At 72.8% G+C, this 56,923-nt stretch carries 49 protein-coding genes and 1 pseudogene (2 of these 50 only partly in view); 31 read left to right on the top strand and 19 right to left on the bottom strand.

The window, feature by feature from the left end; all coding sequences use genetic code 11:
* Window positions 1-2,076 carry the 5' portion of an ATP-dependent helicase gene (locus B6R96_RS09830; protein WP_081522283.1) on the bottom strand. It extends 2,514 nt beyond the left edge of the window, so only the first 2,076 of its 4,590 coding nucleotides appear in the window; the start codon lies at window positions 2,074-2,076; its stop codon lies off the left edge, out of view.
* Window positions 2,077-2,156: 80 nt separating this feature from the next.
* On the opposite strand from B6R96_RS09830, the gene B6R96_RS09825 reads away from it, so the two are divergent.
* The 3 genes from B6R96_RS09825 (at window position 2,157) to B6R96_RS09815 (ending at window position 4,159) form a co-directional block, all read left to right on the top strand.
* Window positions 2,157-2,999, top strand: a complete 843-nt coding sequence (locus B6R96_RS09825) for an AraC family transcriptional regulator (RefSeq protein ID WP_081522282.1) — start codon at window positions 2,157-2,159, stop codon at window positions 2,997-2,999.
* Window positions 3,000-3,155: 156 nt separating this feature from the next.
* Window positions 3,156-3,854 carry an AzlC family ABC transporter permease gene (locus B6R96_RS09820; protein ID WP_384681249.1) on the top strand — a complete coding sequence of 233 codons (699 nt, stop codon included), beginning with the start codon at window positions 3,156-3,158 and terminating at the stop codon, window positions 3,852-3,854.
* Window positions 3,851-4,159 (top strand): AzlD domain-containing protein, encoded by a 309-nt coding sequence (locus tag B6R96_RS09815; protein ID WP_030389375.1) that lies wholly within the window; start codon window positions 3,851-3,853, stop codon window positions 4,157-4,159. Before B6R96_RS09820 ends, B6R96_RS09815 begins: the two co-directional genes overlap by 4 nt.
* Here the strand turns inward: B6R96_RS09815 and B6R96_RS09810 are convergent.
* The gene (locus B6R96_RS09810; protein WP_081522280.1) at window positions 4,128-5,117 is read right to left on the bottom strand and encodes a hypothetical protein; all 990 of its coding nucleotides are present in this window, start codon (window positions 5,115-5,117) and stop codon (window positions 4,128-4,130) included. The genes B6R96_RS09815 and B6R96_RS09810 overlap by 32 nt on opposite strands.
* Before the next feature lie 81 nt (window positions 5,118-5,198).
* Here B6R96_RS09810 and B6R96_RS09805 point away from each other — a divergent pair, with 81 nt between their 5' ends.
* On the top strand, window positions 5,199-5,393 hold the full coding sequence (locus B6R96_RS09805) for a DUF3046 domain-containing protein (RefSeq protein WP_081522279.1): 195 nt from the start codon (window positions 5,199-5,201) through the stop codon (window positions 5,391-5,393).
* 110 nt (window positions 5,394-5,503) lie between these two features.
* Entirely contained in the window at window positions 5,504-6,709 is a 1,206-nt protein-coding gene (locus B6R96_RS09800) for an AI-2E family transporter (protein WP_237291649.1), read from the top strand.
* On the opposite strand, the gene B6R96_RS09795 is transcribed toward B6R96_RS09800, so the two are convergent.
* A complete protein-coding gene (locus B6R96_RS09795) occupies window positions 6,663-7,418 on the bottom strand; it encodes a Clp protease N-terminal domain-containing protein (protein ID WP_030389378.1) in 756 nt (251 codons plus the stop codon). The two genes, B6R96_RS09800 and B6R96_RS09795, sit on opposite strands and share 47 nt — an antisense overlap.
* Window positions 7,419-7,622: 204 nt before the next feature.
* Between B6R96_RS09795 and B6R96_RS09790 the strand changes: the two genes are divergently transcribed.
* From B6R96_RS09790 to recX, 5 genes are all read left to right on the top strand, one after another.
* Entirely contained in the window at window positions 7,623-8,243 is a 621-nt protein-coding gene (locus B6R96_RS09790) for a class I SAM-dependent methyltransferase (protein ID WP_081522277.1), read from the top strand.
* A 105-nt stretch (window positions 8,244-8,348) separates the two neighbouring features.
* Window positions 8,349-8,804 (top strand): hypothetical protein, encoded by a 456-nt coding sequence (locus tag B6R96_RS09785; protein ID WP_053703770.1) that lies wholly within the window; start codon window positions 8,349-8,351, stop codon window positions 8,802-8,804.
* A gap of 92 nt (window positions 8,805-8,896) precedes the next feature.
* Window positions 8,897-9,838, top strand: coding sequence for an SMI1/KNR4 family protein (locus tag B6R96_RS09780; protein WP_081522276.1), 942 nt, complete (start codon window positions 8,897-8,899; stop codon window positions 9,836-9,838).
* A gap of 102 nt (window positions 9,839-9,940) precedes the next feature.
* The gene (gene recA, locus B6R96_RS09775; protein WP_052871778.1) at window positions 9,941-11,053 is read left to right on the top strand and encodes a recombinase RecA; all 1,113 of its coding nucleotides are present in this window, start codon (window positions 9,941-9,943) and stop codon (window positions 11,051-11,053) included.
* Window positions 11,054-11,056: 3 nt separating this feature from the next.
* Window positions 11,057-11,623, top strand: a complete 567-nt coding sequence (gene recX / locus B6R96_RS09770; protein ID WP_051779724.1) for a recombination regulator RecX — start codon at window positions 11,057-11,059, stop codon at window positions 11,621-11,623.
* A 315-nt stretch (window positions 11,624-11,938) separates the two neighbouring features.
* On the opposite strand, the gene B6R96_RS09765 is transcribed toward recX, so the two are convergent.
* The 8 genes from B6R96_RS09765 to B6R96_RS09735 form a co-directional block, all read right to left on the bottom strand.
* Complete coding sequence (locus B6R96_RS09765) at window positions 11,939-12,328, bottom strand: rhodanese-like domain-containing protein (RefSeq protein ID WP_237291392.1); 390 nt, start codon at window positions 12,326-12,328, stop codon at window positions 11,939-11,941.
* On the bottom strand, window positions 12,325-12,870 hold the full coding sequence (locus tag B6R96_RS09760) for a cysteine dioxygenase (RefSeq protein ID WP_030389385.1): 546 nt from the start codon (window positions 12,868-12,870) through the stop codon (window positions 12,325-12,327). Before B6R96_RS09760 ends, B6R96_RS09765 begins: the two co-directional genes overlap by 4 nt.
* 78 nt (window positions 12,871-12,948) lie before the next feature.
* Window positions 12,949-13,035, bottom strand: a complete 87-nt coding sequence (locus B6R96_RS38775) for a putative leader peptide (protein WP_311318651.1) — start codon at window positions 13,033-13,035, stop codon at window positions 12,949-12,951.
* Window positions 13,036-13,067: 32 nt separating this feature from the next.
* Window positions 13,068-14,690: an FAD-dependent monooxygenase gene (locus B6R96_RS09755; protein ID WP_081522275.1), complete on the bottom strand. Its 1,623-nt coding sequence runs from the start codon at window positions 14,688-14,690 to the stop codon at window positions 13,068-13,070.
* A gap of 188 nt (window positions 14,691-14,878) precedes the next feature.
* Window positions 14,879-15,772 (bottom strand): amino acid ABC transporter permease, encoded by an 894-nt coding sequence (locus tag B6R96_RS09750; RefSeq protein WP_081522274.1) that lies wholly within the window; start codon window positions 15,770-15,772, stop codon window positions 14,879-14,881.
* The gene (locus B6R96_RS09745; RefSeq protein ID WP_030389388.1) at window positions 15,769-16,443 is read right to left on the bottom strand and encodes an amino acid ABC transporter permease; all 675 of its coding nucleotides are present in this window, start codon (window positions 16,441-16,443) and stop codon (window positions 15,769-15,771) included. The genes B6R96_RS09750 and B6R96_RS09745 overlap by 4 nt, the downstream gene beginning before the upstream one ends.
* 83 nt (window positions 16,444-16,526) lie before the next feature.
* On the bottom strand, window positions 16,527-17,378 hold the full coding sequence (locus tag B6R96_RS09740; protein ID WP_081522273.1) for a glutamate ABC transporter substrate-binding protein: 852 nt from the start codon (window positions 17,376-17,378) through the stop codon (window positions 16,527-16,529).
* A 118-nt stretch (window positions 17,379-17,496) separates the two neighbouring features.
* Window positions 17,497-18,282 carry an amino acid ABC transporter ATP-binding protein gene (locus B6R96_RS09735; RefSeq protein ID WP_030389390.1) on the bottom strand — a complete coding sequence of 262 codons (786 nt, stop codon included), beginning with the start codon at window positions 18,280-18,282 and terminating at the stop codon, window positions 17,497-17,499.
* Window positions 18,283-18,576: 294 nt separating this feature from the next.
* Here B6R96_RS09735 and B6R96_RS09730 point away from each other — a divergent pair, with 294 nt between their 5' ends.
* Both B6R96_RS09730 and B6R96_RS09725 read left to right on the top strand, forming a co-directional pair.
* The gene (locus B6R96_RS09730; protein ID WP_081522272.1) at window positions 18,577-19,290 is read left to right on the top strand and encodes a response regulator transcription factor; all 714 of its coding nucleotides are present in this window, start codon (window positions 18,577-18,579) and stop codon (window positions 19,288-19,290) included.
* 12 nt (window positions 19,291-19,302) lie between these two features.
* Complete coding sequence (locus B6R96_RS09725) at window positions 19,303-20,715, top strand: sensor histidine kinase (protein ID WP_081522271.1); 1,413 nt, start codon at window positions 19,303-19,305, stop codon at window positions 20,713-20,715.
* 67 nt (window positions 20,716-20,782) lie between these two features.
* Here the strand turns inward: B6R96_RS09725 and B6R96_RS09720 are convergent, their stop codons facing one another.
* Both B6R96_RS09720 and B6R96_RS09715 read right to left on the bottom strand, forming a co-directional pair.
* Window positions 20,783-22,954 (bottom strand): endo-beta-N-acetylglucosaminidase, encoded by a 2,172-nt coding sequence (locus B6R96_RS09720; RefSeq protein ID WP_081522270.1) that lies wholly within the window; start codon window positions 22,952-22,954, stop codon window positions 20,783-20,785.
* Window positions 22,955-23,026: 72 nt separating this feature from the next.
* Window positions 23,027-24,325: a glycoside hydrolase 5 family protein gene (locus B6R96_RS09715; protein WP_081522269.1), complete on the bottom strand. Its 1,299-nt coding sequence runs from the start codon at window positions 24,323-24,325 to the stop codon at window positions 23,027-23,029.
* A gap of 200 nt (window positions 24,326-24,525) precedes the next feature.
* Here B6R96_RS09715 and B6R96_RS09710 point away from each other — a divergent pair, with 200 nt between their 5' ends.
* The 4 genes from B6R96_RS09710 to B6R96_RS09695 are packed head-to-tail and all read left to right on the top strand — an operon-like array spanning window position 24,526 to window position 28,946.
* Window positions 24,526-26,031 (top strand): hypothetical protein, encoded by a 1,506-nt coding sequence (locus B6R96_RS09710; RefSeq protein ID WP_081522268.1) that lies wholly within the window; start codon window positions 24,526-24,528, stop codon window positions 26,029-26,031.
* Window positions 26,012-26,752: a COG1470 family protein gene (locus B6R96_RS09705; RefSeq protein WP_159396309.1), complete on the top strand. Its 741-nt coding sequence runs from the start codon at window positions 26,012-26,014 to the stop codon at window positions 26,750-26,752. Before B6R96_RS09710 ends, B6R96_RS09705 begins: the two co-directional genes overlap by 20 nt.
* Window positions 26,753-26,759: 7 nt before the next feature.
* Window positions 26,760-27,881: a LacI family DNA-binding transcriptional regulator gene (locus B6R96_RS09700; RefSeq protein WP_081522266.1), complete on the top strand. Its 1,122-nt coding sequence runs from the start codon at window positions 26,760-26,762 to the stop codon at window positions 27,879-27,881.
* Between the two features lie 27 nt (window positions 27,882-27,908).
* Window positions 27,909-28,946, top strand: a complete 1,038-nt coding sequence (locus B6R96_RS09695) for an ROK family protein (RefSeq protein ID WP_237291648.1) — start codon at window positions 27,909-27,911, stop codon at window positions 28,944-28,946.
* A gap of 67 nt (window positions 28,947-29,013) precedes the next feature.
* Here the strand turns inward: B6R96_RS09695 and B6R96_RS09690 are convergent, their stop codons facing one another.
* Both B6R96_RS09690 and B6R96_RS09685 read right to left on the bottom strand, forming a co-directional pair.
* Window positions 29,014-30,009 carry a TAXI family TRAP transporter solute-binding subunit gene (locus tag B6R96_RS09690; protein ID WP_081525049.1) on the bottom strand — a complete coding sequence of 332 codons (996 nt, stop codon included), beginning with the start codon at window positions 30,007-30,009 and terminating at the stop codon, window positions 29,014-29,016.
* Window positions 30,010-30,343: 334 nt separating this feature from the next.
* Window positions 30,344-31,180: pseudogene (locus tag B6R96_RS09685) on the bottom strand (LysR substrate-binding domain-containing protein); the annotation flags it as partial.
* Between the two features lie 23 nt (window positions 31,181-31,203).
* On the opposite strand from B6R96_RS09685, the gene miaB reads away from it, so the two are divergent.
* Both miaB and B6R96_RS09675 read left to right on the top strand, forming a co-directional pair.
* Window positions 31,204-32,724 (top strand): tRNA (N6-isopentenyl adenosine(37)-C2)-methylthiotransferase MiaB, encoded by a 1,521-nt coding sequence (miaB, locus tag B6R96_RS09680; protein ID WP_081522265.1) that lies wholly within the window; start codon window positions 31,204-31,206, stop codon window positions 32,722-32,724.
* An 81-nt stretch (window positions 32,725-32,805) separates the two neighbouring features.
* A complete protein-coding gene (locus tag B6R96_RS09675) occupies window positions 32,806-33,528 on the top strand; it encodes a class III extradiol dioxygenase subunit B-like domain-containing protein (RefSeq protein ID WP_081522264.1) in 723 nt (240 codons plus the stop codon).
* A gap of 88 nt (window positions 33,529-33,616) precedes the next feature.
* On the opposite strand, the gene B6R96_RS09670 is transcribed toward B6R96_RS09675, so the two are convergent.
* Entirely contained in the window at window positions 33,617-33,862 is a 246-nt protein-coding gene (locus tag B6R96_RS09670) for an antitoxin (protein ID WP_081522263.1), read from the bottom strand.
* Window positions 33,863-33,884: 22 nt separating this feature from the next.
* Window positions 33,885-34,052 (bottom strand): gliding motility protein, encoded by a 168-nt coding sequence (locus B6R96_RS36750; RefSeq protein WP_335755525.1) that lies wholly within the window; start codon window positions 34,050-34,052, stop codon window positions 33,885-33,887.
* Window positions 34,053-34,279: 227 nt separating this feature from the next.
* Here B6R96_RS36750 and miaA point away from each other — a divergent pair, with 227 nt between their 5' ends.
* From miaA to hflX, 6 genes are all read left to right on the top strand, one after another.
* Window positions 34,280-35,218: a tRNA (adenosine(37)-N6)-dimethylallyltransferase MiaA gene (miaA, locus tag B6R96_RS09665; protein ID WP_030389405.1), complete on the top strand. Its 939-nt coding sequence runs from the start codon at window positions 34,280-34,282 to the stop codon at window positions 35,216-35,218.
* Window positions 35,219-35,350: 132 nt separating this feature from the next.
* Window positions 35,351-35,863, top strand: coding sequence for a hypothetical protein (locus B6R96_RS09660; protein ID WP_199816029.1), 513 nt, complete (start codon window positions 35,351-35,353; stop codon window positions 35,861-35,863).
* 53 nt (window positions 35,864-35,916) lie between these two features.
* On the top strand, window positions 35,917-36,792 hold the full coding sequence (dapF, locus tag B6R96_RS09655) for a diaminopimelate epimerase (protein WP_081522262.1): 876 nt from the start codon (window positions 35,917-35,919) through the stop codon (window positions 36,790-36,792).
* A gap of 140 nt (window positions 36,793-36,932) precedes the next feature.
* Window positions 36,933-39,083 carry a RelA/SpoT family protein gene (locus B6R96_RS09650; RefSeq protein WP_081522261.1) on the top strand — a complete coding sequence of 717 codons (2,151 nt, stop codon included), beginning with the start codon at window positions 36,933-36,935 and terminating at the stop codon, window positions 39,081-39,083.
* Window positions 39,084-39,310: 227 nt separating this feature from the next.
* The gene (locus B6R96_RS09645; protein ID WP_081522260.1) at window positions 39,311-40,777 is read left to right on the top strand and encodes a M1 family metallopeptidase; all 1,467 of its coding nucleotides are present in this window, start codon (window positions 39,311-39,313) and stop codon (window positions 40,775-40,777) included.
* A 127-nt stretch (window positions 40,778-40,904) separates the two neighbouring features.
* Window positions 40,905-42,419: a GTPase HflX gene (gene hflX, locus B6R96_RS09640; RefSeq protein ID WP_030389410.1), complete on the top strand. Its 1,515-nt coding sequence runs from the start codon at window positions 40,905-40,907 to the stop codon at window positions 42,417-42,419.
* Between the two features lie 113 nt (window positions 42,420-42,532).
* Here the strand turns inward: hflX and B6R96_RS09635 are convergent, their stop codons facing one another.
* A complete protein-coding gene (locus B6R96_RS09635; RefSeq protein ID WP_030389411.1) occupies window positions 42,533-43,702 on the bottom strand; it encodes a trypsin-like serine peptidase in 1,170 nt (389 codons plus the stop codon).
* Between the two features lie 188 nt (window positions 43,703-43,890).
* Here B6R96_RS09635 and B6R96_RS09630 point away from each other — a divergent pair, with 188 nt between their 5' ends.
* The 5 genes from B6R96_RS09630 (at window position 43,891) to B6R96_RS09610 (ending at window position 52,422) form a co-directional block, all read left to right on the top strand.
* Window positions 43,891-45,375 carry a diaminobutyrate--2-oxoglutarate transaminase family protein gene (locus B6R96_RS09630; RefSeq protein WP_237291391.1) on the top strand — a complete coding sequence of 495 codons (1,485 nt, stop codon included), beginning with the start codon at window positions 43,891-43,893 and terminating at the stop codon, window positions 45,373-45,375.
* Between the two features lie 21 nt (window positions 45,376-45,396).
* A complete protein-coding gene (locus tag B6R96_RS09625; protein ID WP_237291390.1) occupies window positions 45,397-47,640 on the top strand; it encodes an IucA/IucC family protein in 2,244 nt (747 codons plus the stop codon).
* 32 nt (window positions 47,641-47,672) lie between these two features.
* On the top strand, window positions 47,673-48,398 hold the full coding sequence (locus tag B6R96_RS09620; protein WP_081522258.1) for a GNAT family N-acetyltransferase: 726 nt from the start codon (window positions 47,673-47,675) through the stop codon (window positions 48,396-48,398).
* A 99-nt stretch (window positions 48,399-48,497) separates the two neighbouring features.
* Entirely contained in the window at window positions 48,498-50,399 is a 1,902-nt protein-coding gene (locus B6R96_RS09615; protein WP_081522257.1) for an IucA/IucC family protein, read from the top strand.
* A 52-nt stretch (window positions 50,400-50,451) separates the two neighbouring features.
* Window positions 50,452-52,422, top strand: a complete 1,971-nt coding sequence (locus tag B6R96_RS09610; RefSeq protein ID WP_081522256.1) for an ATP-dependent DNA helicase — start codon at window positions 50,452-50,454, stop codon at window positions 52,420-52,422.
* A gap of 103 nt (window positions 52,423-52,525) precedes the next feature.
* Here the strand turns inward: B6R96_RS09610 and lexA are convergent, their stop codons facing one another.
* Window positions 52,526-53,320, bottom strand: coding sequence for a transcriptional repressor LexA (lexA, locus tag B6R96_RS09605; protein ID WP_030389417.1), 795 nt, complete (start codon window positions 53,318-53,320; stop codon window positions 52,526-52,528).
* A gap of 469 nt (window positions 53,321-53,789) precedes the next feature.
* Here lexA and nrdR point away from each other — a divergent pair, with 469 nt between their 5' ends.
* Together nrdR and B6R96_RS09595 are read left to right on the top strand one after the other, a co-directional pair.
* Entirely contained in the window at window positions 53,790-54,302 is a 513-nt protein-coding gene (gene nrdR, locus B6R96_RS09600) for a transcriptional regulator NrdR (RefSeq protein WP_053173261.1), read from the top strand.
* Between the two features lie 143 nt (window positions 54,303-54,445).
* Window positions 54,446-56,923 carry the 5' portion of a vitamin B12-dependent ribonucleotide reductase gene (locus B6R96_RS09595; protein WP_030389419.1) on the top strand. Its footprint extends 411 nt past the window's final position, so 2,478 of the gene's 2,889 nt are visible here — the first part of the coding sequence; the start codon lies at window positions 54,446-54,448; its stop codon lies off the right edge, out of view.

The following is a 56,923-nucleotide window of genomic DNA, read 5'->3' as shown; positions in this document are numbered from 1 at the left end:
GAAGGGGGAGTGGACCACGACCCGCCAGTCACCCAGCTCGTCGCGGAACCGCTCGACCACGATGGTCCGGTCGTCGGGGACGTGGCCGCAGGCCTCGCGCTGTTCGGTGAGGTACGCCAGGACGTTCTCGGCGGCCCAGGCGTCCAGGCCGGCCGCCACCAGCCGCAGCCGGGCGTCCTCGTCACTCAGGCCGCCGAGCTCGCGCAGGAACGCACCGACGGCGCGGCCCAGTTCGAGCGGGCGGCCGAGCTGGTCGCCCTTCCAGAACGGCAGCCGGCCCGGCACCCCGGGGGCGGGCGTGACCAGGACCCGGTCGCGGGTGATGTCCTCGATCCGCCACGAGGTGGTGCCGAGCGTGAACACGTCCCCGACGCGGGACTCGTAGACCATCTCCTCGTCGAGCTCGCCGACCCGGCCGCCGCCCTTCTTGGGGTCGGAGCCCGCCAGGAAGACACCGAAGAGGCCGCGGTCGGGAATCGTGCCGCCCGAAGTGACGGCGAGGCGCTGGGCCCCCGGCCGGCCCGTGATCGTCCCCGCCACCCGGTCCCAGACCACGCGCGGCCGGAGCTCGGCGAACGCGTCCGACGGATAGCGCCCGGCCAGCATGTCCAGGACCGCCGTGAACGCCGATTCCGGCAGCGCCGCGAAGGGCGCCGCCCGCCGCACCAGGGCGAGCAGGTCGTCCAGCTGCCAGGTGTCCATCGAAACCATCGCGACCAGCTGCTGCGCCAGCACGTCGAGGGGGTTGGAGGGGATCCGCAGGGACTCGATCTCCCCCGTGCGCATCCGCTCGGTGACCACCGCCGCCTGCACCAGGTCGCCGCGGTACTTGGGGAAGACCACGCCGGTGGAGACCGCGCCCACCTGGTGCCCGGCCCGGCCCACCCGCTGCAGCCCGGACGCCACCGAGGGCGGCGACTCCACCTGCACCACCAGGTCCACCGCGCCCATGTCGATGCCCAGCTCCAGGCTGGAGGTGGCGACCACGGCGGGCAGCCGGCCCGCCTTCAGGTCCTCCTCCACCAGCGCGCGCTGCTCCTTGGACACCGAGCCGTGGTGCGCGCGGGCCAGCAGCGGCGGGGCGCCCAGCGCGGCGCCCGACTGCGCCATGATCTCGGCCGGAGGTTTGCCGTCCGGCAGCTTCTCGCCCACGGCGCGCTCGTACGCGATCTCATTGAGCCGGTTGCACAGCCGCTCGGCGAGCCGGCGGGAGTTGGCGAACACGATCGTCGAGCGGTGCGCCTGCACCAGGTCGACGATCCGCTCCTCCACATGCGGCCAGATCGACGGCTTGTCCCCGCCCTCCTTGCCCTCGGTCGCCGGGGATCCGCCCAACTCGCCCATGTCCTGCACCGGGACGACCACCGACAGGTCGAATTCCTTGGTCGACGGGGGCTGGACGATCTCCACCCTGCCGCGCGGCGCCAGATACCGGGCCACCTCGTCCACCGGCCGGACCGTCGCCGACAGCCCGATCCGGCGCGCCGGGCGGGGCAGCAGCTCGTCCAGCCGCTCCAGGGAGAGCGCGAGATGGGCGCCGCGCTTGGTCCCGGCGACCGCGTGCACCTCGTCCAGGATCACCGTCTCGATCCCGGTCAGGGCCTCCCGGGCCGCCGAGGTCAGCATCAGGAACAGCGACTCGGGGGTGGTGATGAGGATGTCCGGCGGCCGGGTGGCCAGCGCCCGCCGCTCGGCGGGCGGGGTGTCGCCGGAGCGGATCCCCACCCGGATGTCCGGCTCTGGCAGGCCCAGGCGGACCGACTCCTGGCGGATCCCGGTGAGCGGGCTGCGCAGATTGCGCTCCACGTCGACGGCCAGGGCCTTCAGGGGCGACACGTACAGCACGCGGCAGCGCTTCTTCGACTCCGCGGGCGGCGGGGTCGAAGCGAGCCGGTCGAGGGCGGCGAGGAACGCGGCCAGGGTCTTGCCGGAGCCGGTGGGGGCCACCACCAGCACGTCGGAGCCCTCCCCGATCGCCCGCCACGCGCCCTCCTGCGCGGCGGTGGGCGTCACAAAGGCCCCCGTGAACCACGAGCGGGTCGCGGGTGAGAACGAGTCGAGCGCAGCGCCTGCCATGCCCCCATCGTGCACCCGGCCACTGACAACCGGCCGGACCTGGGGAAACGCGCGACCGGGTCGGGGCGCAGAATGGGGGGATGGGGACGGACGGGGTCGCCGGCGGGCGCCGGGAGTGGGCACGGCACTGGCAGTACGCGGAACTGCCCGGGCTCGACCTGCTGCGCGCCCACTACGTACGGCACACCTTCCCGCGCCACGCCCACGACGGGTACGTCATCGCGGCCGTCACCGGAGGCATCGAGGAGATCGGACTCCCCGGGCACGTGGTGCGCGCCGGGCCCGGCAGCGTGGTCCTGATCAACCCCGAGGTGCCGCACACCGCGCGCGCCGGGGTGCCCGAGGGCTGGGCCTACGCCACCCTCTACCCGTCCAGCGAGCTGATCACCGAGGTCGCCGAGGAGATCGGCACCCTGCGCGGCACCCCCGGCTTCACCGCCGACATGGTCGCGGACCCCCGGGGCGCGCAGGCGATCACCGAGATCCACCGGGCCGCCGAGGCGGGCAACGCGCTGGCCGCCGACACGCTGCTGCGGAGCGTGGTAGCGCGGATGCTGACCCGGCACGCCGGACCGCTGCCCGCCCGTACGGTCCGTGGCGCGGGCGGCGCCGACGCGGCGGCCGCCCGGGCCGTACTGCAGGAGCGGATGGCCGACCCGCCGTCGCTGGAGCAGCTCGCGGCGGAGCTGGGCACGAGCCCCTTCGCCCTGCTGCGGGCCTTCCGCGAGCGGTACGGGATGCCCCCGCACACCTGGCTGACCGACGCCCGGGTCCGGCGGGCGCGCCGGCTCCTGGACGCGGGCACGGCCCCCGCCGAGGCGGCCGTCACCGTCGGGTTCACCGACCAACCGCACCTGAACCGGCACTTCACCCGCATCGTGGGGGTGCCCCCGGGCGCGTACCGGCGGGAGCGGGCGGGCTAGCCCGTCGCTTTCGGATCCTGCCTGGCCGGTCGGGGCCGGTCGGGGCCGGTCGCGGCGGGACGGGGCCGATGGGGCGGACGGCCCGGGCGCGCAAGAACGTACAAGACCCACATGCCCCGGCCTGCGTACTTTCGGGGCGTGGGAGAACATCAAGCAGTGATACAGGAGACCCCCGAGGGGGTCGCCGAGGGCCGGCCGCGGGCCGCCGTCGTGCGGGACGCGCTCGGGGTAGGGGTGGCCGTCGGGCTGTCCGGGTTCGCATTCGGGGTGACCGCCGCCGGGGCCGGCATCAGCACCCTCCAGGCCTGCGTGCTGAGCCTGCTCGTCTTCACCGGGGCCTCGCAGTTCGCCCTGGTCGGAGCGCTGGCGGCGGGCGGCAACCCGTTCACCGCCGCCGCCGGGGCCTTCTTCCTCGGCACCCGCAACGCCTTCTACGGGCTGCGGCTGTCCCAGCTGCTCAAGCTGCCCCGCGCGGTACGCCCCCTCGCCGCGCACTGGGTGATCGACGAGACCACCGCCGTCGCGCTGGCCCAGCCCGACCGGAAGTCGGCCCGGCTCGGCTTCACCGTCACCGGGCTCACCCTCTACGCGCTGTGGAACCTCACCACCCTCCTCGGCGCGCTCGGCGCCGAGGCCATCGGGGACACCAGGGCGTGGGGGCTGGACGCCGCCGGCCCGGCCGTGTTCCTGGCGCTGCTGGCGCCGATGCTGAAGACCTCCACCGAGCGGGCCGTCGCCGCCCTCGCGCTGGTCCTCGGGCTCGGCTTCCTGCCGGTGCTGCCCGCCGGCGTGCCCGTGCTGATCGCCGCCCTGGCCGCCCCCGTGGTGCTGTGGATGAAGGGACGCCGCTCGTGAACGTCTGGATCGCCATCGCCATCACGGTCGTCGGTTGCTACGCCGTCAAGCTCGCCGGCCTGCTCGTCCCCGCCGGGGCCCTGGAGCGGCCGCTCGTGCGCCGTCTGGCCGCCCTGCTGCCGGTCGCGCTGCTCGCCGCGCTCACCGCCCAGCAGACCTTCAGCACCGGGTCCGCCCTCGTCGTCGACGCTCGCGCCGCGGGGCTCGCCGCCGCCGGGCTGGCTCTGCTGCTGCGCGCCCCCTTCCTGATCGTGGTCGCGGCCGCCGTCGTGGTCACCGCGGGGGTACGGGCCCTGGGCGGCTGACCCCGTCCGGCGGGTGCCCCTCCGGCAGGCGCCCGTACGCCCGCAGGGTCAGCAGGGCCTCCAGGGTGGCGATCGGCCGCCGTTCCAGCGTGCTGCCCGGGGCCCAGTCCCGGCGCCGCACCGGCCAGCCGCCGTCGGGCTGCTGCTCTGCGGCCAGGAAGTCCAGCGAGCGGCCCAGCTCCTCGTCGGTGAACCAGCCGCGGGCCAGGGATTCGGGCCGCCGCGCGTAGTCGTGCGGGAACAGCTGCTCGTCCGGCGCGTAGCCGGGCAGGGCCGGGTACTCCCCGCGCCGCCCGGGATCGAGCACGACGAGCCGCTGTTCGCGCACCAGCCGGCCCAGCCGGTCGGCGGCCGCCGCCGCGCGCGCCCGGTCCGGGATGCCGTCGAGGAAGGCCACCGCGCTCTGGACCTCGTACGGGTGCGAGTGGCGCAGGTTCTCGATCCGGTCCCAGCAGAAGTCCGTGGCCCGGAAGAGCCAGGCGTGCCAGACCCGGTTGCGGTGCAGTACGCCGACCACCGGGCCGGTGGTCAGGAGCTCGCCCGGCGGGTCGTCGTGCATCGGGTGGTAGGGGGCCGCGGGGTAGTCGCGGGGCGCCGGGAAGACCACCGGAAGCGCGCCGTCAGCGGTGGAGACCCCGGTCAGGTGGCGGCAGAGCCGCTCGATGCGCTGCCCGGAGCAGCGGCCCAGGCTGTCGAGCACGCGCAGCGCGTGGGCGGTGTGCAGGGGCTGGCTGAGCGGACCGCGCAGATCCGGATCGAGTGCGTGACCGTAGCCTCCGTCTCCGTTGAGGTACGAGCCGAGGGCCGTGTCCACCGGGTCGGCGTCCCCGCCGAGGAAGTGGAACGCAAACCGCCGCTGCTCCAGCACGCGGGCCGTGAGCCAGATGAAGCCCTCGGCGCGCGCCAGTGGGGCCGCCGGGGTCTGTGGGGGGTGCGGGGAAGCTTCGTCTCCGGGCATGCCTGCAACGTAGGACGCGGCGGTGCGCGGGGGAGGGCCGAACGCGGGCGGTGCACTCTCCCGGGGCGGGATACTGGGGGCATGCGGTTGACGATTTTCTGGGAACGGGTGGCGGAGCACTTCGGCGAGGGCTATGCGGACTCCTTCGCGCGGGACCACGTCATGACGGAGCTGGGCGGGCGCACCGTCCACCAGGCGCTGGACGCGGGCTGGGAGACCAAGGACGTGTGGCGCGCGGTGTGTTCGGCGATGGACGTACCGGCTTCGCTGCGCTGACCAGCGCGCTGTTTCGCGGTGGCGGGCCCGGGTGGGACAGACTTGGCGCCGTGGCAGCCAGCGAAGAGACGACCGATCAGCCCGCCGAGGCGCGAGGAGTGACACCGCCGGTGCAGGCGGAGGAGCCGGAAACGCCGAGTCCGCCGGGTCCGCCGAGCTCGCCGGGTCCGCCCGCGCCGCCGGCTCCGCCGCCGTCCGGGGCGGCCCCCGCCGCGGAGGACGCGCGGATGCCGCGCTGGCTGCCGCGCGCCGTGATCCTCGTACTGGCCCTCGTGGCCTGTTTCCAGCTCGGCAGCTGGGCCTTCCACCAGCTGATAGGCCTCCTCGTCAACATCCTGATCGCGTTCTTCCTCGCGCTCGCGATCGAACCGGCGGTGGCCAGGATGGCGGCCGGCGGCATGCGCCGCGGGCTCGCCACCTTCGTGATGTTCCTCGCGGTGTTCGTCGTGACCGCCGGCTTCCTCGCGCTGCTCGGCTCACTGCTCGCCGGGCAGATCGTCGCCATGGTGGAAGGCTTCCCCGGCTATCTCGACTCGGTGATCAAGGCGATCAACTCCACCTTCCACACCGAACTGTCCCGGCTGGAGATACAGGAGAGCGTGCTGCGCTCCGACTGGCTGCGCAAGTACGTGCAGAACAGCGCGTCCGGCGTGCTCGACGTCTCCGCCACGGTGCTCGGCGGACTCTTCAAGCTGCTGACGATCGGGCTGTTCTCCTTCTACTTCGCCGCCGACGGACCGCGGCTGCGGCGCGCGCTGTGCTCCGTACTGCCGCCCGCGAAGCAGGCCGAGGTGCTGCGCGCCTGGGAGATCGCCGTCGCCAAGACGGGCGGGTACCTCTACTCGCGCGGGCTGATGGCGCTGATCTCAGGTGTCGCGACCTACATTTTGCTGGCGGTCCTCGGGGTGCCGTACGCGCCCGCGCTCGCCGTGTGGGTGGGGCTGGTCTCGCAGTTCGTCCCCACCATCGGCACCTATCTCGCGGGCGCGCTGCCGGTCCTGCTCGCCTTCACCGTGGATCCCTGGTACGCGCTGTACGTACTGGGCTTCGTGGTGGTCTACCAGCAGTTCGAGAACTACGTCCTCCAGCCGAAGCTGACCTCGAGGACCGTGGACATCCATCCGGCGGTGGCCTTCGGATCGGTCGTCGCGGGCACCGCCCTGCTGGGTGCGGTCGGGGCGCTCATCGCGATCCCGGCCGTCGCCACCCTGCAGTCCTTCCTCGGCGCGTACGTCAAGCGCTACGAGCTGACCCGGGACGCGGATTCCTCTACTTCCCGTCCCCGGCGACGCGTACGACTGCCAAGGCTTCGCTGACGGTCGTCTCGACGGCGGCCTTGTCCAGGCCGAGGCCGCTCAGCGGGCCCTCGCCGTTCTCCAGCTCCAGGAGCGCGAGCAGGATGTGCTCCGTGCCGACGAAGTCGTGGCCCAGCCGCAGGGCCTCGCGGAAGGTGAGCTCCAGGGCCTTCTTCGCGGAGGCGTCGAAGGGGATGAGCTCGGGGACCTCCGGCCGGGCCGGGGGCAGCGCGGCGGTCGCGGCGCTGCGTACGTCGTCCGCGGCCACCCCCTGGGCGCGCAGGGCGTACCCGGCGAGGCCCTCCGGTTCGGCGAGGAGGCCCAGGACGAGGTGCTCGGTGCGGATCTCGGCGTTGCCGGCGGCGCGGGCCTCGTTCTGCGCGGCCATGACGATGTTGCGGGCGCGGGGGGTGAACCGGCCGAAGCCCGCCTGGGGGTCCATGCCGCCGTCGCCCTCCTTGTCGGCCTTGGGGACGAAGCGCTTCTGGGCGGCCTGGCGGGTGACGCCCATGCTGCGGCCGATGTCGGTCCAGGAGGCCCCGGAGCGGCGGGCCTGGTCGACGAAGTGCCCGATGAGGTGGTCGGCCACGTCACCGAGGTGCTCGGCGGCGACGACGGCGTCGCTGAGCTGCTCCAGGGTGTCGGTGTGGACCTTCTTGATGGCCTCGATGAGGTCGTCGAGGCGTACCGGATTGGTCATGCGAACGGGTTCCACTGAAGGGTTCGTCATAGGTGCAACCGTAGGTTGACACCTCGAAGGGTGTCAACCCTGGGTTGTCACTCGGTGGGGTGTCCCCGCGGCGGCGTGCGGGCGGTGCGGGGCGGTGCGTCGGGGACGGAGTGGGGCACGGCGTGGGGCGGCGTGGGGGCGGTGGTGCGGCGGGCCGCGGTGCCATGCTGGGCCCAGGGGGAGCAGCGAGACGCGGAGGCCGTCATGGGGTTCTATGCCGATCAGGTCGTACCGCGCATCCTCTGGGCCGCCTGCGGAGCCAAGACGGCCCGGCCGCTGCGCCGCCGGGTCTGCCGCGGGCTGGTGGGCGAGGTCGTCGAGATCGGCTTCGGCGCCGGGCACAACGTCCCCTTCTACCCGCCCGGCGTCACCGCGGTGTCGGCGGTCGAGCCCTCCGACGTCGCATGGCGGCTGGCCGGGGAGCGCGTACGGGACTCGCGCGTACCCGTGCGGCGGGCCGGCCTGGACGGCCAGTCGCTGCCCTTCGAGGACGCCCGTTTCGACTCCGCGCTGTCGACCTGGACGCTGTGCACCATCCCGGACGCCGTGGCCGCCCTGCGCGAGCTGCGGCGCGTACTCAAGCCCGGCGCGCCCCTGCACTTCCTCGAACACGGTCTCGCCCCGGAAGGGGACTGGCGCGTGCGCCGCCGCCAGCGACGGCTCGAACCGCTGAACATGAAGCTCCTGGGCGGCTGCCACCTCACCAGGTCGGCCCCGGACCTGCTGACCGCGGAGGGGTTCACGATCACCTCCCTCGACGTCTTCTACGACGCGGGGCCGAAGGTCCTGTGCGCCGACTCCCTCGGGACGGCGGTCTCCCGCTGACGGACGGCCCGTCACGAAACCATCACGAGGGGCACGGGCCCGGACGGTCGCTGGCAGCATCGGTCGGACCGATCCAGGGGGGTTCCAGGTTCCATGCCATTACGTGTGCGTGTCCCCGTACTGACCCGTGTCACCGTCTCCGTCACGGCCCTCGCGTCCGCCGCCGTGCTGCTCGGCGGCTGCTCCTCGACTCCGGCCGAGCAACTGGAGGACTGGTACCGCTCCGGCGGCGAGTCGCAGATACGCAAGCTGACCGATGACGCCGGCCGGGTGAACGAGGTGAGCATGCGGACGATCGACGTCCAAGGGCCCGCCTGCCAGGACCTGTTGGCCCGGACCGCCAAGGCCGAGAAACTCGACCCGATCCCGGACGAGGCCGTCCAGCGGTACTGGAAGGAGGCCCTCGGCGGATTCAGGCGGGGAGCGGCCGAGTGCGCGGACGGCGCCGCGAAGAACGAAGCGAGCCAGGTCTCCCGGGGCATCAGGACGGTCCAGACGGAAGGCCTCCCCAAACTGGTGAGCACCGTCACGCTCCTCAAGGCGGCCCTGGCGCACAAGTGACGCAGCGGCCGGAGGTCCTCCCACGTCTGCCTGCCCTGCCCCGCCTCGTACAAGCAGCCCTTCGCGGAAGCGCTCGTACGGCGTGACCAGCCGTGACCGGGTACCCGACGCCGGCGCGGCCGGTGGCGCCGCCGGCCGTACCCGTCGACGCCCACGGTGATTGGGACGCCGCCGAGACCGCGGTCGGGGTACGACTGCCCGGCGACCACAAGTGGCTGGTGGCCACCTACGGATGGGGGGAGTTCTGCGATTTCCTCTCCCTCCGCACCCCCTTCGGCACCAGCGAGTACAACGGCATCGAGTGGCAGCGCACCTACCCGCCGGACTTGCCCGATCCGGACAGGGAGGAGTACCCGTATCCGCTGCACCCCACCCCGGGCGGACTGCTGATCTGGGGCACCACCATGGACGCCGACCGGCTGTGCTGGCTCACCGAGGGGAAGCCCGAGGACTGGCCCGTAGTGGTGTGGAGCAGCGAGGGCCGCTACGAGACGCGCCGTACGGGCGCGGCCGGGTTCATCGAGGGCTGGACCGGCGGCCGCCTCGAGTCCGCGCTGCTCGGCACCATGGAGCCGGACCTGGCGCCCTGGTTCAACACCTTCCGGACCCGCGTCGACCGGTGCCTGATCCTGTCGGAGGGCCCCCTCGCCCACCCCGAACGCCTGGAGATCCTGCGCACGGCGCTGGCTCCCACCGCCGACCGCGGTGGGTGGCGGTCGGGCGACGACGAGGGGCAGGACCACTTCGCGACGCTCGACACCGACTGGCTGCTCACCTACGACGTGTCCCGCCCTCACCGGATCCGGATAGGTTTCCCGCCCGAGGACGCGGAGGACGCCCGCCGACGCCTCCTGACCGCCGTCGGGCTCATGGGGTGCGAGGTGCTCCGGATCACGACCGCGGAGGGGACCACCTTGCCGACCTGGGACACGCTGACGGACGAGGACGACCAGCTCCCGCCGGCGGAAGCGGGAGGGTGGGCGTCCGGTGGTGGGCGTGGTGCGCTTGACAGGGAAATCGAACATCCATTCTGATGAGTTATCCACAGCCGAAGCGCTCGTGGAGGCGCATTGTCAGTGGCAGGCATTAGCGTCAGTGGCGTGAAGCGATCGACTCAAGCAAACCGGGTGGAACCCATGGCAGGCACCGACCGCGAGAAGGCTCTCGACGCCGCGCTCGCACAGATTGAACGGCAATTCGGCAAGGGTGCGGTCATGCGCCTCGGCGACAAGCCGAACGACCCCATCGAGGTCATCCCCACCGGGTCGACCGCGCTGGACATCGCGCTCGGCGTCGGCGGGCTGCCCCGCGGCCGTGTGATCGAGGTGTACGGCCCGGAGTCCTCCGGTAAGACGACCCTGACCCTGCACGCCGTGGCCAACGCACAGAAGGCCGGCGGCACCGTCGCCTTCGTGGACGCCGAGCACGCGCTCGACCCCGAGTACGCCAAGGCCCTCGGCGTCGACACCGACAACCTCATCCTGTCCCAGCCGGACACCGGCGAGCAGGCGCTGGAGATCGTGGACATGCTCGTCCGCTCCGGCGCCCTCGACCTGATCGTCATCGACTCCGTGGCGGCGCTCGTGCCGCGCGCGGAGATCGAGGGCGAGATGGGTGACTCGCACGTGGGTCTCCAGGCCCGCCTGATGAGCCAGGCCCTCCGGAAGATCACCGGTGCGCTCAACCAGTCCAAGACCACCGCGATCTTCATCAACCAGCTCCGCGAGAAGATCGGTGTGATGTTCGGCTCGCCGGAGACCACCACCGGTGGTCGCGCGCTGAAGTTCTACGCCTCCGTGCGCCTCGACATCCGCCGCATCGAGACCCTCAAGGACGGCACGGACGCGGTCGGCAACCGCACCCGCGTCAAGGTCGTCAAGAACAAGGTCGCGCCGCCGTTCAAGCAGGCCGAGTTCGACATCCTCTACGGCCAGGGCATCAGCCGCGAGGGCGGCCTGATCGACATGGGTGTGGAGCACGGCTTCGTGCGCAAGGCCGGTGCCTGGTACACGTACGAGGGCGACCAGCTCGGCCAGGGCAAGGAGAACGCCCGCAACTTCCTGAAGGACAACCCCGACCTCGCCAACGAGATCGAGCGGAAGATCAAGGAGAAGCTGGGCGTGGGGGTCCGCAAGGACGCCGCCACCGCCGAGGCCGGTGCCGACGCGACCGACGCCGCGGCCACCGCCGTGCCCGCCCCGGCAACGAAGGCCAAGACGACGGCCAAGGCCGCCGTGGCCAAGAGCTGACCCGTGCGGGAGCAGGAAGGGGGCGGCGAGCGCCGAGGCGGCCGTGAGGGCCGTACGGAGCTGCCGCCCCAGAGCCCCGAGGAGCAGGCGCGGGCGATCTGTCTGCGCCTGCTCACCGGGAGCCCGCGCACCCGGCGCCAGCTCGCGGACGCCCTGCACAAGCGGGGCATCCCCGAGGAGGTGTCGCAGCAGGTCCTCTCCCGGTACGAGGAGGTGGGCCTGATCGACGACGCGGCCTTCGCCGGAGCCTGGGTCGAGTCCCGGCACCGCGGCCGGGGCCTGGCCCGTCGGGCGCTGGCCCAGGAGCTCCGGACCAAGGGGGTGCACGCCACCCTCGTGGAGGAGGCCCTGGAGCTGTTGGACTCCGATCAGGAGGAGCAGACCGCCCGGGAGCTCGTGGAGCGCAAGCTCCGCTCCACCCGCGGCCTGGAGCGGGACAAGCGGATCCGGCGCCTCGCCGGAATGCTCGCCCGCAAGGGATACCCGGAGGGCATGGCCCTGCGGGTGGTGCGCCGGGCGCTGGAGACGGAGGGCGAGGACGCCGACGACCTCGGGTACCCGGGGGAGTGAGCCGGCGGCCCCGGGGTGGCGGGCGCCCCCGGGACCGGACACCGGGGCACGCCAATGCCAGGCGGCGCCGTGTGCGGCGGCAGAGGTGCTCGCATGATGCCGCGCCAAGCCCTTCAGGCCGTCAGGAACCGCAAGGCCGGCCCCACCGCCGAACCCAGGACGTACCGGGGCGACCTCGCCCACCGGAGCGCGCTCTTCCTCTGCGACGCCGAGGCCCAACGGCGGCTCGCCGCCGCGACCCCCGAAGTCCCGCGTGTGCGGCGCCGTTGCCGCGCCTCAAAAGCCGGAGGGGCTGAAGGGGACCGGGCCCGCGTGTCAGGCGGGTGTGACCGGGAGGCCGGCGGACTTCCAGGACTGGAAGCCTCCGGTCAGGTCCGTGGCGCGGTGGAGGCCCAGGGCGTGGAGCGAGGCCGCGGCGAGGCTGGAGGCGTAGCCCTCGTTGCAGATCACCACCACCTGGAGGTCGTGGTCCGTGGCCTCGGGGACACGGTGGCTGCCCCGCGGGTCCAGCCGCCACTCCAGCTCGTTGCGCTCGATCACCAGCGCGCCCGGGATCAACCCGTCCCGCTCGCGCAGGGCCTGGTACCGGATGTCCACCAGGAGGGCCCCGGCGCGGGAGGCCGCGTACGCCTCCTGCGCGTCCAGTCGCGCGTAGCCCGCGCGGACCCGCTCCAGCAGTTCGTCGATGCCGATCGGGGCGCTCACTGCCAGTCCGCCGGACGCTCGACGTGCTCCAGGCTGAGCACCGGGCCGCTGCGGCTGTAGCGGCGGATCAGCGGGAGCGGGGGGTAGTAGGCGTGCACGGAGACGGCGTGCTCGGTCTGCGAGGCGTTGAGGACCTCGTGCACGTGGTGTTCCCGGAAGGCCCGCCCCGAGCCCGCGGTCAGCGTGCGGTGGCGGTCGACGTCCGGGGCCAGTTCCAGGGACTTCCAGCCCTCCGAGGGCAGGCGCACGGTCAGCGAGTGCTCGGTGAGCCGGCCGCGGGCGGTGGCGAACGCGCCCCGCGATTCGGCGTGGTCGTGCCAGCCGGTGCCGGTGCCCGGCGGCCAGCCGATCAGCCACGCCTCACTGCCGCCCGGCCCCTCCAGCCGGATCCAGGTGCGGCCCTCGGGGTCGAGCGGCAGCGAGGCCACGACCGCGGGGTCGGCGGCCGTGCGGAGGGCGAAGTCGAGGAGTTCGGCGGCCGTGGGGCCCCCGGCGGGCACATGCTCGGGGGCGTGCGCGGGTGCGGATACGGGTGCAGACATGAAGGGAGACCGTTCCTGGGTTCGCGGAGGTGCGCGCAGGCCGGTGGACGGCACGGGGCGCGCGGAGGAAAGGGCGAATCAGCAGGAAGGGCGACACACGCAGCCCGCGTAGCGGAGCAGGTCCATATGGACCCTCCGCCACAGGCGTACGTCGTTGCCGGTCATTCCGCGAGTGAACCACGGAGTCCCGGAGACGGTCAATCGATCACCACGATCGGTGTCGCGGTCGTCGACGTGTTCGTCGACACGTTCGGGTTCGCCGGTGACGGCGTGGAGGGCGCCGGCAGCCGCGACGCCGGCGCGCCCGCCCGTACGGTGTCCGCCGCTTCGTACAGCTCCGCCGGGCTGACCCCCGCGAAGGTCGCCGCCAGATGTCCGTCCGGCCGCACGAGCAGCACGGTGTGCGCCGGGGCGCCCGGGTAGCTGTCCGCGACGAGCAGGTCGGTGCGGACCGGGAGCGCGCTCACCGCTGCGGCGAGGCGGGGCATCAGCCCGGCGCCGAGCCAGTGGCGCCGGTCCCACACCCCGGTGCCGGGAGCGACCAGGACCACCAGCAGCCGGCCCTGCCCCAGCAGGTCCCGCAGGGGCACGGTGGCCCCGTCCGGGGCGGTCACCGGGACGTTCGCCACCGGACCACCCGGTTCGGTGGCCGTCGGGACCTCGCGCACGGCGACCGGCGGGGCGTACGCGGGCTCCGCGCCCAGCGGCCCCCGCCCCAGGTGGCCGTCGGTGAGGAGGGACTCGGCGGAACGCGCGGCCCCCGGGAGGTAGCTGCGCAGCCCGCCGCCCGCCCGCAGCGTCGGCATCGCCTGGTCGGCCGCGCGCAGCCGGGAGGCGACTGCCGTGCGCCGCTCGCCCTCGTAGCTGTCGAGCAGGGCCTCGGAGGCCCCCTGGTGCCAGGCCAGAGAGAGCTTCCACGCGAGGTTCTCGGCGTCCCGGAGCCCTTCCTCGACGCCCTGGGTGCCGAGCGCGCCCAGCAGGTGCGCGGCGTCACCGGCCAGGAACGCGCGACCGTCGCGCCAGCGCCGGGCGAGGCGGTGGTGCAGGGTGTGGACCCCGGTGTCGATCAGGTCGTACGGGGGTGTCGTGCCACCGCACCACACCGCGAGGGTGTCGCGGATCAGGGTCACGAGCGCGTCGGGCGTCACGAGCTCCCCGCGGGCCGGGAGCAGCCAGTCCAGCCGCCACACCCCGTCGGGCAGCGGCCGGGAGGTGACCTCCTGCGGCGGGCTGCGGTGCAGCAGGGCCTCGCCGGGCCAGGGCAGTTCGGTGCGCAGCGCGGCCACGGCGTGCCGTTCCACGGCGGTGCGGCCGGGGAAGCGGATGCCGAGCAGTTTGCGGACGGTGGAGCGGGCGCCGTCGCAGCCGACCAGGTAACTGCCGCGCCACCACGTGGTTTCGGCGCCCAGGGTGTGCGCGGTGACGCCCCGGTCGTCCTGCTCCACGGCGTCGAGCCTGCTGTCGGTGACCAGCTGGACGAGGGGGTGGGCCACGGCGGCGGCGCGCAGTCCGCGCGTCAGGGCGTGCTGGGGTACGTGCAGCGGGGCGGGGTGGTCCTCGAAGGTGATCCGCCGGTCGTCCTGGCGCCGGCGCATGGTGCGCCAGGCGGCGAAGTACGCCCCCTCGTCGCGCAGCGTCGTACAGCCGAGCCGGTGGGCCATGGCCGCCGTGTCGGCGTGCAGGACGACCGTGCGGGCCGGGCGGACCTCCTCCTTGCCGGGCCCTTCGTCGAGCACGACGGAGGGCACGCCCGCGCCCGCCAGGGCGAGCGCCAGGGACAGTCCGACGGGCCCCGCGCCGACGACGATCACCGGGTCCATGGCGCGGCTCCCGATGTCCGGTATGTGATCACAGAACGTATGCAACCCATTGGAGGTGTCTGCGTCAAGTGACACCCGAGGGCGCAACGCAGCGTGGTGCGGCGGATGAGTTCCGCCGCACCACACTTGTTGCGCAGGATGACTGACCGGATGTCAGCCCCGGGAGCCGCCCGAAGGGGGCTCCGGCGTCATGCTCCGGCCGCCGTGTTGGCGCCGGGGACCGGGTCGTCGATCTCTTCCGCGCCGAGCACGGCGCCGGTGCCCTTCTTCGACTTCCGCAGCCGGCCTTCCAGCTGGGAGGCGAGGCTGGTGAGGGCGAAGTTCACCACGATGTAGATCAGGGCGATCACGAACAGCGTCGCGATGGTGTTGCTGTAGTTGGCCGAGATCTGCCGGTTCATGGAGAGCAGCTCAGCGAAGCCGAGCAGGGCGCCGCCGAGCGCGGTGTCCTTGAGGATCACCACGAGCTGGCTGACGAGCGCCGGCAGCATCGCGGTGACGGCCTGCGGGATCAGCACGTAGGTCATGGTCTGGCCCTTGCGCATGCCGATCGCCTTGGCCGCGTCGGTCTGGCCGCGGGGCAGGGAGAGCACACCGGCCCGGACGATCTCGGCGATGACGGCCGAGTTGTAGAGCACCAGGCCCGTGACGACGGCCCAGAACGGCCGGGTGTCGGACGGGACGTCCATGAACTGCGGCGCGTACAGCGCGGAGCTGAACAGCATCAGCATCAGCACCGGGATGGCACGGAAGAACTCCACCCACGTGCCGACCGGCCCCCGCACCCAGGCGTGGTCGGACAGCCGGCCGATGCCCAGCACCGCTCCCAGCGGGAGGGCGATCACCATGGAGAGCGCGCCGGCCTTGAGGGTCTCCAGGAGACCGGGGATCAGGTAGGTGGTCCAGACCTGGCCGTCGGTGACGAAGGGAGTCCACTTGTCGGCGGCGAGCTGGCCCTTTTCCGCCATGAGGGACAGCGCCCACCACATGACGAGAGCGAACAGGACGACGAAGATCCCGCTGTAGATCCAGTTGCGCACCTTGGCCCGGGGGCCCGGGGTGTCGTACAGCACGGAGCTCATCGCTTCACCGCCACTCGCTTGGCCACCCAGCCCAGGAGCAGGCCGGTCGGCAGGGTCAGCAGGACGAAGCCGAGGGCGAAGATCGCGAAGACGGCGAAGAGGGCCTGCGCCTCGTTCTCCATCATTTCCTTCATCAGCAGGGCCGCCTCGGCCACGCCGATGGTCGCCGCCACCGTGGTGTTCTTGGTGAGCGCGATCAGTACGTTGGCGAGCGGTGCGACGACCGCCCGGAAGGCCTGGGGGAGCACGATCAGGGTGAGCACCTGGAAGAAGCTCAGACCCAGTGCGCGGGCCGCCTCGGCCTGACCCACGGGCACGGTATTGATACCGGAGCGCAGGGCCTCGCAGACGAAGGTGCCGGTGTAGGCGATCAGTCCGAGGACCGCGAGCCGGAAACCGGTCTCCTTGAAGGTCTCGCCGCCCAGATTGATGCCGAGGGTCTGGCTGAGCCCCAGCGAGCAGCCGATGATCAGCAAGGTCAGCGGGGTGTTGCGCACCAGGTTGACGTACGCGGTGCCGAAGCCCCGCAGCAGCGGGACGGGGCTGACCCGCATCCCCGCCAGGACGGTGCCCCAGATCAGGGACCCGACCGCCGAGTAGAGGGTGAGCTGAACCGTCACCCAGAAGGCTCCGAGCACGTCGTACTGCCCGGAATCAAGAAAATCGAACACGATGCCCTGCGCTCTCCCCAGGATGGCCGGTGAGGTGCGCCGCCGCCCGCGGCAGGCGGGCGGCGACGCTCCTCACCGATGAATCAGCTGCCTTCGGTGATCTGCGGGGCAGGCTCGCTCTTGAAGTTGGCCGGACCGAGGTTCTTGTCCACGGCCTTCTGCCAGCTGCCGTCCTCGACCATCTTCTTGAGCGCGGCGTTGATCTTGGTCTGGAGCTCCTTGTCGCCCTTCTTCAGACCGATGCCGTAGTTCTCGTTGCTCAGGCTGAGCCCGACCAGCTTGAACTTGCCCTTGTTCTTGTCCTGGGCCGCGTAGCCCGCCAGGATCGAGTTGTCCGTGGTCAGGGCGTCGACGGCCTTGTTCTCCAGGCCGGTGAGGCACTCGGAGTAGCCACCCTGCTCCAGCAGGTCGGCCTCGGGGGCCAGCTTGGTCTTGACGTTCTGCGCCGAGGTGGAGCCGGTGACCGAGCAGAGCTTCTTCTTGTTCAGGTCCTCGGCCTTGGTGATGCTCGTGTCGTCGGCGCGGACCAGCAGGTCCTGGTGCGCGAGGAAGTACGGGCCGGCGAAGTCGACCTTCTCCTTGCGCTTGTCGTTGATCGAGTAGGTCGCGACGACGAACTTGACGTCGCCGTTCGCGATCAGGTTCTCGCGCTCGGCGCTGACGGCCTGCTTGAACTCGATCTGGTTCGGCTCGTAGCCGAGCTCCTTGGCGACGTAGGTCGCGACGTCGACGTCGAAGCCGGTGTACTTGCCGTCCGGGGTCTTCAGACCGAGACCGGGCTGGTCGTACTTGATGCCGACGACGATCTTGTCCTTGGCGCCGCCGGAGGCACCGCCGTCACTGGCGGCGTCCTGCTTGCTGCCGCCACAGGCGGTCGCGGTCAGGGAAAGGGCGACGGCGACGGCCGCGGCCGCAGCGGCCTTGGAGATCTTCATGGTGAACTTCCCTCGGATGAGACGTTGTTGAACGACGAGCGACGCTTACGGCGCACGCACGGCCGACAGGAACCGATCCGGTGGTGATCCGCATACGGATGACTACCAGACGGAAACCTCAGTGGTGCAGGATCTTCGACAGGAAGTCCTTCGCCCGATCACTGCGCGGGTTGCTGAAGAACTGCTCGGGAGTCGCTTCTTCGACGATCTTTCCGTCGGCCATGAAGACGACACGGTTGGCGGCGGAGCGCGCGAAGCCCATCTCGTGCGTGACGACCACCATCGTCATCCCCTCGCGGGCGAGCTGCTGCATGACCTCCAGCACCTCGTTGATCATCTCCGGGTCCAGGGCCGAGGTCGGCTCGTCGAAGAGCATCACCTTCGGCTCCATGGCCAGCGCACGGGCGATCGCCACGCGCTGCTGCTGGCCACCGGAGAGCTGGGCCGGGTACTTGTCGGCCTGCGAGCCGACGCCGACCCGCTCCAGCAGGGCCACCGCCTTCTCGTGAGCCGCGGCCTGGTCGGTCTTGCGGACCTTCTGCTGGCCCAGCATGACGTTCTGCAGCACCGTCTTGTGCGCGAAGAGGTTGAACGACTGGAAGACCATGCCGACGTCGGCGCGCAGCCGGGCGAGTTCCTTGCCCTCCGAGGGCAGTTCCTTGCCGTCGAGCGTGATGGTGCCCGAGTCGATGGTCTCCAGGCGGTTGATCGTCCGGCACAGCGTGGACTTGCCCGATCCCGAAGGACCGATCACCACGACCACCTCACCGCGGGCAATGCTCAGATCGATGTCCTGAAGCACGTGCAGCGCGCCGAAGTGCTTGTTGACGTTGCTCAGCACGACCAGGTCGTCTGCGGCACCGGCCGCGTCCTGCACGTCCTTGGTCACTGATACTCCGCTCATCGGCTTCTTGCTCCGTCCTCCTCGGTTGGGAGGACAGTAGTGACGTGACGCGCACAACGTCATCACATCTGAGGGAGAATTGAGGATAACGATCCGGCCTCTTCCGGATACGCTCCGTGCGCGACACCGATCTGGTCGATCATGTACGCGTACCGGGTGCATAACGGAAGGCGCGCCGCGGAGGGACCCCCTTGACGTGGGACTCCCCATGGGCGTGGATGCATGGTGGCCCCGCGTGTGACCATTCCGGGTGCAGCCCGCGCCAGAAGCGAGAGAAAGAGGAGAGGGGGACCCATGAGACTGCTGCTCGTCGAGGACGACGACCACGTCGCGGCGGCCCTGTCCGCGATCCTCGCCCGCCACGGCTTCCAGGTCACCCACGCCCGCAACGGCGAGGAGGCCCTGCAGGCGCTGCTGCCCGCCGGTACGCCGACCGCCCAGCCCTACGGCGTGATCCTGCTCGACCTCGGCCTGCCCGACCAGGACGGCTACGAGGTGTGCGGCAAGATCCGCAAGCGCACCGCCACCCCCGTGATCATGGTGACTGCGCGGGCCGACGTACGCTCCCGCATCCACGGCCTGAACATGGGCGCCGACGACTACGTGGTCAAGCCCTACGACACCGGCGAGCTCCTCGCCCGTATCCACGCCGTCGCCCGGCGCACCGGCGCCGCCGAGGAGGCAGCCGCCCCCGGGACCGGTACGCCCGCCACGGTCCGGCTCGGCCCCGTCAGCATCGAGCTGCCCACCCGCCGGGTCAGTGTGGACGGCGCCGACGTACCGCTCACCCGCAAGGAATTCGACCTGCTGGCCCTGCTCGCGCAGCGGCCCGGCGTCGTCTTCCGCCGCGAGCAGATCATCAGCGAGGTCTGGCGCACGAGCTGGGAGGGGACCGGCCGCACGCTGGAGGTCCACGTCGCCTCGCTGCGCTCCAAGCTGCGCATGCCCGCCCTCATCGAGACCGTCCGAGGGGTGGGCTACCGGCTCGTCGCTCCGGGCGCTCCCTAGGGGTCCTCTGCCGTGCGTGCCCGTTTGCTCCCGCTGCTCGTCATCCTGATGGCGGGCACGCTGCTCGCCCTCGGCTTCCCGCTCGCGGTGAGCCTGGCCGCCGGGCAGCAGCAGCGGGTGGTCGTCGACCGGATCGACGACAGCGCCCGCTTCGCCGCCCTCGCGCAGTTCTTCATCGACGCCGAGGGCTCCGGAGCCACCGGCGTCGACGAGCGCCGCGAGACCCTCCGGCTCGAACTCGCCCGCTACCAGACCCTGTACGGAATCCGGGCCGGCATCTTCTACCGCGACGACAACGCCATGGTCCGCTCCCCGGGCTGGTGGCGGCTCCCGGAATCCGGCGAGGGGCGCCGCGCCTTCCAGGATGCGCTGGCCGGCCGGCGCAGCCACGATCCGCCCCAGGTGTGGCCGTGGCAGACCGACGGCAGGCTGCTCGTCGTCTCCCCGGTGGTCCTCGACGGCGACGTCGTCGCGGTCGTCGCCACCGAATCCCCGACCGACGAGATGCGCGCCCGGATCCTGGAGGGCTGGCTGCTGATCGCCGGCGGGCTCGCGGCCGCCATGCTCGTCGCCTTCGGCGCCGCCCTCCGGCTCACCAGCTGGGTGCTCAAGCCCGTCCAGACCCTGGACGCCGCCGCCCACGGCATCGCCACGGGACGGATGAACTCGCGCGTCGCGGCCGCCGGCGGGCCCCCGGAACTCCAACGCCTGGCCCACTCGTTCAACGAGATGGCCGACAACGTCGAAGAGGTCCTGGAGCAGCAGCGGGCGTTCGTCGCCGACGCCTCGCACCAGCTGCGCAACCCGCTCGCGGCCCTGCTCCTGCGGATCGAGCTGCTCGCCCTGGAACTGCCCGAGGGCAACGAGGAGATCGCCTCCGTCCGTACCGAGGGCAAGCGCCTGACCCAGGTCCTGGACGACCTGCTGGACCTGGCGCTGGCCGAGCACGCCTCCGCCGAGATCAGCCTGACCGACATCGGGGCGCTGACGGCCGAGCGGGTCGCCGCATGGCGCCCGTACGCCGAGGAGAAGGGCGTACGGCTCACCGAGGCGGGTCGGACCGCCGTCACCGGCTGGGCCGACCCCATCGCCCTGTCCAGCGCGCTCGACGCCGTCATCGACAACGCCCTCAAGTTCACCCCCACGGGTGAGGAGGTCGAGGTCTCGGTCTCCACCGCCGGGCGCTCCGTCCGCGTGGTCGTCGCCGACCGCGGCCCCGGCCTCACCGAGGAGGAGCTGCTCCGGGTCGGCGACCGGTTCTGGCGCAGCGGCCACCACCAGAACATCAAGGGCTCCGGGCTCGGCCTGTCGATCTCGCGCGCCCTGCTCGCCGCGGGCGGCGGGACCCTGTCCTACGAGACGAACCCGCCGCACGGGCTGCGGGTGACGGTGGCCGTCCCGCGCACCGACCCGCAGGGCGCGTAGCCCTCAGGGCATCGCCCCCCGGGCCTCCGCCGCTGCTCCTGCCCCGACCCCGCCGCCACCGCTGCCGCTACCAGGTGAGCGAGACCCGCGCCGGGGCCGACGCCGCGTACAGCTCGTCGACGGCCCGGACCTCGAAGGCCGCGGCCCGCTCCCGCCCGGCGCGCGGGACCGCGGGCAGGTACAGGGCGGTGCCGCAGGTGCCCCCGAGGAAGCGGCGCCCGCCGTCGGGCAGGATCCGCCACACCTCGTAGTGGCGCGGCCGCGCGCCCGGACCGGCCGCCGCCCGCCAGGACAGGCGCAGCCAGGCCCGGCCGTCCTGCCGGGCCGAGGCGTCCACGACCGCAGCCGTGGGCGGGGCCGGCCGCCGGCTGCGGGGCCCGTCGTGCACCGACAGGGCGCCGATCCGCCACACCACCGGCTTCGTCCCGGGCGCGGTGATCCGTACCGCCAGGCCGTACGCGGTCCGGCCCGCCAGCGGCGCCAGCGCGGCCCGCGCCGTGCGCCAGCCCTGCCCGCTGTCCCGGCTCCCGGCCGGCAGCCACGTGTACGGGACCGGCTCGCCGGGGGCGGAGGGCTCGCGGACGGCCACCCCGATCTCCACCGCGACCGGCTCCGGCCCGGGGGCGTGCACCAGCTCCAGGACCGACCCGCGGGTCAGCGGCAGCCGGGTGGAGTGCAGCCCGACGACCACGGGCGCGGTCAGGGCGCCCTCGACCAGCAGGCTGGAGCCGCCGCGCCAGGCGTCCGCGAAGTCGAGGGTGACCGACGGGCGCACCCCGGCGGTGTCCACGACCCAGCGGCGGCCCGGCAGCCGGTCCTGGAGCCCGAGGTGGTTCCAGGGCGTGTCGGAGGCGACCGTGCCGTTCTCGTACCAGCGCAGCCCGTGCCCGGTGTTGAAGGAGCAGGCGAAGGGGAGCCCGGTGACGGTGGACCGGTCGGCGACGGCCGTCGCCGGGGCCCGCCAGCCGGCCCCGGGCGCGGGGCGGGCCGGGTCCAGGGACTCGCCCGTCCAGAACCGGTCGTCGGCGCGGTGGAAGGCCCCGGGGGAGCGGTCGGCGAGGTGGTTGCGCGTCCACTCGGGCCGGTAGAAGCCGTAGCTGACCACATGGTCGCGATCTCGGGGGACGATCGCGTCCCAGTCGACGGGGGAGTCCCAGCCGCGCGACTCGGTGTCCACGGCGGCCCACAGCTCGTGGCGGGAGCGGCCGAGGCGGTCGGCGAGCGCGCCCGATGCGGCCAGGCTGCCGGGGGTCCAGCGGAAGTCCACGAACATCGTGTCCGCGACCTTCCCGGCCCGGTCCTCGAAGAACTCCTGGTTGAGGGCGTTGAGAGCGCCCTGCCAGCCCACCCGGCCGGTGCTGTTCATCGCGTCGTACCAGGTGATGCGCAGCCCGTGGGGCTCGCCGGCCGCCCGCAGCGCGCGCAGGAACTCCCGCATCCGGGTGGCGAGCGCGCTGTCCCCGCCGTCGGTCTCGGCGTTCACGAACCAGCCGTCGAAGCCGTACGTCCGCGCCACCCGCACGAGCTGGTCCGCGAGCGGGAAGCGGCCGAGGGCGTCCCGCCGCACCAGGTCCCGGGTCCACCGGAGGTCGCCGCCGTAGGCGACGGGAGGCAGGAACACGTTGCCCAGCACCCGGACCCCGTTGCGGTGGGCGGCATCGACCACGGGCGCGTTCGGGGCGAGCACGATCCCCTCGCCGGCGGAGCCACCCCAGAAGACGAGCTCGTCGATGTACGCCCAGTGCGTGAGCGCGTAGTGGTCGGCGGTCGGGGAGCCCTGGGCGGGGTTCCCGGCCGTGGGCCCGAAGGAGACGAGGGAGGAGATCCGGGCCCGGCCGGCGCGGGCGTCCCGGTTCGCCGGGACCGGGGTGAAGCGCTCCGCCAGCGGCACGGTCGCGGTGTTGTGCGCCAGATCGGGGTCGCTCTCGGGCGTCCAGCGGCTGAGCGAGCGCCACACGATCCCGGGGCCGGGGGTCCCCGCCGGGAGGGAGTCCGGGAACCAGTACGAGGCGTACGGGGCCAGGTCGGCCGGGGCCAGGTCGGCCGGGGCCGCCGGGGCCGCGGCCGGTAACGGCGCGGCGGCGGCCCGGGCGCGGCCCGCCAGGCCCAGGAGCGCGGCGGCCCCCGCCCCGGTGGCCAGCACTCTGCGCCGGGTCGGCCGGATCGCGGCGCGCGGCGGCGTACGCGGACCGACGCCGGGATCGGGGGCGGTGTCGGTGTCGGTGTCGGTGTCGGGCATGCGGGGCTCCTCACGAGGCGATCGGGATCGAGCTCGGGATCGGGATCGGGATCGGGATGGGATCGGGATCGGTCAGGTCACGTCGTGCACGCGCAGTACCTCGGTGATTCCGCGCGCGGCCAGATGGGCCCGGTCCGCGGCGTGCTCCGCCAGCACGACCGCGGGCCGCACCCCCCGGGCCGCGAGCGTGGCCCAGGCTTCGAAGAACGCGCCGCCCGGGGCGCACACCGACCGCCCCGGCGCCGCCTGCGCAGCCCCCGCCGCACCGTCCGGGCCCCGGCCGGTCCCGCCGCGGCCCGCACCGGCGTCCACGGCGAGCGCGGTCGTCCGCGGGGCCGGGCGGTGCGCGCGGCCCCGCCACTCCCCGGCGATCCGGGCGATGGCGGCGCCGGCCGGCTTGGTCCGGCGGTCATTGGTGAGCAGGCCGAGGCCGTACTCCAGCTCCGGGAAGTCCGCGAGCCCGCGCGACACGTCGTGCGAGCACCACCAGGTCACGCCCCACACGTCCGGGCAGTCCAGCGCGTTCGCGACCGTGGCCTCGGTGAACCGCGCCGCGCGCTCGGGAGGGATCAGCGGCGCCGGCGCGCCCACCTCCTGGAGCCACACCGGGCGGTGCGGATCGAGGGACCAGGCCTTGGAGAGCTCGATCAGGTACGCGGCATGGTGCTCGGTGGCCGCCCCGCTCCCGCCGTGGCGCTGCGCGGTGCCGTTGAACACCCAGGAGTGCACGGCGGTGGCCGCGCCCAGCCGGGCCGCCTGGGCGGGGGTGAAGGGGTGCCCGTCCTGGTACCAGGCGGCGTCGTACTCGGCGTGCAGGTGCAGCCGCCCGGGCGCGCCCCGCTCGCAGGCGGCGAGCATCCGTTCCAGCCAGCGGGCCGCCTGGTCCGGGGTGATCCGGTCGGGGTCGGGGTGCGGGGCGTCGGAGAACTGGTTGATCTCGTTGCCGACGGTCATGCCCAGGAAGTTCGGCCGGTCCGCGAGGGCCGCGGCCAGCGTGCGCAGGTACTCCTCCTGTCCGGCGACCACGTCCGGGTCGGTGAAGATGCTGCGCCGGTGCCAGGTCCGGGTCCAGGCGGGCAGGAAGTCGAAGCTCGACAAGTGCCCCTGCAGACCGTCCACGTTGACGTCGAGCCCGCGCTCGGCGGCCGCGTCGGCGAGCGCGACGAGCTGCTCGACGGCCCGCGGCCGGATCAGCGTCCGGTTCGGCTGGAAGACCGGCCACAGCGGGAAGACGCGGACGTGGTCCAGCCCGAGCGAGGCGATCGAGTCGAGGTCGGCCCGGACCTCGTCGAGGTCGAAGTCCAGCCAGTGGTGGAACCAGCCGCGGGCCGGCGTGTAGTTGGCACCGAAGCGGAGCGCGTCATCGTGCACAGGGCGTCCCGGGGTTCTGGAGTTCTGCGGGAATTCAGCGGATGCGCCACAACCTGCCGGTGTCGATGAGGAAAGTCAACAAGGCCTCCCAGGCTATTCACTTATGCGCTTCAGCCCAGTTGACACAAGGGTTGTGTTCGGCCGAACCTGTGATGACTAATGCGCTTTAGTTGTTGCCTGCAACATGGAAGTGTGTGGAAATGGACAGCGGTATTTCGGTCACTGCGGTCACCACTCCGGCCCTGTTCACCGGACCGCCCGGAGCGCCCGCGCAGGTGGTCCGCGTACGGATCCGCAGGGACCGGCCCGTCGGCCCGCTGTACGTCACCGTGCACGGCGCGGGCCTCACCACGCCGCACCCGCGCGTCCTGCGCGCGCAGCGGCGCGCACCGGATTCCACCGTCGAGGTCGCCGTCCGCACCGGAGCCGCCGCGCCGGGCGAGTTGCTGTCGGCCACCGCCCGCGTCGCCACCCCCGACGGGCGGCCCCTCGCAGAGCTGCCGTTCGCGCTGACCGTCGCCGAGCCCGGCTGGACCGTCCGGCTCGTCCCGCACTTCCACTACGACCCGATGTGGTGGAACACCCAGGCCGCCTACACCGCCCTGTGGGACACCCCGCTGCGGCCCGGCGAGGCGGAGCGCGGCTGGGAGTACGAGGGCGTCCCCGCCTTCACCCTGATCCCGCTCCACCTCCAGCAGGCGCGCGAGGACCCGGCGTACCGCTTCGTGCTCTCCGCGGTCGACTACCTCAAGCCGTACTGGGACACCCACCCCGCCGACCGGGCCGAACTGCGCGCGCTGATCGCCGAAGGCCGCGTCGAGATCGTCGGCGGCGCCTACAACGAGCCGTCCACCAACCTCGTCTCGGCCGGGACCACACTCCGCGGCGCCTTCCACGGCCTCGCCCTGCACCGCGGCACCCTGGGCGCCGACCCGCGCACCGCCTGGCAGCTCGACGCCTTCGGCCACGACCCGTCCTTCCCCGCCCTGATGGCGGGCTGCGGACTCGACTCCGCCGTCCTCGCGCGCGGCCCCCACCACCACTGGGGCCCGATGGCGGACCGTTGGGGCGACCCCCTGCGGGCACCCGCCGCGATGCAGCTGCCCGCCGAGTACGAGTGGATCGCGCCGGGCGGAGACGGACTGCTGCTGCACTACCTGCCCGCGCACTACTGGCCTCACCCCGCCGCGGCGCACCGCCCCGGACGGCAGCTCCTTCCAGCTCCAGCACTGGACGCAGGTCTTCGAGCACGCGCTGGTCGCGGGAGAGGGGGATTGGCGCGCGCTGGACCTGCCGCGCCGGGGGCGGGAGTTCAACCAGCCCCTCACCGCCGTCGTCAGCGCCCCGACGGGCGGTCCGCGGCCGGCGACCCGGTCCCTGCTCGGTGTGCAGCCGGCCGACCGGGTTCTGGTCGAGGCCGTGAAACGGGGCGCGGAGGGCGACCTCGCGGTCCGGCTGCGCGAGACGCACGGCCGCCCGGCGGAGCCCGAGGTGCGCGGTCCGGGCACTGCTTCCGGCTCCGGCTGCGGCCCCGGCACCGGTTCTGCTCCTGGCTCCGGCGCCGGTCCTGGCCGGGCGGCCGGTCCGGTCGTCGGGGCGGACTTGCTGGACCGGCCGTGCGGCCCCTCCGCGACGGGCATCCGGGGCGCGGCCACCACCACACTGCTGCTGCCCACCGCCTCGGGCATGCCGCTGCGGGAGGGTGAACGGGAGCCGCAGCAGCCGGTGTTCAGCCGCTACTGGCTGCACAACACGGGGACCGCCCCACTGGGGGACGCTCCGTACACGGTGACATGCGACGGGGAGCCGTCCGCCGCGACGGTCACCCTCGCCTCCCACGGTGGCGCGGGCGGCCCCGTCGTGCTGACGGTCCGTGCCCCCGACGGCTGGCAGGCCTCCTGGACCCGGCGCGTCGTGGAGCTGGCACCGGGCGGGCACGAGCGGATCCCGCTGAGCGTGGTGCCCGCCCCCGGGGCGCGCCCCGGCCCCGGCGAACACCTGGTCGGGATCCTCGCCGCCACCCCCGCGGGGGAGTTCGCGGACGTGCTGACCGTGACCGTGTCCGGCGGACCCGTCCCGGCCGGGCTGTGGGTGCGGGCGCCCGAGCCGGCCGTGACCGTGGCGCCGGGGGAGCGGGGACGCGTACGGGCCCTGATCGGCGCCACCGGCGTACGGACCGCGCTGACGGGGCGGGCGCACGCCGTCTCCCCGTACGGCACTTGGGGGTTGATCGGCCCCGCGGCGCGGCCCCTGCACGTCCCGGCGGACGGGGTGGCCGAGGTGGAGTTCGCGCTGCGGCCGCCGCTCGACACCCCTCCCGGTGAGTACTGGATGCTCGTCAAGGCGGTCTGTCAGGGCAGGATCGCGTACGGTCCGGCCATTGCCCTCCGCATTCCGCCCCGCGTGACGTACTCGAAGGACGAATAGACAGGCCATGGCCCGCAGACCCACGATCAAGGACATCGCCCGGCAGGCCGGAGTGTCGGAGAGCGCCGTGTCCTTCGCGCTCAACGACCGGCCGGGCGTCTCGCAGGACACCCGGGCCCGGATCCGCCGCGTCGCCGAGGAACTCGGCTGGCAGCCCAACAGCGCCGCCCGGGCCCTGTCCGGCGAACGGTCCGGTGCCGTCGGCCTGGTCCTCGCCCGGCCCGCGCACACGCTCGGCGTCGAATCGTTCTTCCTCCAGCTCGTCTCCGGCATCCAGGAGGTGCTCTCCACCGCCCGGACCGCCCTGCTGTTCCAGGTCGTCGAGGACATCGACGCCGAATGCGCGGTCTACCGCCGCTGGTGGGCCGAACGGCGGGTCGACGGCGTCCTCGTGGTCGACCCGCGTACGAGCGACCCCCGACCGGCGCTCCTGGAACAACTGGCCCTGCCCGCCGTCACGATCGGCGAGGCGGCGCCGACGGACGACAGCGGGTCGGGGTCCGGGTCCGGGCCGGTGGCCGGGTCAGGAGCCGGGGCGGGCGTCGGGGTCGGGCGCGCTCCCGCCGGGACCCTCTCCTCGGTCCGGGCGGACGACGCCCGTGCCATGGCCCAGGTGCTCGACCACCTCCACGAGCTGGGCCACCGCCGCATCACGCACATCGCCGGACTCCCCGGCCTCGCCCACACGGTCCGCCGCATGGAGTCCCTGCGGACCGAGGCGGCCCGGCGCGGGCTCGGTCCGGACCAGGTGCGTTCGGTGGTCACCGACTACTCCGACGCCGAGGGCGCGGCCGCCACGCGCCGGGTCCTCGCCGAGCCGCTGCCGCCCACCGCGCTCGTCTACGACAACGACGTGATGGCCGTCGCCGGGAGCGCGGTCGCCGCCGAGCTCGGCATCCCCGTCCCGGGCCGGCTGTCGATCGTGGCCTGGGACGACTCCGCGCTCTGCCGGGTCACCCACCCGCGGCTCACCGCGCTCGTCCGGGACACCGCCGGCTTCGGCCGGCTCGCCGCCGAGGAACTCCTGGCCGTCCTCGCGGGCAGTCCGCCCGGGATCCGGATCAGCGAGCAGCCGCGGCTGGAGCCTCGCGAGAGCACGGCGCCGCCCCCGGCGCATACTGAATCCTGAACCCTTCCTGGAGCCGCCACCGTGATCATTCCCACCGCCCCGTTCCCCGCACCGCGAGCCGCCGCAGCGTCCTCGGGCCCGACGGTGGCGATCGACATCGGCGGTACGAAGATCGCCGGGGCGCTGGTGCACCCCGACGGCACGATGACGGCCACCACCCGCCGCCCCACCCCGCGCGGCGTGGACGCGGACGGCGTGATGGCGGCGGTCGCCGAGGTCGTCGCCGAGCTGTCCGAGTCGCCGCTGTGGTCCGCGGCGGTCCGCTGCGGGATCGGCAGCGCCGGGCCGGTGGACGCCTCCCGGGGCACGGTCAGCCCGGTCAACATCGGCGCGTGGCGGGAGTTCCCGGTCCAGGAGCGGGTCGTGGCGGAGCTCGCGGCGCACGGCGCCGATCTGCCGACGGTGCTGGCCGGTGACGGGGTGGCGATGACCGCCGCCGAGCACTGGCTGGGCGCGGCCCGCGGCCACGCGAACGCGCTGTGCATGGTGGTCTCCACCGGTGTCGGCGGCGGCCTGATCCTGAACAACCAGCTCCACCCCGGCCCCACGGGCAACGCGGGGCACATCGGTCACATCAGCGTGGCTTTCGACGGCGAACCGTGCGTCTGCGGCAGCCGCGGCTGCGTCGAGTCGATCGCCTCCGGCACGGCGATCGCCCGCTGGGCGCTCGACCAGGGCTGGACCCCGTCGGACACGGGGTCGGACACCGGGTCGGCCGGGTCCGCAGGCGCAGGCGGAGGCGATGCCACGGCGGCGGGAGTGGCCGCGGCCGCCACCGCGGGCGACCCGATCGCCCTGGCCGCGTTCGACCGGGCGGGCCGGGCCCTGGCCGCCGCCATCGCGGCCACCGCGACCCTCGTGGAGACCGACATCGCGGTCATCGGCGGTGGAGTGGCCGCCGCCGGGGACACCCTCTTCGCCCCGATCCGCCACCACCTCGCGGCCTACGCCACGCTCTCCTTCGTCAAGGACATCCAGGTGGTCCCGGCCGTGCTGGGCACCCATGCGGGGCTGATCGGCGCGGCCGCGGCAGCGACGATGCTGCTGCCGTCGTCGTCCTCGTGAACCGGAGGGCGAACCGAAGGGCGAACCGGAGGGTTCGCCGGGCGGGCCCACCGGGCCCGCAGCGGACTCAGGGCTTGACGGACCGGTAGTAGCGGCGGGCGCCCTCGTGCAGTTCCAGGGGGGCGGTGTAGATCGCCGTCCGCAGGTCCACGAGCTGCGCCGCGTGCACCTCGCGCCCGACCAGGTCGCGGCTGAGGATCACCGTCCGCGTCAGCTGCTCGGTGAGCTGGGGGTCGGCCCCCGCCGTGGTCACCAGCAGGTTCGGCACGGCCAGGGTCGCCACCGAGCTGGTGTTGCGCGCCCGGGTGTACGCGTCCTGCGGCATCACCGCCGTCCGGTAGTAGCGCGCCGGGCTGCCGCTCTCCTGGAGCTGTTCCACCAGGTCGCCCAGTTGCACGAGCCGGATGTCGAAGCGCTCCGACAGCTCGCGCACGGCGTTCGTCGGCAGGCCCCCGGACCAGAAGAACGCGTCGATCCGGCCGGCCTCCAGCTCGCCCGGCATCGTGTCGATGCCGATGGACACCGGCGTGACGTCCAGCACCGGGTCGATCTCGGCGGCCCTGAGCAGCCGCTCCGAGACCAGCCGCACCCCGGAGCCCGGCTGGCCTATGGCGACCCGCTTGCCGCGCAGGTCACGGGCCGACTGCACCGGGGACCCGGCCGGGACCACCAGCTGCACGTAGTCGTCGTAGAGCCGTGCGACCCCTTGCAGCCGGTCGGCGCCGGGCTTCCCGTCGAGGCGGTACTTGGCCACCGCGTCCGCCGTCGCCACCGTGAAATCGGCCTCACCGGTGGCCAGCCGCTTCAGGTTCTCCTGCGAGCCCTCGCTGGTCTCCAGCCGGACGTCCACCCCGGGCATGTCCCGCCCGAGCGCCTGCTCCAGCAGCTGCCCGTACCGGTGGTAGACCCCGGTCCGCGCGCCCGTGCTGAAGGTCAGCTCGCCCTGCAGCTCCGGCTGCCCGAAGGGTTTCAGCCACCAGGTCAGGACCCCGAGGACGGCGAGTACGGCCACCAGGACCCGCAGGGCGTGGCGCCTGCTGATCCGGGGCGGTACGAGAGGCATGGCCGCGATCCTGCCACCCGGCCGCCGTCCTGTCACGGCGCGGCCCCTCCGGGGGCCCGGAGCGGAGCCGTCGCAGCAGCTCGTGGGCGGCGGGGCCGGGCGGCCCGTCGGCGCGCCGGGCCAGGGCGATCCGCCCGTTCAGCTCGGGCTCGGTGATCCGCAGCGCGCACAGTCGGTTGCTGCCGCTCCGGTCCCCGCTCCCGTCGCTGCCGTCGCCGTCGTGGCGTTCGGTGCGCTCGGTGCCGGCGGCCGTCCGCGGGGCTGCCGCCGACTCCGCCCCGGAGGGCACCACCGCCACCCCCAGCCCTCGCGCGGCCAGCCGTACGAGGGCGGCGGGCGCCGCCGCCTCGAAGTCCACCCGCGGGGCGAATCCGGCCTGCGCGCACGCCCGCTCCAGCACCCCGCGCAGCCCGGTCCCGCGCGGCAGGCTGATCAGGGGCCGGTCGCGCAGGGCGGAGAGCGGGACCGCCCCGGCCACGGCGACCGCCATCAGGGGATCGTCCGCCCGTACCGCCGCGACCAGGGGTTCGTCGAGGACCACCTGCACGCGGACGCCCGGCGGCGGCTCCCCGCCGAGGCCCACCACCGCCAGGTCCAGCTCCCCGCGCAGCAGCGCGGCCAGCATCCGCTCCGAGGTGTCCTCGGACAGCGCGATCTCTCCCCCCCCCGGGTGTGCGTCGTGGAATTCCCCGAGCGCCTCCACCACGTCGAACCCGTCGACCACCGCCCCGGCCGCCCCCGGGACCAGCCCGAGGGCCACCCGCCCGCGCAGCAGGCCGGAGAACTCCCCCGCCGTCCGCCGTCCGCCGTCCGCCGTCCGCCGTACGCCCTCCACCGCCGCCAGCGCGGCCCGCGCGTACGCGAGCACCGCCCGGCCCGCCTCGATCGGCGTGACCCGCCGTCCGGAGCGGTCCAGGAGCCGCTGCCCCAGCTCGCGTCCGCGAGGTCGCCGCCCACATGTCCCTCGGGTTACGCACCTCCCTCCCCGGCTTCGCCGCCGAGCTGCTGCGGGCCCGCGGGAGCCTGCACCGGATGACCGACCGCACCGCCCGCCCTGGACTGGTCCCACGGCGAGGGAACCCTGGTGCACGGGAAAGCCCAGGACCTGCTGCTCGTCCTCTTCGGCCGCCGCCTTCCGCCGGGTCGGCCGAACGGGGGACCGGAGGCCCATCGGGTACCGCCTACCCTTATTGCATGACCAGCAGCGACCGGAGCCAGGCAGTGGACGTGAAGCGAAGCTACGAGGTGCGCACCTACGGGTGCCAGATGAACGTGCACGACTCGGAGCGGCTCTCCGGTCTGCTGGAGGACGCCGGCTACGTCCGGGCGCCCGAGGGCGCCGACGGCGACGCCGACGTCGTGGTCTTCAACACCTGCGCGGTCCGCGAGAACGCCGACAACAAGCTGTACGGCAACCTCGGCCGGCTGGCCCCGATGAAGACCAAGCGCCCCGGCATGCAGATCGCGGTCGGCGGCTGCCTCGCACAGAAGGACCGCGACACGATCGTCAAGAGGGCCCCCTGGGTCGACGTCGTCTTCGGTACGCACAACATCGGCAAGCTCCCCGTGCTGCTGGAGCGCGCCCGCATCCAGGAAGAGGCGCAGGTCGAGATCGCCGAGTCGCTGGAGGCCTTCCCCTCCACGCTCCCGACCCGCCGCGAGTCCGCGTACGCCGCCTGGGTCTCGATCTCCGTCGGCTGCAACAACACCTGCACCTTCTGCATCGTCCCGGCCCTGCGCGGCAAGGAGGAGGACCGCCGGCCCGGCGACATCCTCGCCGAGGTGGAGGCCCTGGTCGCCGAGGGCGTCTCGGAGATCACCCTGCTCGGCCAGAACGTGAACGCGTACGGCTCGGACCTGGGCGACCGCGAGGCCTTCAGCAAGCTGCTGCGCGCCTGCGGCCGGATCGAGGGCCTGGAGCGGGTCCGCTTCACCTCCCCGCACCCGCGCGACTTCACCGACGACGTGATCGCGGCGATGGCCGAGACCCCGAACGTGATGCCGCAGCTGCACATGCCGATGCAGTCCGGATCGGACCCGATCCTCAAGGCGATGCGCCGCTCGTACCGGCAGGAGCGCTTCCTCGGCATCATCGAGAAGGTGCGCGCCGCGATCCCGCACGCCGCGATCTCCACCGACATCATCGTGGGCTTCCCCGGTGAGACGGAGGAGGACTTCCAGCAGACGATGCACGCGGTGCGCGAGGCCCGCTTCGCGAACGCCTTCACCTTCCAGTACTCCAAGCGGCCCGGCACCCCCGCCGCCGACATGGACGGGCAGATCCCCAAGGAGGTCGTGCAGGACCGCTACATGCGCCTGGTCGCCCTCCAGGAGGAGATCTCCTGGGAGGAGAACAAGAAGCAGGTCGGCCGCACGCTGGAGGTCATGGTCGCGGAGGGCGAGGGCCGCAAGGACGGCGCCACGCACCGCCTCTCCGGCCGCGCGCCCGACAACCGCCTGGTCCACTTCACGAAGCCGGAGGCGGAGGTCCGCCCGGGCGACGTGGTCACCGTGGACATCACCTACGCGGCCCCGCACCACCTGCTGGCCGAGGGCCCGACGCTGACGGTGCGCCGCACCCGCGCCGGCGACGCCTGGGAGAAGCGCAACGCGGCCCCGGCCCAGCCGGCCGGCGTCATGCTCGGCATCCCGACGCTGGGCGTCCCGGCGCCCCTCCCCGTCGCCACCTCGGGCTGCGCGGTACCGCAGGCCTGAGCCCCGGGCCCTGCGCCGAAACCGCGCGAGCGGTACCGCACCCCCACGGCCCGGGCTGCGCCGGGCGATAGGCTGCGGATCATGCTCGTAGCCGCTGCCGTCTGTCCCGCCCCGCCGCTGCTCGTGCCGGAGGTCGCGGCGGGGGCCGCCGCCGAACTCGGCGCCGCCCGCACCGCCTGCTCCGACGCGCTGGCGGTGCTCGCCGCGTCCCGGCCCGACCTGCTGGTCGTGGTCGGGGCCTCCGCCGAGGGCGGCGCGTACGACCAGGGCACCCCCGGCAGCTTCGCCGGGTACGGCGTGGACCTGACCGTCACCCTCGGCCCCGACCTGGGCGAACCGCCGAGCGGCCATGCCACCGGGGGCACCCTCCCGGCATCCCTCGCGGTGGCGGGCTGGCTGCTCGGGCAGGCCAGCTGGGCGGCCGCCCCGGTCGCCGGAGTCGCCGTCGCCGCGGACCTCGCCCCGAGCGGCTGCGGCCTGCTCGGTGCGGATCTGGGCGGTTCCGCCGAACGGGTGGCCATGCTGGTCCTCGGCGACGGCAGCGCCTGCCGCACCCTCAAGGCCCCCGGGTACCTCGACGAGCGCGCCGCCGGCTTCGACGAGGCCGCCGCCCGCGCGCTGGGCGCCGCCGACGTGGCCGCGCTCGCCGCCCTCGACCCCGGGCTGGCGGCCGAACTCCAGGCCGCCGGACGGGCGCCCTGGCAGGTGCTGGCCGGCGCCGCGGAGGGTGCGGGGCTGACCGGGCGCCTGCTGTACGAGGACGCGCCGTACGGCGTGGGGTACTTCGTCGCCGCCTGGTCCTAGCCCGCCTCTTCCGGATCCTGTCGGGCCGGAACGGCGAAGGGGCGCGGGACCGGCCGGTGCCGGTCCCGCGCCCCTTCGGCGCAGCGCGTCAGGAAGTGGCCGGCGGCGTCGTCCCGCCGGGAGCGTCCTTGTGCGCGATCTTCCCCAGGGCGTCCTTCGCCTTGCCCGTCCCGCTCGTGATCTGGCCGCTGTACTTGCCCTTGGTCTTGGAGTCCACGGCCTTGGCCACCTTGTCGAGACTCTCGCCGATCCGGCCCTCGTGCTGCTGGGCGAGGTCGCCGACCTTGTCCTTGGCCGGACCGAGCTTGGCCTTCAGATTGTCCAGCAGGCCCATGGGTCACCTTCCGTTGGCGTCACTACGTGCGGGCGCCCTCGCCGGTCTCGCTGTCCGCGGCCACCTCGGCCGACTGCTGCTTCGGGATCTCGACGGCTTCCGCCGCCGGAGCCTCCTCGGCAACAGGCGCGGCCTCGTCGGCCGCGCCGGACTTCGCCGTCGGATCCTCCGGCGCGACCTCCGTGGTCACAACCTCGTCCTTACGACGAAAAAACCGATCAAAAACGCCCATGTCTACTCCCGTAACGTTACTCGTGTGAGTGAAGTTCCGCGGTGGCCGGACCGGCCTGCGCCGGGCGTACGCGGGGCGTATGCCCGGCCGGAACCTCGCCAGGGCAACGACGCCGACCGCACCCCGTCACGTAGCTCGATCGGGTACATGCCCGTGCCTTGACCAGGGGCTGCGAGACTGGTGCCGTGAGGAAAGCAGCCCCCGCCCCGCGGGTCATCGCCGTCGTCGGTCCCACCGCGGCAGGAAAGTCCGACCTGGGCGTAGCCCTGGCCCGCCATTTCGACGGCGAAGTCGTCAACGCCGACTCCATGCAGCTGTACCGGGGGATGGACATCGGCACCGCCAAACTGACGACCGAGGAGCGCGGCGGCGTCCCGCACCACCTCCTCGACATCTGGGACGTCACCGACACCGCCAACGTCGCCGACTACCAGCGACTGGCCCGCCTGGAGATCGACAGGCTGCTCGCCGAGGGCCGCACCCCCGTACTCGTCGGCGGATCCGGCCTGTACGTCCGCGGCGCCCTGGACGTCATGGAGTTCCCCGGCACCGACCCGGAGGTCCGCGCCCGGCTGGAGGAGGAAGCCACGCTGCGCGGCCCCGGCGCCCTGCACGCCCGGCTCGCCGCCGCCGATCCGGCCGCCGCCCGGGCCATCCTGCCCAGCAACGGCCGCCGCATCGTCCGCGCGCTGGAGGTCATCGAGATCACCGGCCGCCCCTTCACCGCCAACCTGCCCGGCCACGAGTCCGTCTACGACACCGTGCAGATCGGCGTCGACGTGGCCCGGCCGGAACTCGACGAGCGGATCGCGCTGCGCGTGGACCGGATGTGGGAGGCCGGTCTGGTGGACGAGGTCCGCGCGCTGGAGGCCCGGGGGCTGCGCGACGGAATCACCGCCTCCAGGGCGCTGGGCTACCAGCAGGTCCTCGCCGCCCTCGCGGGCGAGTGCACCGAGGACGAGGCCCGGGCCGAGACCGTCCGGGCCACCAAGAGGTTCGCCCGCCGCCAGGACTCCTGGTTCCGGCGCGACCCGCGCGTGCACTGGCTCAGCGGAGCCGTCGCCGACCGGGGGGAACTCCCCGGACTCGCGCAGTCGTTGGTCGAACGAGCGGTCACAGCCTGATCACGTGATGGCATCGGGACGCCTCACGCGCCATGAGGGGGGCCGGGGGCGTGCCATCATCAAACTTCAGCGGGTGCGATCACCTGCGATGAACGGCGGCGTACTGAGTCCGAGTGGGGAGGGCGCGTGGCGATGGAGGCCGGCCCTCGTGACACCGGGCGGGACGACACCCGGAAGGAAGCGGACCCGATGCTTCTGGACGGGACGGACGGGCCCGCAGGGCTCGGGCTGCCCGCCGACCCGGCGCGCCTGACCCCCGACGGCCCGGACGCACCGGACTCCGCCGAGGCCCAGGCCGCGGCGGGACCCGAGTTCGAGGTCGAACTGCGTCCCCAGCGCCGCCTGCGCCTGTGGCAGATCGCCCCGATCGCGATGCTCGCCGCCACCGGTTCGCTGATGTTCGCCTTCCCGCTCGCCTTCGAGTTCGGTGACGGCGGAGCCGTGGTCGCCATGCTCGGCTTCCTGATCAGCTGCTGCGCCGGAGGCTGGGGAATGATGGCCGCCCGCCGCGTCGGCTACACGTGGCCCGGTCTCCCGGCCCGGGGGAGCGGCCGCCGCCCCGACTGGCGCATGGCCGCGCTGTACGCCGTGGTGGTACTGGCCGTCGTAAGCCTGGCCGTGTACCGGGTCGCCCGGCTCCGCTGACCGCCCCTCGGACAGCTCCACCCCTCTGAGCAGGGGCTGGGTACCATGGGCGGGTGACGCAGACCACCCTCCCCTTCCTCAAGGGCCACGGCACCGAGAACGACTTCGTGATCGTCCCGGACCCGGACAACGCCATCGAGCTGCCCGCGTCCGCCGTCGCGAAGCTGTGCGACCGACGGGCCGGAATCGGCGCCGACGGCGTGCTGCACGTCGTCCGGTCCGCCGCGCACCCGGAGGCGGCGCACCTGGCCGACGAGGCGGAGTGGTTCATGGACTACCGCAACAGCGACGGCTCCATCGCCGAGATGTGCGGCAACGGCGTCCGCGTCTTCGCCCGCTACCTCCAGCACGCCGGACACGTCGAGCCCGGCGACCTCGCCGTCGCCACCCGGGGCGGCGTCAAGCGGGTGCACCTCGACAAGACGGGCGACGTCACCGTCTCCATGGGCCGCGCCGAGCTGCCCGCCGGCGAGGTCACGGTCAGCGTCGACGCCCGGAGCTGGCCCGCGCGGAACGTGAACATGGGGAACCCGCACGCGGTGGCCTTCGTAGAGAGCCTCGACCACGCCGGCAACCTGTACGCGGCCCCCGCGTTCAGCCCGGCGTCCGCCTACCCGACCGGCGTCAACGTCGAGTTCGTCGTCGACCGCGGCCCCCGGCACGTCGCCATGCGCGTCCACGAGCGCGGCTCCGGCGAGACCCGCTCCTGCGGCACCGGCGCCTGCGCCGTCGCCGTGGCTGCCATCCGCCGCGACGGCGCCGACCCGGCCGCCACCGGCGAACCGGTCGCGTACACCGTCGACCTCCCCGGCGGAACGCTGATCATCACCGAACACCCCGACGGGCAGATCGACATGACCGGACCGGCCGTGATCGTGGCTGCGGGGGAGTTCGACAGGGCCTGGCTCACCGAAACGGCTTTCGGCTGAAGCTTCCCTCTAATGGGTGATCCGTTTCACGCTGAGCGAGAGGTGGACTGCGCCACGTGGTGGGGTCGGTAACATCAGGCACCGGCCCTGAGGGCTCACCCCATGCCCGCCACCGCCGGTCGAAGCCGCCGGAGGTGCCCATGAGTGCAGAGGCCACGAACCCCGAAGCACACCCCGAAGCGCGCCCTGAGCTCCGCAGACGTGGGCGGACCAGGCTCGATCTGCGCCGACTCGGGCGTGCGGCCCTGCTCGGGCCGACGTCCCGGGACCGGCTTCCGGACGCGATCGGCCATGTCGCCGAGGCGCATCGCGCCCACCATCCGGACGCCGATTTGTCCATTCTGCGCCGCGCGTATCTCCTCGCGGAGACCTCGCACCGCGGTCAGATGCGAAAAAGTGGTGAGCCGTACATCACACATCCGCTCGCCGTCACCCTGATCCTTGCCGAACTGGGCGCCGAAACCACCACCTTGACGGCCTCTCTGCTCCACGACACCGTCGAGGACACCGACGTGACCCTCGATCAGGTCCGTACGGAGTTCGGCGACGAGGTCTGCTTCATCGTCGACGGCGTCACCAAGGTGGAGAAGATCGACTACGGCGCCGCCGCCGAACCCGAGACCTTCCGCAAGATGCTCGTCGCCACCGGCAACGACGTCCGCGTCATGTCCATCAAACTCGCCGACCGGCTGCACAACATGCGCACGCTGGGCGTGATGCGCCCCGAGAAACAGGCCCGCATCGCCAAGGTCACCCGCGACGTCCTCATCCCTCTGGCCGAACGCCTCGGTGTCCAGGCCCTCAAGACCGAGCTGGAAGACCTCGTCTTCGCGATCCTGCACCCGGAGGAGTACGAGAGCACCCGCGCGCTCATCGCCGCCCACGCCGGCGAACGCGACCCGCTCCCCGCCATCGCCGACTCCGTACGGGCCGTCCTGCGCGACGCCGGGATCGCCGCCGAAGTCCAGGTACGACCGCGGCACTTCGTCTCCGTGCACCGCATCGCCCGCACCCGCGGCGAGCTGCGCGGCTCCGACTTCGGCCGGATCCTCGTCCTCGTCGGCGAGAACGCCGACTGCTACGGCGTCCTCGGCGAGCTGCACACCTGCTTCACCCCGGTCATCTCGGAGTTCAAGGACTTCATCGCCACCCCGAAGTTCAACCTGTACCAGTCGCTGCACACCGCCGTCGCCACGCCCGAGGGCTACGTGGCCGAGGTCATCGTGCGGACCCGGCAGATGCACCGCGTCGCCGAGGCCGGTGTGGTGGCCCTCGGCAATCCGTACGCCACCGCGACGCCCGACACCGCCGCGACCGCGACGGCCGAAACTGCCGCGACCGCGACCGCGACCGCGACGGCCGACGCCGCCACCGACCCGGACGAGGAGCGCGTGGACCCCACGCGGCCCGGCTGGCTCTCCCGGCTGCTCGACTGGCAGCAGTCCGCGCCCGACCCCGACACCTTCTGGACCGTGCTCCGGGCGGAACTCGCCCAGGACCGGGAGATCACCGTGTTCCGGGACGACGGCAGCGCCACCGGCACGATCAGCCTGCCCGCCGGGGCCAGCTGCATCGACGCCGCCTACGCGCAGCACGGCGAGGCCGCCCACGGCTGTATCGGCGCCCGGGTCAACGGGCGCCTCACCTCCCTGTCCTCCCCGCTGTCCGACGGGGACACCGTCCAGCTCCTGCTGGCGCAGGACGCCTCCTCCGGCCCCGCCGCCGAGTGGCTGGACCACGCGCGGACCCCCGCCGCCCGGATCGCCATCAGCAGCTGGCTCGAATCCCATCCCGACCGGGCCCTGGCCCCCACCTCGGCCGCGCGGGCGCCGCTCTCGGTGGTCGGGGCCCGCGGGGGCGGGGCCAACGCCGTCGCCGACCTGCCGGGCGCCACCGTGCGACTGGCCGGCTGCTGCACCCCGGTGCCGCCCGACGCCGTCGCGGGGTTCCTGGTCCGCGGCGGGGCCGTCACCGTGCACCGCATCCACTGTGCGGCGGTGGCGCAGATGCGCGCCGTGGGGCGCACCTCCGTCGCCGTGCACTGGCGGGCGACGGCCGACTGCCGGGTCACCCTGCTCGCTGAATCGTTCGGCCGCCCGCACCTGCTGGCCGACCTGACCGAAGCCATCGCCCGCGAGGGGGTCGAAGTGGTCTCCGCGACCGTGGAACCCCCGGTCGAGCAGCGGGTCCGGCACACGTACACCCTGCAGCTGCCCGACGCGGCCGGGCTGCCCGCGCTGATGCGGGCGATGCGGGACGTACCGGGCGTGTACGACGTCCGCCGGGCGTAGCCACGGCCCCGTCCGCCGGGCGCGGCCACGGCCGTCCGCCGCAGGTGGCTCCGGCCGTCCTACGCGCGAAGCCCGAGGACGTCCGTCGCGCGTAGCTCCGGCCGTCCGTCGCGCGGGGCCGCGGCGTCAGCCGGGCGTAGGCCGGGACGGCTCCGGAAGGTCCCGTTCGGGTGGACCCGTCGCGCGCCGTTCGCGACCGTGCGGCGGGCGCTGGTAAGCGATGGTGGATGCAGCTCTCCTCCCCGCGCCTGCGCGCCGCCCTGCTCGCCGCGGCCTCCCTCACCCTCGTCGCCGCCGTACTGCCCCCGCCGACGCCGCTGGGCATCGGCGACCGGCTCTTCCCGGAGCTCGGGAACCCCGGGTACGACGTGCTCTCGTACGACCTGTCCTTCGCCTACAAGGACAACCTGAGCCCGCTCGACGCGGTCACCGTCATCGACGCCCGCGCCCTGGAGCCGCTGGAGCGCATCAACCTGGACTTCACCCACGGCAAGGTGGCGTCCGTCGAGGTCAACGGGGAGCCGGCGCGGTTCGAGAGCGTGGGGGAGGACCTCGTACTGACGCCCGCGCGCCCGGTGGCCGCGCGCATGCCCCTGCGCATCACCGTCCGGCACACCAGCGACCCGCGCGGCCGCGGGGACGGCGGCTGGGTGCCCACGGAGGACGGCCTGGCCATGGCCAACCAGGCGGACGCCGCACACCGCGTCTTCCCCTGCAACGACCACCCCGCCGACAAGGCGATCTTCACCTTCCGCATCACCGCCCCGGCCGGTCTGACGGCCGTCGCCAACGGCGAGGCGGTGGCCCCCGCCCGGCGACTGGGCCCCACGACGACATGGACGTACCGGACCCGGCACCCGATGGCCACCGAGCTGGCCCAGGTCTCGGTGGGCCGCTCCGAGGTCGTGCGCGGCACCGGACCCCACGGGCTGCCTCTGCGCGACGTGGTGCCGGCCCAGGACCGCAAGCGGCTGGATCCCTGGCTGAAGAAGACCGCGGGCCACATCGCGTGGATGGAGGAGCGGGTCGGCCGCTACCCCTTCGAGAACTACGGCGTCCTCATCGCGCGGGCGACGACGGGCTTCGAGCTGGAGACGCAGACCCTCTCGCTCTTCGAGAGCAACCTGTTCTCGGGCGACGGCTACCCCGAGTGGTACGTCGAGTCCGTGATGGTCCACGAGCTCGCCCACCAGTGGTTCGGCGACAGCGTCTCCCCGCGGACCTGGTCCGACCTGTGGCTCAACGAGGGACACGCCACCTGGTACGAGGCCCTGTACGCGGACGGGCTCGGCAAGTACTCCCTGGAGCGGCGCATGCGCGAGGCGTACCAGCGCTCCGACCAGTGGCGGGCGGCGGGCGGGCCCCCGGCCGCCCCGAAGGCTGCCGCCCCCGGCGAGAAGATCGGCCTGTTCCGGCCGGTGGTCTACGACGGTGCCGCGCTCATCCTCTACGCGCTGCGGCAGGAGGTCGGGGAGCGGGCCTTCGACCGGATCGAGCGCCGCTGGGTCACGGAGAACCGGGACGGCGTCGCCGGCACGGCCGACTTCGTACGCCTGGCCTCGCAGGAGGCGGGCCGGGACCTCGGGGCCTTCCTGGAGCCCTGGCTGTACGGAGCCACCACCCCGCCGATGCCGGGGCACCCGGAGTGGAGCGGCAAGGCCGCCGCCGCTCCCGCCGGCCGGAGCGCCCGATAAAGGGTGTGACCGCTGAGGAACGGGCATGTCACCATCGACAGGACCGCGCGGGGAATCCCCCGGCGGTGTGACACGTTGGACGTGACAGTTAACGTGACACTGCTATTCGAATCGACGTAAGGATCCAATGACCTCCTCTTCTTCCCCTTCCCAGGACGCGCGGGACGCACAGGACACCCAGGACGTGCGGGATCCGCAGAGCTTCACCGAGAGCCTTCGGGCCGATGCCCTGATGGAAGAGGACGTCGCCTGGAGCCACGAGATCGACGGAGACCGGGACGGCGAGCAGTTCGAACGCTCGGAACGCGCGGCCCTGCGCCGCGTGGCCGGCCTCTCCACCGAGCTCGAAGACGTCACCGAGGTCGAGTACCGGCAGCTGCGCCTGGAGCGCGTCGTGCTGGTCGGTGTCTGGACCTCCGGCACGGTGAACGACGCGGAGAACTCCCTCGCGGAGCTCGCCGCCCTCGCCGAGACGGCAGGTGCCCTCGTACTCGACGGCGTGATCCAGCGCCGTGACAAGCCGGACCCGGCCACCTTCATCGGCTCGGGCAAGGCCCGCGAGCTGCGTGACATCGTCATGGAGAGCGGCGCCGACACCGTCGTCTGCGACGGTGAGCTCAGCCCCGGCCAGCTCATCGCCCTCGAGGACGTCGTCAAGGTGAAGGTGGTCGACCGGACCGCCCTGATCCTCGACATCTTCGCCCAGCACGCCAAGTCCCGAGAGGGCAAGGCACAGGTCGCGCTCGCGCAGATGCAGTACATGCTGCCGCGACTGCGCGGCTGGGGTGCCTCGCTGTCCCGGCAGATGGGCGGCGGCGGCGGTGGCGGCATGGCCACCCGAGGCCCCGGTGAGACCAAGATCGAGACCGACCGGCGCCGGATCCGCGAGAAGATGGCGAAGATGCGCCGGGAGATCGCGGAGATGAAGACCGGCCGTGACATCAAGCGGCAGGAACGGCGCCGCAACAAGGTGCCCTCGGTCGCCATCGCCGGATACACCAATGCGGGCAAGTCCTCGCTGCTCAACCGGCTCACGGGCGCGGGCGTGCTGGTGGAGAACGCACTGTTCGCCACCCTCGACCCGACCGTGCGCCGGGCCGAGACGCCGAGCGGCCGGGTCTACACCCTGGCCGACACGGTCGGCTTCGTCCGGCACCTGCCGCACCACCTCGTCGAGGCGTTCCGCTCCACGATGGAGGAGGTCGGGGACTCCGACCTCATCCTGCACATCGTGGACGGCTCGCACCCGGCGCCGGAGGAGCAGCTGGCGGCGGTGCGCGAGGTGATCCGCGAGGTCGGCGCGGTGAACGTGCCCGAGATCGTCGTGATCAACAAGGCGGACGCCGCGGATCCGCTCGTGCTGCAGCGGCTGCTGCGGATCGAGCGGCACTCCATCGCCGTCTCGGCGCGCACGGGCCTGGGCATCGAGGAACTCCTCGCGCTCATCGACTCCGAGCTGCCGCGGCCCGAGGTCGAGGTGGAGGCCATGGTTCCGTACACGCGCGGCTCGCTGGTCGCCAAGGCGCACGCCGAGGGCGAGGTCATCTCCGAGGAGCACACCCCGGACGGCACCCTGCTCAAGGCGCGGGTCCACCAGGAACTGGCGGCCGACCTGGCGCCGTACGCGCTCGCGAAGCACTGACCGAGCCTGACGGTCCGCCGGTCCGCCGGTCTGAGCGCCGGACCTTCTGACGGCTGAGGCCCCCCTGCACCGCAGGGGGGCCTCAGCCGTTGGGTCGTGCTCCGGAGCCGGGACTACTTGTACTTGCGGCTGACGGCGTCGAAGATGCCCTTCGCCTCCGGCCCCAGCCGGGGACCTGCCAGCCAGCCGGCCTTGGCCGGGCCGATCGAGGTGTTCGACACCAGCGCCGGCTTGCCGTCGGCGCCCGCCGCGACCCAGCCACCACCGGAGGAACCGCCGGTCATGGTGCAGCCGATGCGGTACATCACCGGGTCGGTCGCGTTCAGGGACAGCCGGCCCGGCTTGTCCGTGCACTGGAACGCGCGCTGCCCGTCGAACGGGGCCGCCGCCGGGTAACCCGTCGCCGTGATCCCCGCGACCTTCGGCACCGGCTGCGCGTTGAACTCCACGGGGAGCGCCGAACCGACGGTCTCCTCCAGGGACTTGCCGCTGCCCTTCTCGGGCGTCACGTGCAGCACCGCGAAGTCGTAGGGGGCACCCGCGCCGCCGGTCGGGCCGCCGGTCGCGATCCACTGGTCGGAGGTCTGGGCCCAGTCGCTCCACCAGACGCCGTACGGGGCCACCTGCTCGCGGGGCGCGCCCTTGAGCTGCGCCGCGGGCTTGCCCGCGTTGTTGTAGGACGGGACGAAGGCGATGTTGCGGTACCAGCCGCCGGACTTGCCCGCGTGCACGCAGTGGCCCGCCGTCCAGACCATGTTGGACTTGCCGGGGTGGGCCGGGTCCTTGACCACGGTCGCCGAGCAGACCATCGAGCCCTCGGGGCCGTCGAAGAAGACCTTGCCGGACTCCGGAACGCTCTGGTGGTAGGGCGGGTTGGCCTGCTTGGCCGCCACCGGCGCCGGGGTCGGGTCGGTGACGCCCTGGTCCTTGCCCGCGTCCGGGTCGACGGCCGGGCGCTGCGGCTGCTCGGCGTCACGCATGCGGTCCGGGTCCCACAGGTCCTCGATGATCGGGTTGATGTAGTCGCCCGCCTCGCGGAGCCAGTCCTCCTTCTTCCAGTTCTTCCACTCACCGCCCTTCCACTTCTCCAGGTCGATGCCGTGTTCCTTGAGCTTGTCCTTGAGCTGGTCGGGGATCTTTATCCCGTCCGTGTTGGGCAGGCTCACCGCCACGGTCGGCTTGGCGTCGCCGCCGGCCTCCCCGTCGCCGGGGCCGCAGGCAGCCGCGGTCAGCGCGAGCGTGGCCGCGCACAGGATCGCGGTGACCGGTCGGTTCGGTCGCATGTCTTTCGTCCCCCTGGGAGTTCGAGGCGTGGAGTGCGTCCCCCACTATGCCGCTGCCGCCCAGGACGACACAGGCCGGGGCCGCGGTTCCTGGCGCTCGGCCCTTGCGGGACAAGGATCTTGAGTCAACCCGTGATCCCTCGCCGTCACCGTCGTTGGTACGTACGGGGGATGGGGGAGCAGCGTTCATGTTCGAGACGCAATCCGGAAGAGCAATCACTGCGGGAGGACCGACACTCGTGGCTGTCACCGAGCCGGCCGCGGCGGCGGCCGCGACAGAGATCCCGCCGCAAGCGCCGCCGCAAGGGCCGTCCCAGGTGCCGGGGCAGGTGCCGGCGCCGGGAAACCGGGTCCCGGGCGCGGGCGGTCCGGGCGGCTCCGTCGCCCCCGAGGCGATCCTGCGCAGGCAGGCACAACGGGAGTCGGCGGCGCGGACGTACGCCCGCTCGCTGCCCATCGTCCCGGTGCGGGCCCGCGGACTGACCATCGAGGGCGCCGACGGGCGGCGCTACCTCGACTGCCTCTCCGGCGCCGGCACCCTCGCCCTCGGGCACAACCACCCGGCGGTGCTCGAAGCCATCCGGGGCGTCCTCGACTCGGGCGCCCCGCTGCACGTGCTGGACCTCGCGACCCCGGTCAAGGACGCCTTCACCACCGAGCTGTTCGCCAACCTGCCGCCCGCACTGGCCGCGGACGCGCGCATCCAGTTCTGCGGGCCGGCCGGTACGGACGCCGTGGAAGCCGCCCTCAAACTGGTACGCACCGCGACCGGACGCCCCGGGCTCCTCGCCTTCACCGGCGCCTACCACGGCATGACCGCCGGGGCGCTGGACGCCTCCGGGGGCGCCCCCGAGGTCCGGGTGACCCGGCTGCCCTACCCGCAGGACCTCCGCTGCCCGTTCGGCGTCGGCGGCCCCGAGGGCGCGGAACTCTCCGCGCGTTGGACGCAGAACCTGCTGGACGACCCGAAGGGCGGGGTGCCCGCCCCGGCAGGCATGATCGTCGAACCCGTGCAGGGCGAGGGCGGGGTGCTGCCCGCCCCGGACGGCTGGCTGCGCCGGATGCGCGAGATCACCGCGGAGCGGGGGATCCCGCTGATCGCCGACGAGGTGCAGACGGGGGTCGGCCGGACCGGCGCCTTCTGGGGGGTCGACCACGCCGGGGTGGTGCCCGACGTGATGGTCCTCTCCAAGGCGATCGGCGGCAGCCTGCCGCTCGCGGTGATCGTGTACCGGGCGGACCTGGACGTCTGGGCCCCCGGGGCACACGCGGGCACCTTCCGCGGCAACCAGCTGGCCATGGCGGCCGGTACCGCCACGCTCGCCTTCGTCCGCGAGAACCGGCTCGCCGAGCGCGCCGCCGCCCTGGGGGAGCGGATGCTGGCCGCCCTGCAGGGGCTGGCCTGCGCCCACCCCTGCATCGGTGACGTCCGGGGCCGCGGACTGATGATCGGCGTCGAACTCGTCGACCCCGACACCGGGGCCGCCGCACCGGCCCTCGCCGCCGCCGTCCGCCAGGAGTGCCTGGACCGCGGGCTGATCGTCGAGCTCGGCGGCCGCCACGGCGCCGTGGTCCGGCTGCTGCCCCCGCTGACCCTGACCGACGAGCAGGCCGCGGCGGTCCTCGACCGCCTGGCCGACGCCATCCCGGCCGCCGTCCGGCGGACCCACTGACCCGCACCCCGAGGACCCGCGATGCCAGACCCGCACCACTCCAGCCCCGTCACCGGGACCCAGCCCGACCCGTCGCCCGCGGGGCCGGCCCCCGACCGGCCCGCCGCCCGGCCGGGCCCGGCGCGGCCGGAGCCGTTCCCGGACCCCGGGTCCACCGCGCCGGCGCATCCCGCTCCGCCGACCCTCGCCGCCCCCGTACGGGAGCCCGCCGAGCCGCAGTCCCCGATGCCGCGGCCCGACACCACCGCGACCGAGGCGGCCGAGCTCGCGGGCGGCCCGACGGCGCGGCCCGTACCGGCCGAGGACACACCGGCCCCGCCCCCGGCCGGAACACCGGCCCACGCTGACGCGGCCACGGTCGAGCCTCCGCCGCCGAGCCCGGCAAGAGCACCCCGCGCGCCGGCCGAGCAGGCCCGCGCGCCCCTGGCCGCCACCGACGCGGCGGCCACCGTCCCGCGGCAGAAGGACGGCACGCCCCGATTGCGCTCCGTGTGGACGAGCCCCCTGCGGCTGGAGCCGACCACCCTGCCCGACCTCCTGAACCACCCCGATCCGGCCGTCGCCGCCGAGACCGCGGCGGTGGAGAACCTGCTGCGCTGCTGGGTCCGCGAATCCGGGCTCGGCCGCCCCGACGCCCCCGCCGGAACTCCCCTGCGCATCCCCCTTCCCGCTTCGGGAACCGCCCTGCTCGTTCCCGTCCGCCACTGGTCGCACGCCGGCTGGCACCGCTTCGGACCGGCCCGGTTCGAAGGCACGACCGCCTCCGCCCCCTCGCTCGACGCCGTCACCGTCGCCGCGCTCATCGCCCGGGAGGGCACGAGCGGCGGCCGCGGAGCCGCCGACCTCGTCGGCCGGGTCGCCGACTCGGTCCGCCGAACCGCCGAGTTCATCGCCGACCGGCGAGAACGCCCCACCGCCCCGGCCCCCGTGGGCGGGGACCGCTTCCTCACCGCCGAACAGTCACTCCTCCTCGGTCACCCCCTCCAGCCGGACCCCAAGAGCCGCGAAGGACTCTCCGAGGCCGAAGCGCGCCGCTACTCACCCGAACTCCACGGCTCCTTCCCCCTGCACTGGTTCGCGGTCGAACCGGCCGTCCTCGCCGGTGAATCGGCCTGGACCGAGAGCGGCCGCCCCGTCTCCGCACCCCAGCTCCTCGGCCGGCTCGCCCCCGGACTTCCGCTGCCCCCCGGCACCACCCCTCTTCCCCTGCACCCCTGGCAGGCCCGCGACCTGCTCCAGCGCCCCGCCGTCGCCGCCCTCCACGACGCGGGACTCCTGCACGACCTGGGCCCGCACGGCGAACCCTGGTACCCCACCTCCTCCGTCCGCACCGTCCACCGCCCGGGCGCCCCCGCGATGCTCAAGCTCTCCCTGGGCCTGCGCATCACCAACTCCCGCCGCGAGAACCTCCGCAAGGAACTCCACCGCGGCGTCGAGGTGCACCGGCTGCTCCGCACCGGCCTCGCCGAGCAGTGGCAAGCCGCCCACCCCGGCTTCGACATCGTCCGCGACCCCGCCTGGGTCGCCGTGGACGCCCCGGACGGCACCCCCGTCCCCGGCCTGGACGCCCTGCTGCGCCACAACCCCTTCCGCTCGGGCGACGACCCCGTCTGTATCGCCGCACTCACCGCTCCCCGCCCGTGGCCCGGCCGCACCACCATGAGCTCACGCCTATCCGAGCTCATCACCGGTCTCGCCGACGCCACCGGACACACCACGTCCGCCGTCGCCGCCGAGTGGTTCCTGCGCTACCTCGACCACGTGGTCCTGCCGGTCCTCGCCTTCGACGCACTCGCCGGTATCGCCCTCGAAGCGCACCAGCAGAACACCCTGGTCCTCCTCGACCCGGCCGGCTGGCCCATCGGCGGCCGCTACCGCGACAACCAGGGCTACTACTTCCGCGAATCCCGCCGCGCAGAACTGGAGCACCGGCTCCCCGGCATCGGAAGCGCCAGCGACACCTTCGTCTCCGACGCCGTCACCGACGAACGCTTCGCCTACTACCTCGGCATCAACAACGTGCTCGGCCTCATCGGCGCCTTCGGATCCCAGCGACTCGCGGACGAACGCGTTCTGCTCGCCGCCTTCCGACGCTTCCTCGCCAAGGCCGCAGGCCTCGGCCCGCTCCCCACCCAGCTGCTCGACTCGCCCACCCTGCGCTGCAAGGCGAATCTGCTCACCCGCCTGGGCGGCCTCGACGAGCTGGTCGGACCCGTCGACACCCAGTCCGTCTACGTCACCATCACCAACCCCCTCCACGATTGACGCGTCGGCTCCGACGCGGAGAAGAGCCCCCGATGCCCACCACCGGCACCCCGGCCCCCGCCGCCGGATCCACCCACGCCGCCTTCACCGCCTACGCAACCCGTACCGCCACCGGCGTCCTGGAACATCTCGAAGGCAGGCCTGAACCACGCCTCAACGCACACTTGTTGCCCCTGCTCGCCGAGGCCGATCTGCTCGACTCCCCGGCCACCTGGGGCAGCGTCAGCACACCCGCCGGAGCCTTCCGCCTCGAACCCGTACGACCGGGCCGCGACCTGGAACTCCTCGCGGGCTGGATGAACGACCCCGAGGTGGCCGCCTACTGGGAGCTCGCCGGCCCCGCCGCGGTCACCGCCGCGCACCTGCGGGCCCAGCTCGACGGCGACGGCCGGAGCATTCCCTGCCTCGGTCTCCTCGACGGCACGCCGATGAGCTACTGGGAGATCTACCGGGCCGACCTCGACCGGCTCTCCCGGTACTACCCGGCGCGCCCCCACGACACGGGTATCCACCTGCTCATCGGAGACGGCACGAACCGCGGCCGCGGACTGGGAACGGCTCTGCTGCGCGCCGTCGCCGACCTGGTCCTGGGCAACCGCCCCCGCTGCACGCGCGTCGTCGCGGAACCCGACATCCGCAACACCCCCTCCGTATCGGCCTTCCTGAACTCCGGCTTCCGCTGCTCCGCGGAAATCGACCTTCCCGAGAAGCGGGCCGCCCTGATGGTCCGGGAGCGGGTGCTGCGCAATCTCCTCTGAGTGCCACCCCGCAAGCCCCGACCGTCGTCGGCCGCTTCGCACCTCTCCCTTCGATAACTCTGCGTGACGAAGCAAAGTTCCCGATCTTCGAGGAGTCCCGTGCCGCACTTCCCCGCAGCCCCCGACGCGTCCGAGCCCGCCGTGCCCCCGTCCCCCCAGCACCCCATCACTCCACCCGAACTCAACCGTGCGACCTGGGACTTCGCCGCGCGTCGGCTGCTCGCCAAGATGCTCGGCGAGTTCGCGTACGAGGAGATCATCCGGCCCGTCCCCGCACCGGCGGCCGCCGGCGACGCCTGGACCCTGACCCTCGACGACGGCAGCAGCCTCGGCTTCCGCGCCCGCCGCCGCTCGTACGGCAGCTGGCACGTCACCCCGGACACGATCACCCTCACCCCGCCGACGCCCGCACCGCCGTCACCGAGCGTGCCTGCCGGGGCGGACAACCCGGGCGACGTCGGGACCCCGACCCCCTTCGGGGACCCGTACGCCTTCCTCATCCGGGCCCGCACCCTCCTCGGCCTCGACGGACCCACCCTCGGCCACCTCGTCCGCGAACTGAGCGCCACCCTCACCGCCGACGCCCGGCTCGACCACAACGCCCTCACCGCCGACGTCCTCGCCGACCTCGACTACGCCGCCCTCGAAGGCCACCAGACCGGACACCCCTGGCTGGTCCCCAACAAGGGCCGCATCGGACTCTCCGCCGCAGACACCGCCGCCTGGGCCCCCGAGGCCCGCACCCGCCAGCGGCTGCCCTGGCTCGCCGCCCACACCTCGCTCGCCACCTACCGGGGCACCGCCGGCCTGGAGGACCCCGCCCGCCTCTACACCGCCGAGCTCGACCCCGTCACCCGCGCCACCTTCGACCGGACCCTGCGCGACCGCGGCCTCGACCCGCTCCACTACCTCTACCTCCCGGTCCACCCCTGGCAGTGGGACGAGGTCGTCCTCCCCCTCTTCGCCCCGGCGCTCGCCTCCGGCGCCCTGGTGCCGCTCCCCGCCGATCCCGACCTGCGCCTCCCGCAGCAGTCGGTCCGTACCTTCCTCAACCTCAGCCGGCCCGACCGGCACAGCGTCAAACTTGCGCTCTCCGTCTTCAACACCATGGTCTGGCGCGGACTGCCCAGTGACCTCACGCTCGCCGCCCCCGCCGTCACCGCCTGGATCCACTCCCTCCGCGACGGGGACCCCTTCCTGCGGGACGAGTGCAGGGTCGTCCTGCTCGGCGAGGTCGCCTCCGTCACCGTCCGCCACCCGGTCTACGACGCGCTGCCCGAGGTCCCGTACCAGTACAAGGAGCTCCTCGGCGCGATCTGGCGCGAACCCCTCACCGGCCTGCTGGCACCCGGGGAGCGCGCCCGGACCCTCGCCTCGCTCCTCCACACCGACCCGCGCGGACGCTCCTTCACCGCCGAGCTCGTCGCCCGGTCCGGGCTGGCCCCCACCGTGTGGCTGCAGCGCCTCTTCGCCGCCCTTCTGCCTCCGCTGCTCCACTTCCTCTACCGCTACGGCACCGTCTTCTCCCCGCACGGCGAGAACGCCGTCGTGATCTTCGACGAGCAGGACGTGCCGGTCCGGCTCGCGGTCAAGGACTTCGTGGACGACGTGAACATCAGCGACGAACCCCTTCCCGAGCTGGCGTCCCTGCCCGACGAGGTCCGGGCGGTCCTGCTCCGCGAGCCCGCCGACTTCCTGCCCCAGTTCATCCACTCCGGGCTCTTCATCGGCGTCTTCCGCTACCTCTCGGCCCTGTGCGAGGACCGCCTCGGCGTCCCGGAGGGCGATTTCTGGTCCCTCGTACGGGCGGAGATCCTGCGCCACCAGGCCCGCTTCCCGGAGCTCAAGGACCGCTACGAGCTCTTCGACCTGCTCGGAGAACACATCGGCCGGCTCTGCCTGAACCGGAACCGGCTCTACGAGGACGGCTACCGCGACCGCCCCGAACGCCCGCACGCCGTGCAGTACGGCACCGTCCCCAACCCCTTGTACCGGCCATGATTCCTCGCCGGTGCGCTCACTGTCAGTGCGGCCCCGTAGGGTTGGCAGTGCTATGACGAAGCCCTCCCTCCCCGACCTGCTGCACGCCGCCGTCTCCGCCGTCGGCGGCACGGAGCGCCCCGGCCAGGTGGCCATGGCCGAAGCCGTCGCCGAAGCGATCGACGACAACTCCCACCGGCTCATCCAGGCCGGTACCGGCACCGGTAAGTCCCTCGGCTACCTGGTGCCGGCCCTCGCGCACGGCGAGCGCGTGGTCGTCGCCACGGCGACGCTCGCCCTCCAGCGGCAGCTCGTCGAGCGCGACCTGCCCCGGACGGTCGACGCCCTGCATCCGCAGCTGCGCCGCCGCCCGCAGTTCGCCATGCTCAAGGGCCGGTCCAACTACCTGTGCCTGCACCGCCTGCACGAGGGTGCTCCGCAGGACGAGGAGGACGGCCTCTTCGACCAGTTCGAGGCGGCCGCACCCACCAGCAAGCTCGGCCAGGACCTGCTGCGCATGCGGGACTGGGCGGACGAGACGGAGACCGGCGACCGGGACGACCTGACCCCGGGCGTCTCCGACAAGGCCTGGTCCCAGATCTCCGTCTCCTCCCGCGAGTGCCTGGGCGCGACGAAGTGCGCGTACGGCGCCGAATGCTTCGCGGAGGCGGCCCGTGAGCGGGCCAAGCTCGCGGACGTGGTCGTCACCAATCACGCGCTGCTCGCCATCGACGCCATCGAGGGCGCTCCGGTGCTGCCGCAGCACGAGGTGCTGATCGTGGACGAGGCCCACGAGCTGGTGTCCCGGGTGACCGGGGTCGCCACCGGCGAGCTCACCCCGGGGCAGGTCAACCGGGCCGTGAAGCGTGCCGCCAAGCTGGTCGACGAGAAGACCGCGGACTCCCTGCAGACCGCCTCCGAGTCCTTCGAGCGGGTCATGGAGCTGGCGCTCCCGGGCCGGCTGGAGCAGATTCCCGAGGACCTCGGCTATGCGCTGATGTCCCTGCGGGACGCTGCGCGCAATGTGATCTCGGCGATCGGAGCGACCCGGGACAAGTCCGTCCAGGACGAGGACGCGGTGCGCAAGCAGGCGCTGGCCGCCGTCGAGAGCATTCACGGGGTGGCGGAGCGGATCACCAACGGCTCCGAGTACGACGTCGTCTGGTACGAGCGCCACGACCGCTTCGGCGCCACCCTCCGGGTCGCCCCGCTGTCGGTGTCCGGGCTGCTGCGCGAGAAGCTGTTCGAGGACCGTTCCGTGGTGCTGACCTCCGCCACCCTCAAGCTGGGCGGCGACTTCAACGGGGTCGCGGCGTCCCTGGGACTGTCCCCCGAGGGCGTCGAGGGGGACGACGTGCCCGTGTGGCGGGGCCTCGATGTCGGCTCGCCCTTCGACTACCCGAAGCAGGGCATCCTCTACGTTGCCAAGCACCTGGCCACGCCGGGCCGCGAGGGGACCCGCGGCGACATGATGGACGAGCTCGCCGAGCTGATCCAGGCGGCCGGCGGCCGCACCCTCGGCCTCTTCTCCTCCATGCGCGGCGCCAAGGCCGCCGCCGAGGAACTGCGCGGCCGGCTCGACAACCCGATCCTGCTCCAGGGCGAGGAAACCCTCGGCGAGCTGATCAAGTCCTTCGCAGCCGACCCGAAGACCTGCCTGTTCGGGACGCTGTCCCTCTGGCAGGGCGTGGACGTACCGGGACCCAGCTGCCAGCTCGTGGTGATGGACCGGATCCCCTTCCCGCGTCCCGACGACCCGCTGATGAGCGCCCGCCAGAAGTCGGTCGAGGAGCACGGCGGCAACGGCTTCATGGCCGTCGCCGCCACGCACGCCGCCCTGCTGATGGCCCAGGGCGCGGGCCGTCTCGTACGGGCCTCGGGCGACCGGGGCGTCGTCGCGGTCCTGGACCCCAGGCTGGCAACGGCCCGGTACGGCAGCTTCCTGCGGGCCACGCTGCCGGACTTCTGGTACACCACGGACCGCAACCAGGTCCGCCGCTCCCTGGCGGCGATCGACGCGACGGCCAAGGCCGACGGCGCGTAGTCCACGGGCCGGGCCGGCGCACGCGCCGGCCAGCCGGTTCCGGGCATGGAACAACCCCCGGGACCGGCGCAGTGGACCCGGGGGCTGTATGGGGGCGGCGGGGTCAGACCCGACGCAGTACCGCGACGACCTTGCCGAGGATGGTGGCCTCGTCGCCGGGGATCGGCTGGTAGGCGGCGTTGTGCGGGAGGAGCCAGACATGGCCGTCCTCGCGCTTGAAACGCTTGACGGTGGCCTCGCCGTCGAGCATCGCGGCGACGATGTCGCCGTTCTCCGCGACGGGCTGGCGACGGACCGTGACCCAGTCGCCGTCGCAGATGGCGGCCTCGATCATCGAGTCGCCGACGACCTTGAGGACGAAGAGCTCGCCGTCACCGACGAGCTGCCGGGGGAGCGGGAACACGTCCTCGACCGACTCCTCGGCGAGGATCGGGCCGCCGGCCGCGATCCGGCCGACCAGGGGAACGTAGGAGGCGGCGGGCTTGCCGGTGGTGTCCGTGGGCTGCGAGCTGGGCTGGTCCGAGCCGCGCACCTCGTAGGCGCGGGGGCGGTGCGGGTCCCGACGCAGGAAGCCCTTGCGCTCCAGGGCCATCAGCTGGTGGGCGACGGACGACGTGCTGGACAGGCCGACCGCCTGACCGATCTCCCGCATCGACGGCGGGTAACCCCGCCGCTGCACGGAGTCGCGAATGACCTCGATGACCCTCCGCTGCCGGTCCGTGAGTCCGGAGCTGTCGGCGCGGATGCCTGGAGGTCGACCTGGCAGCGAACGTGCGGGGCGTACGACGGGCTCCGCCTCCGGGTTCACGTTTGCATCGTTCATGGCATGCACCGGCTCGAGTCGGCTCTGGGAGCGGTTCTGGGCAGTGATGGCGGCACTGTCTGCGGTGGTGGTCACGTCGGCCCCTCTCGAAATGTTCTCCCTAGCTGGACAACGGTAGTAGCTTTCGAAAGGTTGCGCCAAACACACGTTCGAGTGAAAAATCGGAGATCGCCCTGCGTGGGCATATCAAGAGGTGTATGGACGATCGGTTCGCCGAACGAGGGTTCGGCTCGCCGTCCGCCGCTTACGGTACCCTTCCCGGTCGGGCGGCCGCCGTCCGGGCGTGGGTCCAGTGTGGCACCGGGAGGCCCCGCGTCCGCTCATCGGACGCCGCGACACGCGGAGTCGCGTAAATCCGCCACAACCCAAGATCTAGTGGTTGGATGAGCGCTGCCGCCCAGAAGTTGTGGTCCTCGGGTCTCCCGCGGCTCTTCGGATCGCATATGCTGGTGGCTGCTGCACGAGCCCCCGACGGAGTCCGCCTCCGCCGTTCAGGGGCTCCGTGGGGTGATTCAGTCGTGCCAAGAGGGAGGGTGAGGGAACCATGCACTGCCCCTTCTGCAGGCACCCCGACAGCCGCGTCGTCGACAGCCGCACCACGGATGACGGCACGTCGATCCGCAGGCGCCGTCAGTGTCCCGACTGCTCCCGTCGTTTCACGACGGTGGAGACGGCCTCGCTGATGGTGATCAAGCGCAGCGGGGTGACGGAACCCTTCAGCCGTACCAAGGTCATCTCCGGCGTGCGCAAGGCGTGCCAGGGGCGGCCGGTCACCGAGGACGCCCTCGCCAAGCTCGGCCAGCGGGTCGAGGAGGCGGTGCGCGCCACCGGGAGTGCCGAGCTGACCACCCACGACGTGGGTCTGGCCATACTCGGCCCGTTGCAGGAACTCGACCTGGTCGCGTACCTGCGGTTCGCTTCCGTTTACAAAGCTTTCGACACCCTTGAAGACTTCGAGACCGCCATCGCGGAACTCCGCGTGTCGCGGCCTCACCCCGAAGAGTGCGAGCTCGGTGGGACCGCTCAGGTCCCCGTGCCCGCCTCCGCCGCCGACTGACCGGGCACCCGTGCCGCGGCGCTCACGCTCCGTGACACGGCCGGTCGGCCAGGCGAAGAGACGTAGATACAAGACACAGCACCGTGCCGCGGAATATCGCGGGCACTTTAGGGCGTTTTTGCCCGCATATGGGAGGAAGCGGCATGACAGAGACGGCGAGCGGCTCGGCACGTGGTTCCCGCGCCAAGGGGACCAAGGCTGCCAAGGGCGGCCTGCGTATCGAGCGCATCCACACCACCCCGGGCGTGCACCCCTACGACGAGGTGAGCTGGGAGCGTCGTGACGTCGTCATGACCAACTGGCGCGACGGCTCGGTCAACTTCGAGCAGCGCGGCGTCGAGTTCCCCGACTTCTGGTCGGTGAACGCGGTCAACATCGTCACCAGCAAGTACTTCCGCGGTGCGGTCGGCACCGCGCAGCGCGAGACCGGTCTGAAGCAGCTGATCGACCGGATCGTGAAGACGTACACGAAGGCCGGCGAGGACTTCGACTACTTCTCCTCGCCCGCCGACGCGGAGATCTTCGAGCACGAGCTCACCTACGCCCTCCTGCACCAGATCTTCAGCTTCAACTCCCCGGTGTGGTTCAACGTCGGTACGCCCCAGCCGCAGCAGGTCTCCGCCTGCTTCATCCTGGCCGTCGACGACTCCATGGAGTCGATCCTCGACTGGTACAAGGAAGAGGGCATGATCTTCAAGGGCGGCTCCGGCGCCGGCCTGAACCTCTCCCGCATCCGGTCCTCCAAGGAGCTCCTCTCCTCCGGCGGCAACGCCTCCGGCCCGGTCTCCTTCATGCGCGGCGCCGACGCGTCCGCAGGAACGATCAAGTCGGGCGGCGCCACCCGCCGCGCGGCCAAGATGGTCGTCCTGGACGTGGACCACCCGGACGTCGAGGCCTTCATCGAGACCAAGGTGAAGGAGGAGGAGAAGATCCGCGCCCTGCGCGACGCGGGCTTCGACATGGACCTGGGCGGCGACGACATCACGTCCGTCCAGTACCAGAACGCCAACAACTCCGTCCGTGTGAACGACGAGTTCATGACGGCCGTCGAGAACGGCACCGAGTTCGGCCTGCGCGCCCGGATGACCGGCGAGGTCATCGAGAAGGTCGACGCCAAGGCACTCTTCCGCAAGCTCGCCGAGGCCGCGTGGGCCTGTGCCGACCCGGGCATCCAGTACGACGGTGTGATCAACAACTGGCACACCTGCCCCGAGTCCGGCCGGATCACCGCGTCGAACCCGTGCAGCGAGTACATGCACCTGGACAACACGTCCTGCAACCTCGCCTCGCTCAACCTGATGAAGTTCCTCAACGACGACGGCAAGGGCAACCAGTCCTTCGACGCCGAGCGCTTCGCCAAGGTCGTCGAGCTCGTCATCACCGCGATGGACATCTCCATCTGCTTCGCGGACTTCCCGACGCAGAAGATCGGCGACAACACCCGCGCCTTCCGCCAGCTGGGCATCGGCTACGCCAACCTCGGCGCCCTGCTGATGGCCACCGGCCACGCGTACGACTCGGACGGCGGCCGCACCCTCGCCGCGTCGATCACCTCGCTGATGACCGGCACCGCATACAAGCGCTCCGCCGAGCTGGCCGCCATCGTCGGCCCGTACGACGGCTACGCCCGCAACGCCGACTCGCACAAGCGCGTCATGAAGCAGCACGCCGACGCCAACGCCGTCGCCCCGCGCACCGAGGACCTGGACAACAGCATCTGGGCCGCGGCCACCGAGGCCTGGCAGGACGTCCTGCGCCTCGGAGAGAAGAACGGCTTCCGCAACTCCCAGGCCTCCGTCCTCGCGCCGACCGGCACCATCGGTCTCGCGATGTCCTGCGACACCACCGGTGTCGAGCCGGACCTGGCCCTGGTCAAGTTCAAGAAGCTCGTCGGCGGCGGCTCGATGCAGATCGTCAACGGCACCGTCCCGCAGGCCCTGCGCCGCATGGGATACCAGGAGGAGCAGATCGAGGCGATCGTCTCCCACATCGCCGAGCACGGCGTGGTCGTCGACGCCCCGCACCTGAAGACCGAGCACTACTCGGTGTTCGACTGCGCCATGGGTGAGCGTTCCATCTCCGCGATGGGCCACGTCCGCATGATGGCCGCGATCCAGCCCTGGATCTCCGGCGCGATCTCGAAGACGGTCAACATGCCGGAGTCGGCGACCGTCGAGGAGATCGAGGAGATCTACTTCGAGGCGTGGAAGCTGGGCGTCAAGGCGCTCGCGATCTACCGCGACAACTGCAAGGTCGGCCAGCCCCTCTCCGCCAAGAAGAAGGAGGAGGAGAAGGAGGAGGTCACCGCCAAGGCGGAGGAGACCATCCGCGCCGCCGTCGAGAAGGTCATCGAGTACCGCCCCGTCCGCAAGCGCCTCCCCAAGGGCCGCCCGGGCATCACCACCTCCTTCACCGTCGGTGGCGCCGAGGGCTACATGACGGCGAACTCCTACCCGGACGACGGTCTGGGCGAGGTCTTCCTGAAGATGTCCAAGCAGGGTTCGACCCTCGCGGGCATGATGGACGCCTTCTCGATCGCCGTCTCGGTCGGCCTCCAGTACGGCGTTCCGCTGGAGACCTACGTCTCGAAGTTCACGAACATGCGCTTCGAGCCGGCCGGT

Origin of the sequence: Streptomyces sp. Sge12, from assembly GCF_002080455.1 — a bacterium.
GTDB lineage: Bacteria > Actinomycetota > Actinomycetes > Streptomycetales > Streptomycetaceae > Streptomyces.
This window is presented reverse-complemented; position numbering and strand designations above follow the sequence as displayed.

Excerpts from the sequence above, each read along its gene's own strand:
- B6R96_RS09795 (WP_030389378.1), bottom strand. The coding sequence starts at position 7,418 with ATGACGAACCCTTCAGTGGAACCCGTTCGCATGACCAATCCGGTACGC.
- B6R96_RS09760 (WP_030389385.1), bottom strand. The coding sequence starts at position 12,870 with ATGTCTGCACCCGTATCCGCACCCGCGCACGCCCCCGAGCATGTGCCC.
- B6R96_RS09805 (WP_081522279.1), top strand. The coding sequence starts at position 5,199 with ATGCGGTTGACGATTTTCTGGGAACGGGTGGCGGAGCACTTCGGCGAG.
- B6R96_RS09675 (WP_081522264.1), top strand. The coding sequence starts at position 32,806 with ATGCTCGTAGCCGCTGCCGTCTGTCCCGCCCCGCCGCTGCTCGTGCCG.
- B6R96_RS09790 (WP_081522277.1), top strand. The coding sequence starts at position 7,623 with ATGGGGTTCTATGCCGATCAGGTCGTACCGCGCATCCTCTGGGCCGCC.
- B6R96_RS09740 (WP_081522273.1), bottom strand. The coding sequence starts at position 17,378 with ATGAAGATCTCCAAGGCCGCTGCGGCCGCGGCCGTCGCCGTCGCCCTT.
- B6R96_RS09710 (WP_081522268.1), top strand. The coding sequence starts at position 24,526 with ATGGACAGCGGTATTTCGGTCACTGCGGTCACCACTCCGGCCCTGTTC.
- B6R96_RS09620 (WP_081522258.1), top strand. The coding sequence starts at position 47,673 with ATGCCCACCACCGGCACCCCGGCCCCCGCCGCCGGATCCACCCACGCC.
- B6R96_RS09720 (WP_081522270.1), bottom strand. The coding sequence starts at position 22,954 with ATGCCCGACACCGACACCGACACCGACACCGCCCCCGATCCCGGCGTC.
- B6R96_RS09645 (WP_081522260.1), top strand. The coding sequence starts at position 39,311 with ATGCAGCTCTCCTCCCCGCGCCTGCGCGCCGCCCTGCTCGCCGCGGCC.
- nrdR (WP_053173261.1), top strand. The coding sequence starts at position 53,790 with ATGCACTGCCCCTTCTGCAGGCACCCCGACAGCCGCGTCGTCGACAGC.
- B6R96_RS09700 (WP_081522266.1), top strand. The coding sequence starts at position 26,760 with ATGGCCCGCAGACCCACGATCAAGGACATCGCCCGGCAGGCCGGAGTG.
- B6R96_RS09705 (WP_159396309.1), top strand. The coding sequence starts at position 26,012 with ATGCCGCTGCGGGAGGGTGAACGGGAGCCGCAGCAGCCGGTGTTCAGC.
- B6R96_RS09650 (WP_081522261.1), top strand. The coding sequence starts at position 36,933 with ATGAGTGCAGAGGCCACGAACCCCGAAGCACACCCCGAAGCGCGCCCT.
- recA (WP_052871778.1), top strand. The coding sequence starts at position 9,941 with ATGGCAGGCACCGACCGCGAGAAGGCTCTCGACGCCGCGCTCGCACAG.
- B6R96_RS09670 (WP_081522263.1), bottom strand. The coding sequence starts at position 33,862 with ATGGGCCTGCTGGACAATCTGAAGGCCAAGCTCGGTCCGGCCAAGGAC.
- B6R96_RS09825 (WP_081522282.1), top strand. The coding sequence starts at position 2,157 with ATGGGGACGGACGGGGTCGCCGGCGGGCGCCGGGAGTGGGCACGGCAC.
- B6R96_RS09750 (WP_081522274.1), bottom strand. The coding sequence starts at position 15,772 with ATGAGCTCCGTGCTGTACGACACCCCGGGCCCCCGGGCCAAGGTGCGC.
- B6R96_RS09660 (WP_199816029.1), top strand. The coding sequence starts at position 35,351 with ATGGAGGCCGGCCCTCGTGACACCGGGCGGGACGACACCCGGAAGGAA.
- B6R96_RS09630 (WP_237291391.1), top strand. The coding sequence starts at position 43,891 with ATGTTCGAGACGCAATCCGGAAGAGCAATCACTGCGGGAGGACCGACA.
- B6R96_RS09730 (WP_081522272.1), top strand. The coding sequence starts at position 18,577 with ATGAGACTGCTGCTCGTCGAGGACGACGACCACGTCGCGGCGGCCCTG.
- B6R96_RS09810 (WP_081522280.1), bottom strand. The coding sequence starts at position 5,117 with ATGCCCGGAGACGAAGCTTCCCCGCACCCCCCACAGACCCCGGCGGCC.
- B6R96_RS09690 (WP_081525049.1), bottom strand. The coding sequence starts at position 30,009 with ATGCCTCTCGTACCGCCCCGGATCAGCAGGCGCCACGCCCTGCGGGTC.
- hflX (WP_030389410.1), top strand. The coding sequence starts at position 40,905 with ATGACCTCCTCTTCTTCCCCTTCCCAGGACGCGCGGGACGCACAGGAC.
- B6R96_RS09625 (WP_237291390.1), top strand. The coding sequence starts at position 45,397 with ATGCCAGACCCGCACCACTCCAGCCCCGTCACCGGGACCCAGCCCGAC.
- B6R96_RS09735 (WP_030389390.1), bottom strand. The coding sequence starts at position 18,282 with ATGAGCGGAGTATCAGTGACCAAGGACGTGCAGGACGCGGCCGGTGCC.
- B6R96_RS09635 (WP_030389411.1), bottom strand. The coding sequence starts at position 43,702 with ATGCGACCGAACCGACCGGTCACCGCGATCCTGTGCGCGGCCACGCTC.
- B6R96_RS09610 (WP_081522256.1), top strand. The coding sequence starts at position 50,452 with ATGACGAAGCCCTCCCTCCCCGACCTGCTGCACGCCGCCGTCTCCGCC.
- B6R96_RS38775 (WP_311318651.1), bottom strand. The coding sequence starts at position 13,035 with ATGACCGGCAACGACGTACGCCTGTGGCGGAGGGTCCATATGGACCTG.
- miaB (WP_081522265.1), top strand. The coding sequence starts at position 31,204 with ATGACCAGCAGCGACCGGAGCCAGGCAGTGGACGTGAAGCGAAGCTAC.
- B6R96_RS09755 (WP_081522275.1), bottom strand. The coding sequence starts at position 14,690 with ATGGACCCGGTGATCGTCGTCGGCGCGGGGCCCGTCGGACTGTCCCTG.